The sequence below is a fragment of the Actinotalea endophytica genome (assembly GCF_025717005.1).
Taxonomy (GTDB): domain Bacteria; phylum Actinomycetota; class Actinomycetes; order Actinomycetales; family Cellulomonadaceae; genus Actinotalea.
The window spans coordinates 588254-645464 of sequence record NZ_JAOVZU010000001.1 but is presented as its reverse complement, the minus strand read 5'-3'; the positions used below and the strand labels follow the sequence as shown (position 1 = coordinate 645464).

Here is a 57211-nt window from a genome sequence, read left to right as displayed (position 1 = left end):
GTGCAGCTCGTCGACGGTCACGCTGTCGCCGTCGACCGCGAGGGTGAGCCCCTGGGCCCGGACCTGCCAGCCGAACGAGCCGCCGGGCTGCCAGCCGGCCGCGGCGTCGAGGGTGTCGAGCGAGACGGCGACCGCGCCGAGCTGGGTGTCGACCGCGGGGTGCAGCACGAGCCGGAGCTGCTGCGCCCCGAGGAACCCGACGGTCGCGGACCCACTGGCCGGAAGGTCGATGCTGAGCACCTCGCCGGACAGCGACAACGACGCCCCGCCGGGGGTCGCGGCCAGGCGCAGGCCGAGCCGCAGCTGGTGCACCGTCGCGTCGGCGGGCGCGACCTGGTGCCATGCGGCGAGCTGCAGCTCGGGGCCGCCGGCCCCGGCGATCGTGACCGTCCACGGGTCGGCGGACGTGCCGGTCCCGGCGATGGCGCCGGGCAGACCGACGAGCAGCCCGATCTCCCGGAGCAGGTGGGTCCACGAGTCGGCGTCGGTCAGGACGGCGCGGTGGTAGTCGCCGATCGCGCCGGCCGGGTCCACCACGAGCCGGGTGAGGTCGAGGTGGTGGGTCCAGCCGGGCAGCGCCGCGCCGGGGTTCGCCGGGTCCTCGGGCGCGACCAGGCCGACGATCGCGGCGAGGCGACGACCCACGTCCGAGCCGAGGGCCTGGGTGATCGCGTCGACCACGAGCCCGGTCGCGGCCGCCTCGACGCTGTCCACGTTGGTCAGGTCGAGCCGGTCGTACGGGGTGGCCCCGAGCCGGTTGTCGAGCAGCTCGAGCGTGGGCGCGAGCGTGGTGCCGTCCCAGGCGAGGCCGGTGCGCAGCGACCCGACCTTGACCGTCGCGGAGTCGACGAGCGCAGCCGCGCCCGGACCGTCGAGCACCAGCAGCGCGGTCGCGCGCGGCAGCACGACGGGCGGCGCGGCACCGTCGAGCGGCACGTCCGCGAGCGCGACCTGCGCCTCGACGTGCAGGTCGGGCTGGCCACCGCCGAGCGAGCCACCGACGTCGACGCCCAGGCCGACCCGCAGGTGCCCGTCGACCAGGGCGAGGGTCGCGACCACCTCGCCGCCACCGAGGTCGACGAGCGGCACCCGCCACGGCAGGTCGGCCGTGCCGCTGCCGGTCGCGGCGACGTCGGTGCCGAGCAGTCCGGCGAGGTGCTCGAGCCACGGCGCGGCGGTCGGTGCCCCGGTCGCGCCGACGAGCTGCGCGAGCCAGGACTGCACGGCGGCGGGCCCGTCGGCGATCTCGGCGAACGGGAACGCCGGGATCGCGTCGGCGTCGGCGAGCCCGAACAGCGCGAGCACGTGGTCGGCGAGCCGGGTGAGCACGGGGTCGGGGCCGGCCTCGGCGAGGGCGATCTTGAGCAGCCCGGCGATCAGGTCCGGGGCGTTGCGGCCGAGGTCCTCGACGTCCATCACGGTGTCGACCGGCGTCTCGCCGCCGAGGCTGAGCTGTTCGAGCACGACCTGCATCGAGACGCCGGGGTTCGACGGGTCGGGCACGATCGTGAACCGTCCGACCACGGCGCGGAGCCCCACCGGGCGCCCGGCTCCCGGGTCGTAGGTCCAGTCGGTCTGGACCCGCAGCTCGACCGCGATCGGGTGCGCGGCGGTGCCGATCACCAGGTCCACGGCGCCGTTCGCGGCGACCACGTCCGCCTGCACGCGCAGCGACGCGGGGACGGCGGCACCGGCCTCGGTGTGGAAGTCACCGGCGAGGCCGAGGGTCAGGCCGGCGCCGGTGTCGGCGAGCGTGAGGTAGAGGTTGCCGCGGTCGAGGTCGCCCAGCAGCGGGTGCCACTTCTCGGCCGCCGGCCGGCCGGGCTGCGGCTCGGGCGGCAGGGCGAGGTCGAAGAACTCCCCCAGCGCGGCCCGCTGCGACGGGGTGCGCAGCATCCCCTCGAGCTTGGCGAGCGGGGCGCTGAACCAGTCGAGGTCGAGCTCACCGTGCTCGTCGAGCAGCCCGATCGCCGAGGCGAGGGCCGCGAGCTCTCCGGACGCGCCGAGGCTGATGGTCATGACGGGCCTCGCCGCGGGTCCTCGCGCCGGGGGCGCCCGGGGGGCGTGGGGTCGATGCGGTGCGGCGCGAGGTCGCGGCCGCGCGGCGCGTCGCGGAGCTTCTCCTTGACCAGGCCCCGGCGGTGCGCGACCGCGAGGTCGACCGCGGAGAACGGCTTCTGCACCGCGACCGCCAGCCCGCGCGGGTGGACCGTCAGCCCGCCGGGCGCACCGTCGCGGGTGTGCAGGTCGACGAGCCGCTGGAGGGCTGCCCAGATCACGTCGCGGAACAGGTCGCCCCAGCGGGCCGCGACGTCGGGGTGGCCCAGCGCGGTCGCGTCGGTGGCCGCGACGAGGGACGACGGCCCGCCGTCGGCGCCGAACACGAACCGCACGACCAGCGGCGCGACGCCGAACTCGACGGACTCGGTGTCGACCGCGACCACGAGCGTCGCCTTCGCGAGCCGGACCTGGAGCTTGCCGACGTGCAGCAGGATCTGCGACCCGCGGTCGCTCCAGATGATCTCGGGGCTGCCGACGTGCTCGGGCCCGCACAGGGCGGCGCGGAAGGCGGTCGCGAGTGCCTCGGTCGACAGCGGCGGCGGTGCCGTCGCCCGGGCCGTCCCGTGCGATTCGCTCATCCTGTGTCCCGTCGACGAGCGCGGGCGGTTGCGGATGGTCGGCCCTGCGGCCGGAAGGTCGGCCGTGACCGACGGAGGGATCCGCCCTGGGGGACGCACCCGAACACCCCGGACGTTACCCACGTCACATTCCGTCGTAAATAGGTCAGCGTCGACGGCGTGCGATCGAGGCGCGTCCGTTGCACGAACGAGGCTCCGCGGGCAGCCGTCGACGCCCGCGCGACCGGCGGCCTAGCCTGGCCGCATGAGGCCCCCACGGGCTCTGCTGATCGACATCGACGGCGTGCTCGTCGTGTCCTGGCAGGCGCTGCCGGGCGCGGTCGAGGCACTCGCCGCTGTGCGCGAGGTCGCCGGCGTGCGGTTCCTCACCAACACCACGTCCCGCACCCGCGCCGAGATCACGTCGGCGCTGCGCGACGCGGGGTTCGCGGTCGGCGACGAGGAGGTGGTCACCGTGACGGCCGCCGTGGCCGAGCACCTGCGACGAGCACACCCCGGGGCACGGTGCCTGCTGCTCAGCTCCGGCGACGTGACCGCAGACCTGCCCGGCGTGGACGTCGTGCGTGAGCCGCCGGCCGACGTCGTGGTGCTCGGCGGCGCCGGCGAGGAGTTCGGCTACGACGCCCTGAACCGGGCGCTCGCGGCGCTGCTCGACGGCGCGGCGCTGGTCGCGATGCACCGCAACCTGCTGTGGCGCACGGCCACCGGCCTGCAGCTGGACACCGGCGCCTACCTCGCCGGGCTCGAAGCGGCCTCAGGCGTCCGCGCGACGGTGATCGGCAAGCCCGAGCCCGCGATGTTCGACGCAGCGCTCGGCTCGCTCGACGTGGCGGCCCACGAGGCCGCGATGGTCGGCGACGACCTCGACACCGACGTCCGCGCCGCCCAGGCGCTCGGGATCACCGGGATCCAGGTGCGCACCGGCAAGTTCCGGTCCGCCCAGCTCGAGGACGGCGGCCCCGCCCCGGACGTGCTGCTCGACTCGTTCGCCGACCTGCCGCGGTGGCTGACGTCCGGGCGGTAGGGCGCCCGCCCCGGGGCGCCGGCCCTACGGCACCGTGCGCGGCGTCAGGTCCACCGCACCGGCCGGCGCGGGGCGGCCGAGGTCGAACCCCTGACCGAACGGGCAGCCGAGCTCGCGCAGCACGGCCAGCTGCGACGGCCGCTCGATCCCCTCGGCGACCGCGAGCGCGCCGAGGGCCTCGGCCATCGAGACGATCGCCCGCACGAGGGCCCGCATCGTCGGGTCGTGGTCGACGCCGTCCACGAAGCCCTTGTCGATCTTCACGATGTCGATCGGGAAGCCGGCGAGCTGCGCGAGGGACGAGGTCCCGGTGCCGAAGTCGTCCAGCGCGACCCGGGCACCGAGCTCCCGGGCCGCTCGCACCGTGGCGAGCGCCGCCTCGCGGTCGGCGATGATCGCGGTCTCGGTGATCTCCAGCACCAGCTGGCGCGGCTCGATCGGCGAGTGCGCCAGCACCTCGGCGACGAGCGCCCGGAACTTCTCGTGTCCGAGCTGATCGGCCGAGACGTTCACGGCCATGGTGGGCGTCTCGGACATGGCGGCCGACCACTCCTCGGCCTGCCGCACGGCGGTCCTGAGCACCCAGGCGCCGAGCTCGTGGATCACCCCCGTGCGTTCGGCCAGCGGGATGAACTCGGCGGGCGGCACGGAGCGCCCCGAGCGGTCGGTCCACCGGCACAGGGCCTCCACCCCTGCGACCCGGCCGTCCTCGAGCGCGATGACCGGCTGGAAGTGCAGCGCGATCTCGCCCGAGGCGAGCGCACCGCGCAGCGTCCGCGCCGAGACCGCGTCACGGACCAGGAGGTCCACGGGACGCGCCTGGCGCCGCGCGAGCCACGCCACGACGACGGCCACGACGACCATGAGGGAGAGCCGGACGAGCCACTCGCTGACCGGCTGCTCGCTCGAGGTCACCGAGACGTGCCCGGCGACCGGCACGAGCGGGCCGGCCGCGAGTCCGGCCAGGATCGCGACGAAGGCCGCCGCCGCCGGGCCGACGAACGCGGCCACGTAGATCACCGGCAGGTAGTACAGGTGCACCAAGCCCGTCGGCGACCCGGACGGCGCCGTGTGCCAGACCACCCCGGTGATGAGCACCCCGACGAGCACCACGCCGAGCATGGTCGGCCACGAGCTCGCACGCGCCGACCATCCGGACGCGGACGAGCCGGGCCGACGCGCAGGCGTCTCCCGATCGTCGCGGGTGGCCATCCCGACCTCCAGCAGCGCTGTGCGATCCACGAACCTCACACCGGGCGGCCCCGTCGCCGCCCGCACGACGTCGCGTCCGTCCCCCCGCAGCAATGGAACCTCGCACCGGTGTGCTCCACCCAGTGTGACATCGCAGGCCACACGCGTGTCGAGGGATGACGCGCGGTCGCGGCGACGATTCCGCCCTACGGCCCATCCGGGTCGCGGACCGCGGGCCGGCGGCGGCTCCACTTGCCGGTCCGGCCACCGCGACGCACGATCGGTCGCATGGCGTAGGAGGCCCCCCATGTCGACAACGTGGTCGATGCACGAAGCCGAGGACCTACGAAGCAGGATCCAGGGTGCGGTGGTTGCCGCGGATGATCCCGGCTACGACGCCGCACGCGCGCTCTGGAACGCGATGATCGACCGTCGCCCGCTCGCGGTCGTGCGCGCGGCCGGCGACGCGGACGTCGCGGCCACGATCGCGTTCGCCCGCCGGCACGGGCTCGACCTCGCGGTCCGCAGCGGCGGCCACAACGTCGCAGGGAACGGCAGCGTCGACGACGGCATCGTGCTCGACCTCGGCGACCTCACCCAGGTGACCGTCGACCCGCAGGCCGGGACCGTACGCGTGCAGGGCGGCGCGACGCTCAAGGACGTCGACGCGGCCACCGCTCCGCACGACCTCGCGGTGCCCATCGGGGTGGTCTCCGGCACGGGTGTGGCCGGACTGACCCTCGGCGGCGGCGTCGGCTGGCTCACCCGCGCGCATGGGCTCACGGCCGACAACCTCGTGGCCGCCGAGCTGGTGACGGCCGACGGGACGACCGTCGTGGCGAGCGACACCGAGAACCCCGACCTGCTCTGGGCCCTCAAGGGCGGTGGCGGCAACTTCGGCGTGGTGACGTCGTTCACGTTCCGCGCCTACCCGCTGGGCCCGACGGTGCTCGGCGGGAACTTCGTGTACGGCGCGGACCGCTGGCGCGAGGCGTGGCACGCCCTCGAGGAGTGGACCCGGGACCTGCCGGACGCCATGACGACCATCACGACCACGACCACGCCGCCACCGATGATGGAGATGGGCGACCAGCCGCTCCTGCTGGTCGGTTTCGCCTGGGCCTCGCCGGACCGTGCACTCGGCGAGTCGCTGGTCGAGCGTCTGCGGCGGGCGGCACCACCCGACGCCGAGGAGGTCGGCGACGTCGCCTGGGTCGAGTGGCAGTCCGCGTTCGACGCGCTCGTGCCCAAGGGCGTGCGGGCCTACTGGCGCAACACGTCGTTCGACCGCCTCGACGACGACGTGATCGACGTGCTCGTGCGGCGCGGCCAGGAGCAGACCTGGGTGGGCACGGCGTTCGACGTGCACCACCTGGGTGGCGCGTACGGGAGGGTCGCCGAGGACGCGACGCCGTTCCCCAACCGTGCGGCCCGGTACTGGCTCAACGTCTACGGGTTCTGGACCGACGCCGCCGACGACGACGACCGCGTCGCCTTCGTGCGGGGGTTCTCCCGCGACATGGAGCCGTTCGCGACCGGCGGGCAGTACGTGAACTTCCAGGGCGCGGAGGCCACCGGCCACCGCGCGCTCGACCCCGCGGTCACGTTCGGGCCGGAGAAGTACCGCCGCCTGGTCGAGGTGAAGCGCCGGTTCGACCCCGAGAACGTCTTCCGCATCAACCACAACATCCCGCCCGCGTGACCCGTGGGCAGGAGCGCTGGGAACGCACGCCCGACACCGACGAAGCGGAGGCAGAGATGGCAACGCACGACGACGCGACCCTGATGGTGGAGCTCCTGGCGTGGCACACCGCGTCGGGCGGCATGGAGGCGTCGATGGAGCTGATGTCGCCCGACTTCGACTCGACCTCGGCCGTGGTGGCCGACCGCAGCGTGTTCGTGATGCTGATGATGGGCGAGACCATCGGGACCTTCGTCAAGCAGGGCGTGCTGGACGCGGGCCTGGTCTACGACCTGTGGGCCCCGGGCCTGATGTGGGACCGCGTCGGGCCGGCCGCGCTCAAGCAGCGCAACGAGTTCGGCGTCCCGGCGCTCTGGGAGAACTTCGAGGCGCTGGCGGCCGGGAAGCTCTAGCGGGGCCGACTCGGACTCGGACGCCGCCGCGTCACGGGTGGCGATCGAGTCCGGCACGCGTGCGGTAGGCCACCGTCGCCGGCTGCCCGGCGGTGAGGTCGATCGCCGCGCTCGCGCCGGCCGTCAGGTTCGATCCGCCACCGGCTCGAGCAGCACCAGGGGGATCACCCGGTCCGTCCGGCGCTGGTACTCGGCGTACTGGTGGTGCGTCGCGGTGATGGTCGGCCAGTGCTGTGCTCGCTCGGCGGGGGTCATCTCCCGGGCGTGCATCGTCACCGGCGGCCGGCCCTCGAGCGTCACCGTGACCTCGGGGTGGGCACGCAGGTTCAGCAGCCACGCCGGGTGCTTGTCGTCCCCGCCGCGCGAGGCGACGACCACGAGCGCGTCGCCGAGCACGAGGGGCGCGGTGAGCATGGTCGAGCGCGGCTCGCCCGTGCGGCGTCCGGTGGTGGTGAGCTCGAGCGCGGGTGTGCTGCCGAACCGCCAGCCGACTCGGCCGAAGGTCACGGCGATCAGCGCGCGGTGCGCGGCGTTCATCGCGGCGAGGGTGAACCGGCTGGGCATCGGGGCTCCACGGGTCGGCGGGTGGACCGGGTCGACGGGTCGGCTGCCATCCTCACCCGGCACGCCCGGGCGCGCTGCCCGAGATCGCGCACGGCGGGTCCCCTAGGCTTCCGGACGTGGCCGCCCCCACGCCCCGGCGTGCACGTCCGCCGCGCCCGACGATCACCGACGTCGCGCGGGCGGCCGGCGTGTCCCGCGGGACCGTGTCGCGCGTCCTGAACGGCGCACGGTACGTCTCGCCGTCGGCGCTCGCGGCGGTCAACGAGGCGATCCGGGCCACCGGCTACCAGGCCAACTCGCACGCCCGGAGCCTGGTCACGGGCCGCTCGAACTCCGTCGCGTTCGTGCTGACCGAGCCGCAGCACCTGCTGTTCGAGGACCCCACGTTCTCGATCATGCTGCGCGCGGCCGCGCAGGCCCTCGCGCAGCGCGACATCCCCCTGGTGCTGATGGTCGCCGGGAGCGAGGAGGAGCGCCGCCGCACCACGACGTACGTCGCCGCCGGGCACGTCGACGGCGTGCTGCTGGTGTCCACGCACGCCGGCAGCCCGCTGCTGCGCGACCTGCTGAGCGAGCACGTCCCGGTCGTCACCTCGGGTGCGCCGCTCGGGTTCGACGCGGTCGGCTACGTCGAGGCCGACGAGATCGGCGGCGCGCGGGCCATGGTGCGCCACCTGGTCGAACGCGGGCGGTCGACCATCGCGACGGTCACCGGCCCGCTCGACACCCCGGGGGGCCTGAAGCGCCTCGAGGGTTACCGGCTGGAGATGGCGGACCGGCTCGACGAGTCGCTGATCGCCCACGGCGACTACAGCCGCGAGAGCGGTCGCCGCGCGACCGCCGAGCTGCTCGCGCGGCGACCCGACATCGACGCGATCTTCGTCGCGTCCGACCTCATGGCCGCGGGCGCGGTCACCGCGCTCGCCGAGCACGGGCGACGGGTGCCCGAGGACGTCGCGGTGGGCGGCTTCGACGACACGGGCATGGCGGCCGCGCTGCACCCGCCGCTGACCACGGTGCGCCAGCCGCTGGACCGGATCGCCCGCGAGCAGGTCCGGCTGCTGCTCGAGATCATCGACGGTCAGGAGCCGGCCGCGATCACGCTGCCGACGCAGCTGGTGGTTCGCGCGTCGACCTGACGGCCCGCGGCCCCGGCCGGCACGGCTGCCGGCCGGGGCGCGCGAGGACGGCCGCCGCCCGGCCCTGCTCGTGCTGCCGGCCGGGGCTCGGCCTGAGGGCCGGCGCGGGCCGAGGCCTTGGGTCGGCCCGCGCCGGGGGGGGGGGCGTGCCGACCGGGACGGGACAGCACGTCGACGATCGCGGTCACCTCACCTCGGGCCGTCTCGCCGGTCACGACCAGCTCTCCCGGCGCCGGGTTCGACGGGACGTCCGCCCAGGTGACCGGGATCTGCTCGACGGCGCCGGTCGCGGCGTCGAGCAGGCCGACCGTCGCGGGCAGCACGACGCCCTTCGACGGGTTGGTGACCGTCCGGCGCACGGTGTCCTCCAGGACGAACGCGGTGTCGCTGTCGGCGTAGACCTTGATCGCGTCGTTGAACGTGATGACCGGCCAGGCGCTGGCGCTCCAGTCGACCATCTCCTGCCAGTTCGCCGGCTCCCACACCAGCACCCCGACGCCGCGGTTGTCCGGCAGGTCGTTCACGATCTGGAAGACCCGCTGGTAGAACTGCCCGGCGCCCTCCGGCGTCTTCGGGTACGGCGAGTTCGGCACCGGCAGGCCGTCCCAGTCGTTCGACTGGTGCGACGTCTCGGCGACCTCGAGCTCGTAGCCCGGGTGGGCCGCTGCGATCGCCCGCAGGTTCTGCTCGAACTCCTGTGGCGTCCCGTGCCACTCCGGGTAGTAGGAGTGCGCGATGACGTCGATGTCCTGGCCCTTGGCGTTCAGGCGGCTGAGGTACTGGTTCCAGAACTCGAGGGTCTTGGCCCCCTGACCCTGGTCGATGATGACGTGGGTCTCGACCTTGATGTCCGCGCCGTAGGCGGCCGCGACGTCACGCACCGCCTTGATGCCGGACGCCTGCAGCGTCGTGAAGCGGTCCCACGCGGCGTCGTAGGCGGCCTGCTCGGCCGGGTCGTCCGAGCCCCAGTAGTCCCAGAGCAGCGCGCCGCCGGGCTGGGAGACGAAGGACGGGTCGGTGTTGAAGTAGCAGGGACCGCACCAGTCGGTGTCGGCGAACCACGGCAGCGGCCGCTCGCTGCCCCACATGAACCCGTTGATCAGCTCGTTGCCGACGGCGACCTTCGCCGGGGTGTCGCCGCGCTCGACGAGCGCCGCGATCGTCTCGTACGTGTAGTCGTAGACGGCGGTGGTCAGGTCGTCGAAGGACAGCTCGCGCCAGGCGGTCGGCTTGGCCTGCTTGCTGGGGTCGGCCCACGAGTCCGAGTAGTGCAGGTCGATGCCCAGGCCCATGCCCTGCTGGACGACGCGGTCGGCCACCTCGAGCGTGCGGTCCGGCCCTTGGTAGGCGGGCGACAGGTAGTCGCCGGTCCGCTCGTCGCGCGGGTCGTTGAAGACGCGCAGCCGCACGTACTCCATCCCCGCGTCGCTCACGGTCTGCAGGATGTCGCCGGCGGTCGCCGGGTCGTCCACGTAGTACGTGAGCCCGTTGGCGGTGTCCTGGTCGGCGTAGGAGATGTCCGCGCCGAGGGTCACGTCGTCCCGCAGGTAGTTCCACACCGAGAGCTCGCTGACGCCCAGCCGGGCGCCCTCCGTCGTGCTGAGCAGCACGACCTTGACGTACCGCATGCCGGGGCTGGTCACGAGGTGCTCGCCGCCACGGCCCTGGGTGCGGTTGTGCGAGCCGTCGACGACCATCGTCCAGTGCGACCCGTCGGACGACGCCTTGACGAGGTAGCGGTAGGTGCCCTGCGCGTCGGGGAACACGAGGCCGATCTTGCGGACGTTGTCGTAGGCCCCGCCGAGGTCGAGCGTGAGCGACGGGTGGCTCCGGCCGCGCGCGGGCAGCCACGAGGTGGACTCGTCGCCGTCGACGGCCATGGCGGCGGTGCCGGCCGAGCGGCTCGCGGTCACCGAGACCCAGTCCTTGCCGGCGAGGTTGCTCGACACCGGGTCGAACACGGGATCGCTGGCGGTGGAGACGGCTCCCGCGTCGGCCGCGGCGGGAGCCGCCAGCGCGGGAGCGGCGCCCAGGGACAGGGCGGCGACGGCCGCCAGGAGGATGCGTCTGGTCATGACGGTTCTGCTCATGGGACTCCTTTGTCCGAGGCAGGCGGCGCGCGGCGGCCTTGCCTGATCTGTGTCTGTGAGCGTTCCCACACAGAGTCCTCCCAGGCTATGGAGGGCGCGTCGGGCGGTCAACGATCCGATGATTTCTGAGCACCGTTGCACGGCAGAGAGCGGTCGCAGCGAGGTCGATCCGCTCTGGGAGCGCACTCAGATCTCGAGCTCGAGCCCCTCGGACGCGGTCACGATGTCGAGCTCGGTGGGCACGACGTCGGCCATCGTGTCGAGGTCGTCGTCGACCCGACCCGGGCTGTGGTGGAACAGGACGACCTTCGCCGCCCCGACGCGCTCGGCGAGGTGCACCGCGTCGTCGACCGTGGCGTGGCCGTAGTCCCGCGCACGGGGGCGCTCCCACTCGAGGAACTGGGCGTCGTGGACCAGCACGTCGACGCCGTCGAGCGCTGCGAGCAGCGCGTCCGAGACCCCGACCGCGGGGGCGTGGTCCGGGACGTAGGCGACCCGGCGGCCGTCCTCCTCGAGGACGTAGCCGTAGGTGCGCCCGCCCTTGTGCTCGACCTCGACCGCGGTGACGCCGAGCCCCTCGACCTGCGTGGTGCCGGGCTCGAGCGCGTCGAACCGCCAGTCGCCGACCAGACCCTCCGGGGTGATCGGGAAGCCGGGCGGGGACATGAGCTGGGCGAGCAGGTCACGACCGGACCGGTCGTCCTGCGCCGGGACGACGACCCGGACCGTGGCGTCGGGTCGGTCACCGGCGGCGAAGAACGGCAGTCCCTGCACGTGGTCCCAGTGCAGGTGGCTCACCAGGATCGTCCCGCGGAACGCCGCGCCCCCGAGCATGCCGGTCAGGGATCGCAGCCCGGTGCCGGCGTCGAGGACGAGGGTCGGGGTCGTGGCGCCGGCCGGTGTGACGGCGACGGACGACGTGTGGCCGCCGTACCGGACGAAGCCCGCTCCGGGCGCACAGGTGGACCCTCGTACCCCGAGGAACGTCAGCTTCACGCGCACCCCTCCGAACCCGTCGGCCGGCCGGGGCAGAGTCTATTGACCCGGTAGAGCGTGTGGAATCATACAGTCGCGCGACGGTCGTCGACCGGGCCGACGGAGATCGGAGGGCGACGGGTGAGCGACCTGCGTCGGCACATCCCCCCGATCGCGCTGGGGTGGGACGCCGAAGCCCCCGGGACCTCGTGGCGCGCGGTCGACGGCACCCTCGTGTTCGCCGACGTCTCCGGGTTCACCGCGCTGACCGAACGGCTGTCCCGGCGCGGGCGGATCGGCGCCGAGGAGATCGTCGAGACGCTCAACCTCGTGTTCGGGCCGATGCTGCGGATCGCGGCGACCCGCGGCGGCGAGATGCTCAAGTTCGGCGGCGACGCGCTGCTGTTCCTGTTCCGCGGGCCCGACCACGCCGAGCAGGCGTGCGACGCGGCGGTCGAGATGCGCGCGTCGCTGCGGCAGTCGGCCGCGACGCCCACGTCGGTGGGCCGGCTGACCCTGTCGATGTCGGTCGGTGTCCACTCCGGCGAGGTCCACCTCTTCCTGGTCGGTGCGCCGAGCCGCGAGCTCGTGATCCTCGGCCCGGCCGCGTCGGAGACGGCGCTGGCCGAGAAGGCCGCCGACGCCGGGCAGATCGTGGTCACCGAGGCGACCCGGGCCCGGCTCGCCCGCGGCTCGACCCGGGCACGCGACGACGGCGCGCTGCTGCTGACCCGTCGGCGCGCCCGGACCGAACCGCGGCCCGCCCCCGAGGCTCCACCCGCAGACGACGAGCAGCTGCGCTCGCTGTTCCCGCACGACCTCGGCGAGTACCTGGCCCCCGGACCGCCGGACCCCGAGCACCGGATCGCGACGATCGCGTTCATCCGGTTCTCCGGCACGGACGCGGTGCTGGCCGGGGAGGGCCCCGACCGGCTCGCAGCGATGCTCGACGAGCTGCTCACCACCGCCGAGGAGGCCCTCGCGGCCGAGGACGTCACGCTCCTGGCGACCGACCTGGACACCGACGGCGGCAAGCTGTTCCTCGGCTCGGGTGTACCCCGCAGCCACGAGGACGACGAAGGCCGGATGCTGCGGGCACTGCGCCGCATCGCCGACGCCGGCCTCCCCCTGCCGCTGCAGCTCGGCGTCAACCGGGGCCACGTGTTCGCGGCCGAGGTCGGCGTGGCCGAACGTGCGGCGTACTCCTCGATGGGCGACACGACGAACACCGCCGCGCGGATCGCCGCGAAGGCCGCGCCCGGCTCGATCTACGCGCACCCGGCGGTGCTCGAGCACTCGCGCACCCGGTTCGCGGTCACCCCGGCGGGCCCGTTCGCCATGAAGGGCAAGGCCGTCCCGCTGCTGGTCTACGACGTCGGCGAGGAGACCGGGACCCGCGAGCCGAGCGCGACCGGCCGGGCCCCGTACATCGGTCGGGAGACCGAGCTCGCGACGGCGCGGGCGGCCCTCGCCGAGGCGCTCGGCGGCGCGGGCGGCGTGCTGACCGTGGACGGCGCGACCGGTATGGGCAAGTCCCGCCTGGTCGCCGAGGCGCTCAGCGGGCTGCCGGTCGCGGACCGGTTCGTCCTGCGGGCCGAGCCGTACGGCGCGTCGAGCGCGTACCGGGTGTTCCGCGACCCGCTGCGCGCCTACCTCGGGATCACCCGTGACACGCCCGCGGTGATGGGGCGGGCACTGCTCGAGGCGCTCGGCCGGCTCGCGCCGGACCTGCTGCCGATGGCGCCGCTGCTCGCCGACGTGGTCCAGGTGGACGTGCCGGCGACGCCCGAGGCGGACCGGATCGACGAGCAGTTCCGCGCCGACCGGATCGCCGACGTCCTGGTCGAGCTGCTCGAGCGGAGCCAGACCGGGCCGATCGTGGTGATCGCCGAGGAGGCGCACTGGGCGGATGAGGCGTCGTCCCGGCTGCTCGAACGGTTCGCGGCGGCGACCGCCGGGCACCCCTGGGCGGTGGTCGCGATCCGCCGGGGCGAGACCGGCGGCTTCGCGCCCGACTCCGGGACGCGCGTGGTCCTCGAACCGCTGTCCCGCGAGGTCGTCGAGCGGCTGGTGATCGCCGCGACCGAGGCGACGCCGCTGCGGCCGCACGAGATCGCGGCGGTCGTCGACCGCGCGGCCGGCAACCCGTTGTTCGTCGAGGAGGTCACCCGCATCGCCCGCGGCGTCGGGTCGCTCGAGTCTCTCCCGGAGTCGGTCCAGGCGGCGATGGCCACCCAGATCGACCAGCTGCCGACGACCGTGCGCAGGGTGCTGCGCTACGCCGCGGTGCTGGGCCGCAGCTTCCGGCGCACGGTCATCTCGGCGACTCTCGCGCAGGACGGCCTCGTCCTCGACCCCGCCACCATCGACGCGCTGAACGAGTTCATCGAGCCGGACGGGGCCGAGCGGCTGCGGTTCCGCAACGCCCTGGTGCGCGACGCCGCGTACGAGGGCATCGCCTACCGGGTCCGGGCCCGCGTGCACCGGACCGCCGGTGACGTCCTGGAGCGGCTGAGCGCCGACCTCGACGCCGACTCGCCGACCCTGGCCCTGCACTTCGAGCGGGCCGGCGACGCCGAGCGCACCTGGCGGTACGCGCAGAAGGCAGGCGAGCTCGCCCGTCGCTCGTACGCCAACGCGGACGCCGCCGACCACTTCGCGACCGCGATCGAGGTGAGCCGCCGCGTCGACGAGGTCTCGGACGCGGACCGGGCCCGGCTGTGGAGCCTGGTCGGGGAGCTGCGCGAGCTCGCCGGGATGTTCGAGGAGTCGGTCGAGGCCTACCGCCGCGCCGCCCGCCTGCTCCGGGACGACCCGGCGACCGGCGCCGAGGTCCTGGTCCGGCAGGCGACCGTCTACAACCGCACCGGCCGGTTCAGCACCGCGCTGCGCGTCGTGTCCCAGGCCCGCACGATCGTCGACCCCACGACCGAGGCGGGCCGCCGCACGCTGGTCCGCCTCGACAACCTCACCGCGCTGGTCCGGGTCGAGCAGGACCGCCCGGCCGACGCGAAGCGGTGGGCTGAGCGGGCCGTGGCGGAGGCGCGCGCCGTCCAGGACCACGAGACGCTGGTCCGGGCGCTGATGCTGCTCGACGGGATCGGCATGCGGACGGGGCAGCCGGGGCTCGGGCCGAACCACCTGGAGGCGCTCGAGATCTGCATGGCCAACGGCTGGCGCCCGCTGGAGTCGACGGTCCGCGGCAACCTCGGTGCCCTGGCCTACCTGTCCGGGCGCTGGACCGAGGCGGCCGAGTGGTACGCGACCAGCCGCCAGGTGGCGCTGGAGATCGGCAAGGCGTTCGGTGCGGCCGAGACCGGCGTCAACCTCGCCGAGCTGCTGGTCAACCAGGGCCGCCTGGACGAGGCGGAGGCGGTGCTCGTCGACTCGGTGCGGGTGCTGCGCGCGGCCGGCTCGGTGTCGTTCATCGCGCAGGGCGAGATCCAGCTGGCCCGGGTGCACCTGAGCCGCGGCGAGTTCGCCGACGCCGAGCAGCACGCGGTCGAGGTCGCGCAGCGGCTGCTCGACCTCGGTCAGGCGTCGACCGCGCTCGAGGCGTCCCTGGTGGGCGCCGAGGCCGTGATCCGTTCCGGCCGGCCGGAGGAGGCGCTCGCGCTGATCGACGCCGCGGAGGCGGCCGCGAAGAGCGAGGCGATCTACTCGCTGCCGCGGTTGAGCCTGCAGCGTGCGCGGGCGTTCCTCGCCCTGGACGAGACCGACCGCGCCGCGGAGGTCGTCGAGCCCGGCATCGAGGCCGCGCGCGAGCAGGAGCTGCCCTACGAGCTCGCGCTGCTGCTCCGCGTGGCGAGCCGGGTCCGTCGGCGCCTCGGCGACGACGCCGGGGCGGCGCAGGCGTGGCCCGCGCCCCCGGCGCGGCTGCCGTCGGGGGGCGCCCCGGGGCCCCCCCGCGCCCCCACCGAGGCCCGCTAGAAGCTCAGCCGGACGTCACCGAGCAGGTAGATCGTGAACGTCGCCGCCTTGAGCGGGGCGTACGCGTTCGTCTTCGACGCGGAGATGACGCAGCCGTACTGCTGCCCCGCGACGCCCGCGTCGAGGTCCGTCGTCGGGACCAGCGACTGGTTGATCACTCCGCCGGAGTACAGCCCGTCGGGGCACGCCGCGAGGGCGACCGGACCGGAGCCGAAGTCGAGCGTCGGGGTCGGCAGCTTGCCGGTCGGGATGACGAACGTCGTGGTCCAGACGGCCTGGGCGGTCTCGGTGTCGGCCGGCTTGAGGAACTCGGCGTACGGCGTGCCGGTGCTGCTCACTCCGGTGGAGGCCGAGTACGGGTAGGGCTCGCACAGGCCGCCGGAGGCGAGGTCGTCGTAGCGCTTCCAGCTCGAGGTGAGGACCTTGCCGCTGGACGGCAGGGTGGCGGTCTCACCGCAGTCGATGACCGGGGCGAGGTCGAAGAACGAGCTCGTCTCGGGGCTGGCGAACCCGGCCCAGGTGTCCACCGGGACGGCGCCGTCGGAGCCGCCGTCGAGCGAGAACGAGCCCGCGGTCGCCGTGAGGGTGAGCGAGTCGAACATCATCGGGACCCCGGAGGTGCCACCCGAGATGTCCCAGCGGCAGTGGTCGAGCGTGCCGGCGTCGGGACCGGAGTCGGCGAGCGCGTTGCAGGTGACGCCCGAGGACGACGAGCCACTGTCGAGCGTGAACGTGCCGACCGCCGTGGTGCCGAGGTATGCGGTCGCGGCCACCGAGGCGTCGTGCTTGAGCTCGACGTCGAGCGCAGCGGCGGTGAACACGTACCCGGACAGGGCGCTGCCGAGCTGCACGGTGATCGACTCACCGCTGGAGAAGTCGACCATCGCGCAGGACTGGCCGTTCGCGGTGAGGCTCTCCCGGACGCCGAGCCCGCCGGCGCGGTACCCGACGTAGGCCGACCCGCCCGGGACGGCGGAGAACCCGAGCAGCGCGCTGCCCGTGGCGGTCAGGGCGCACGAGTTGTCCGAGACGAGGGTCTGCGACAGGCCGGTCGTGACCCCGGAGGTGTCGTAGACCGTCACCGCCCCGGTCCCGGTCCGCAGCGCGAGCTGGTGCGAGACGTACGACGGCGGCGCGGTCACCGCCTGCGCGGGTGCCGCGGCGAGCAGGCCCGCCACGCCGAGGACGGCGGTCAGCGCACCCGCGCCGACCTTCTGACGGATGGTGGGCTTCATCGGTACCTCCGGTGCTGCGGTGGGGGGATGAGGGAGGAAGCGGTCGAGGTCAGGCGTCCTCCAGGGCCGCGAGCTCGGCGGTCGAGCGGCGCAGGCGCTGGGAGATGCTGCGGGCGATGGCGAGGCTCAGGTGCGCGTGGGCGCTGGGCGCGGCGTCGTGCAGGGCGGCGAAGCTCTCGGGTGAGAGCACGTAGCAGAGCGTGGGTTCGATCGCCGCGATCCGGGTGGACCGCGGGCGGCCGTCGACCAGGGCGAGCTCGCCGAAGGAGCTCCCGGCGGCCGTGCTCGCGAGGCGTCGCCAGCCGCGGCGGCCACGGACCCGCACCTCGGCGACCACCTGGCCCGCACCGACGAAGTACAGCCCGTCGGCCGGGTCGCCCTCGTCGAACAGGATCGCCCCCGCAGTGAACACCTTGGTCGTGGTGTGGGCGGCGATCGCCGCCACGGTGGCCTCGTCGAGGCCGAGCAGGAGGTCCTGGCGGGCGAGCGGCACGAGGTCGTCGTCGATCACCTCGTCGACGCCGTTGGCGCGCAGCAGGCGGGTCTCGCACCACTCGAGCGCGGTGTCGACGTCGCCGAAGCGTTGCAGCCCCTCGAGAGCGGCGCGCACCGCGTTCCGGGGCTCGGGGGCGCGTGGCTCGACGACGACCATGTCGCAGCCCTGCTCGGCCTGCTGCTCGACGAGCCCGGCGAGCAGAAACCGTGCGGACTGGTCCAGCCGCGTCACCCGGCCCAGGTCGAGGACCCGCCACCGCGCCGGGACCGAGGTGCTGAGGATCCCGCGCACCATGGCTTCGACGCCGACGAACCCGAGGTCGCCGACGAGTTCGTGGACGGCGATCGAGTGCCGCTGCGCGCCGAGCACGACCTCTTCGGCCTGCCGCCGGCTGCGCTTGGACGCGGCACTGTCGCCGCGGTAGCTGCGTCGCATGCCGGCCCGGGTCCGCTCGGTGGGCTTGAGCAGGTGCAGGCCGAGCCGGGCGGAGATCTGTTCGCACGCGGCGACCCCGCGCACGCTGTTGCCGCGCGGGTCGAGCTGCGGGCTGTGCGCCGCGAGGCCCAGCTGTCCGGGCAGCGCGGCCGCGACGGCGCCGCTCACACCGCTCTTGGCGGGAAGCCCGACGCGGTAGAGCCACTCCCCCGCGTAGTCGTACATGCCGCACGTGCTCATCACGGTGAGGACCGGGGCGACGACGTCGGGCGGGACCACCTGGTCGCCGGTGACCGGGTTGATCCCGGCGTTGGCGAGCGTGGCCGCCATGACCGCGAGGTCGCGGGCCGTGACGACGATCGAGCACTGCCGGAAGTACATCTCGACCTGCCGGTCGACGTCCTCGTCGAGCAGGCCGGCCGAGCGCATCAGGTAGGCGATGGCGCGGTTGCGGTCGCCGGTGTCGCGCTCGGAGACGTAGACGTCCTCGTCGACGTCGAGGCGCCGGCCGGCGAAGGCGGACAGCCCGGCGTGGATGCGTTCGAACTGCTCGTCCCGGGTGTCGCCGGCGACGAGGGTCGCGGTGACGATCGCGCCGGCGTTGACCATCGGGTTGAAGGCCCGCCCGCTGATGTCGTCGAGGCTGATCGTGTTGAACGGGTCGCCGGTGGGCTCGGCGCCGACCCGCGCGAGGACCGCGTCGGCGCCGCTGTCGGCGAGCGCGAGGGCGTAGACGAACGGCTTGGAGACCGACTGGATGGTGAACGGCACGTGGTCGCCTGCGGCGTAGACCTGGCCGTCGAGCGTGGCGAGCGCGAGGCCGGTGGTCGCCGGATCGGCCTTGGCCAGCTCCGGGATGTAGTCCGCGACCGCGCCCGCGTCGAGCGTGCGCACGGAGGTGAGGACCTCGTCGAGCATGCGCTCGACGGGACCGCGGGGGGCTGGCGCCATCTGCACCGCCTCTCGGTGACTCGGACCGCTGGCCGCCCCCCTAAAACCGCTACGACCAGTGGAAATGAGCGGAAATCTAGCAGTGGCGCTCGATACCCAGTGGGGTACAGACTGGCACAAAGTGTGCGATTCGTCACATTGGGACCAAAGGCCTCATAACGGACATCGCGTCAGTAGTATCCGCGCAGAGACCGCCGTCGGGGCGGGCAGGGGCAAGGAGGCTCCATGTCGAAGGCCGCCGACGCGGTCCGCGAGACGCGCACGTCGCTCGCCACCGTGTTCCGCAACCCCAACCTCCGCCGGATCAACCTCGCCTTCGCGGGGTCGGCGATCGGCGACTGGGCGTACGCGACCGCGATCGTGATCTGGGCCTACGACGTGGGCGGTGTGCGCGCCGTCGGCATCTGGTTCACGGTCCGGCTGATCCTCATGACGATCGCGACGCCGTTCGCGTCCACCCTGGTGGACCGGCTCCCCCGGCGGACCGTGATGGTCACCACCGACCTGGCGCGCGGCGCGATCGCCGCGACCGTCGCCGTGCTGATCTGGGTCGACGCCGCACCGATCTCGGTGTTCGTGCTGGCGACGCTGGCCTCGATCATGTCCGCGCCGTTCCGCCCGGCCGTCGCCGCGATCCTGCCGACCCTGGTCGACTCGCCCGACGAGCTGACCGCCGCGAACGGCACGACGAGCACGATCGACAGCCTCTCGTTCCTGGTCGGGCCGGCGCTCGGTGGCGTGCTGGTCACCGCGATCGGGGTGCCGTTCGTGGTGGTGTTCAACGCGGTCACGTTCCTGTGGTCGGCGGCGTTGTTGATCCGGATCCGGGTGACGGACGCGGAGGCGGAGGTGGCTGCGGTCCGGGCCGACGAGGCGGCCGTGGTCGAGGCCGCGGAGGAGCTCGTGGCCGTCGCAGCGGACGAGCGGGTCCCTGCGGCCGTGGATGTCGCGCCCGCCGGCACGGGCGGCGGCGAGAGCGAGCCGGAGACGGACACCGGGACGGCGGCCGACGGGTCGGCCGAGAAGGAGAGCTCGGGCTTCTTCGCGGAGTCGATGGCCGGCTTCCGCACCATCTGGGCCAACCGCGACCTTCGACTCGTCTCCGGCGTGTACTCCGCGCAGACGATCGTCGCCGGCGCGTCCGCGGTGTTCATGATCGAGATGGCCGTGCAGATGACGCCGTTCGGCAGCCGCGGCGTCGGCTACCTGGACTCCGTGATGGGCGTAGGGGCGGTGATCGGCGGCCTGGTCGCGATCTCCCGCGCGTCGGCTCAGCGACGGGCCACCGACTTCGGGGTCGGCGTCGTGTTCTGGGCCCTGCCGCTGGTGCTCACCGCCGTGTGGCCGCAGCTGTGGGCCGCGTTCCTGGCGATGTTCGTGATCGGCGTGGCGAACCCGGTGGTCGACGTGAACGCCGCGACGATCCTGCAGCGCACCGCGCCGGACGAGGTGATGGGCCGCGTCTTCGGCGCGCTCGAGACGGCACTGATCGGCGCGATGGCGCTCGGTTCGGCGATCATGCCGCTGCTGATCCACGCGATCGGCCTGCGCTGGTCGCTGGCCGTGCTCGCGGCCGGGATCAGCCTGGCCGTGCTGCCCGCGTTCGGGCACCTGCGGCGGATGAACGCCGAGCTCGGCGAACCCGACGGCCTGGTGCTGCTGCGCGCCATCCCGATGTTCGCACCGGTCGAGCCGAAGGCCCTGGAGCGGATGGCCCAGAGCATGGTCCGCCTCGAGGTCCCCGCCGGCGAGGTCGTGATCCGCGAGGGCGACGAGGGCGACCGGTTCTACGTCATCGAGTCCGGTGCGCTGACCGCCACGTTCCACGGCGAGGCGCTCTCGCACATGGGCGCCGGGGACCCGTTCGGCGAGATCGCGCTGCTCAGGGATGTGCCGCGGACCGCGACGGTCACAGCCGACGAGCCGAGCGTGCTGTACGCGCTGGAGCGCGAGCCGTTCCTCGACGCGGTGACCGGGAACAGCGAGGTCAACAGCCGGGCCGACGACCTGATCGGGAAGCGGATCCCGACGTACTGAGGGTGCCGGCTCAGCCGGCGCGGCTCCCGCGTCTGACCGCGAAGAAGACGATCAGGAAGACCGCCCAGGCGATCGCCGTCGGCACGACCGCGACGACCTGGAAGATGGCGAGCGCCGTCGACGACTCGTGCCCGACATAGGTCGGCCACTCACCCACGAGGACGCCGCCCATGAAGATCAACCAGGCGGTTGCGACGACGGCGATGCCGCCGAGTACGCGGACGACGATCTTCGCGCCGCGGCGAGGCCCGGCGACCTGGGGTTGCACCTGCTGGTCCATCGCTTCCTCCCTCGGTGGAGCAAACGACCTCAGCTCCAGGGTGGCAGTCGGGGGGCGAGGGCGCTACGGGCTACGGGCTACGGGCTACGGGCTACGGGCTAGGACGATGCGGGACGGAAGGCTGCGCGCGGGCAGACCGCTGTGTCCCGACCGCGTAGCCTCGTCCACGGCGTGAGGCTGTCGGACGCTTGCCCGCGAGTCGGGAGAGCCCGCCAGACCCTCGCGACACGGGCCTCTAGCTCAATCGGCAGAGCAGCGGACTTTTAATCCGCGGGTTGTGGGTTCGATCCCCACGGGGCCCACCGTGTTCGTGCTGGTCAAGGCGTTGTCGATCTTGCGGCGAAGCCGCGAGGCGTGCCCGCCGGCAGCCATCTGGCAGCCTTTCGAAGACTCCGCAGACTCCGCAGACTTCGCAGAAGGCCTCGAAGGGGCCTTGCAGATCCGCCAATACGTAGAGTCGGCACGCCGAAGGCGCCGCGTCGTCGCTCACCTTTAGCGGCGGCGCTGGGACGCCCGCGCCCAGACGGTCGCCGCCTACCGCGACCGCTACGGCGTCACCGACGGCCGCGATCCGCTCGGCTCGACGATCGACGACGATCGCCAGCGCGCCGCGGCCCGCGAAGTCACCGCTGCCGGCATCGGCTTCGGACTCGACGCTGTCGACGGGCGATCCGACACTGCGCGTGTCGCGACCGCCACCGCTCCAGCCCTCGGGCTTCAACGTCAGACCTCGGTGGGACGGTGATGTCATGACGACGTTCGTCGTTCGCGAAGGAACCCGGTGGGCCCGGGCGGTGGTTCTCCCCGCCGCCATACTTGCTCTGGTCGCGGCGATGCGTGGGGCCGCGAAGTCCATCGATGCCTCACTTCCCCCGACCCACGCGGCGGCCGTATGGCAGGGGCCCGTAGTCGTGGCCGCGGTGTGGCTCGCTGCTGCGATCGTGCGGACCGCGCTCCAGCCAGGTCGCGACCGGCGGGCGGCTGAGCACCTCCAGGACATGCGCGTACGCACCGCGCTCCCCGACCACGCGCTCCTCTGCATCCTCAACACCGCCTGGACGTCGCCGGCCGGCCAGCGAGTAGCGGCCGTTGACGTGCGCACCGGCGCAGTCTGCGAGGTCTGGCTCGCTGAATCCGGCATGGCAGCCGGCACCTACGTCCTGGTCTCCCTCCGGCAGGGAGCCGCGGTGGCCCTGGACTCGGCCACGCCACCTATGGTGCTCGATGCGCAGCGCCACGAGCAACGAATCGATCTGCGGAAGCGCGGTACGCGTAGATCGGGCGCGCAGGCGCGTCTCGAACATCGAAGGGCGGCTGGGGTCGTGCGCGGAGCAGAAGCGCTCCTTCGTGGCCGCTGACTCGGCGACGCAGCGGCCCCGCCCACTTCTACGCGCTCCCGGTGTTTCACTTGCACACACCACGTGCCGATACGTATGTTGCGAATACTTCGGATACTTCGATTGGAGTGAGATGACCTCGGCCCTGTCCCAGAGCCCAGTCCCCGACGCCGACGAAGCAGCCGCTGCCGGCGAGGCTCTTCGACACTTGACGACGTTCCTGAAGGCGAGCACCTCTACGGTCGTGGTCTTGCGGGTTGACGAAGCAGACACGCTTGAAGTGCCCCGCGAGGCGGCCGAACTCCTGGCTCGGGTCCTTGCTCACATGGCAGCTGGGCAAGGCGTCACCGTTCTCCCCGCGCACGCCGAGCTCACGACGCAACAAGCTGCGGACGTCCTCAACGTCTCCCGCCCCTACCTGATCAAGCTCCTCGAGAACGGAGTCATCGCCTTCCGCAAGGTCGGCAAGCATCGCCGGATCCCGCTCGACGCGCTCATGGACTACAAGCGTCAAGACGAGCAGAAGCGCCGGGAGGCCGCCGATCAACTGGCGGCGCTCTCGCAGGAGCTGGGGCTGATGTAGGGATGGCGTTCGTCGTTCTTTACGACGCGTGCGTGCTCTACCCGAACACCGTGCGCGACCTGCTGATCCGGATCCACCAGGCTGGGCTGGTCCAGGCGAAGTGGACGGACGCGATCCTTGACGAGACCTTCAACGCGCTACAGGCGACCCGCCCCGACATCAGCGCCGAGCAGCACGTCCGTCTCCGCGCGCTCATGATGAAGGCAGTCCCGGACTGCCTGGTAACGAACTACGAGCCCCTCATGGATGGCCTCAACCTGCCCGACCCCCGCGACCACCATGTCCTCGCGGCCGCCATCAGAGCGCGGGCTCAGGTGATCGTCACGGACAACCGCCGGGACTTCCCCGCCGAGCAAGTCTCGGTCTGGGACATCGACGTCAAGACGGCCGATGAGTTCGTGCTCGACCAGATCTCACTGAACCGCCAGGCGGTGTACGGGGAGATCGTTCGCATTGCCGACTCGCGCAACAACCCGCCCGAGTCGGTCGACGACGTGCTGCGGCACCTGGAACGCAGCGGCCTGATCGAGTCGGTCGCCGCGCTGATGTGACACCCCAGGTCCGCTGCCCGACCACTGCGACCCAGAGTCCGGCCCTGGCCCGAGTCATCGCGACGTACAGCTCGCGCCGTTGGAGTTCCCACCGCTCCCGCTCGGCGTTGTCGGCGGGCGGCGCCCCGTCGCATCGATGAGCTTCGCCGAGACGTCACACAGTCGGATCGGCTTGAACTCGAGGTCCTTGGCACGCCTAACGGTGCCGACCTTGACCCCTTCGATGGATGCGCCGTCATACTCCGCCAGGATCACTCGCGCATAGTCGTCGGGGTGACGGTTGGCGGACATGATCCTGGCGGGCTCAGTCATGCATTACCCCACTCCTCCGGCGCCAGCGGCGCCTCGTTCAACTCGTCCCTGCGCGCACGCCAGTCCGGCATGTGTAGATCCATCAGTTCGATGAAACGTTCGTTGTGAGTGCGCTCGATGAAGTGCGTCAGCTCGTGCACGACGATGTACTCGAGACACCGCGGGTGCTTCTTCGCCAACTCCGGGTTGAGCCAAATGGCTCGGGAAGCGACCTGGCAGGTTCCCCACTTGGTCTTCATGTGCCGGACGACGACCGAGTCGACTTCGACGCCGACGCTTGGCTGCCACTTCTCCAGCAGAGCCGGGATCGCGGCCTTGAGTTCCCGTCGGTACCAGTTGTCGAGAATGCGGCGTCGCTTGTCGGCATCGGTGCCGACTGGGGCTGACAGCCAGAGGGTGTTGCCCTTGGGCTCGACGGCGATGCGGCCGTAGTGCGAGATATCGAGCTGGTAGCGGCTGCCCCACACGTAGTGGGTTTCGCCGGAGATCATCTCGCGCTCAGTCTGACGGTCGGCGTTCTGCAGCTGCTCGCGTTGCTTCCTGATCCAGGGCAGGCGCTGAACGATGGCGAGCCGGATGGCGTCCTCATCCAAGCGGTGCGGGGCGGCCACACGTACTCGGCCCACCGGTGGGTAGACCGAGATGTGCATGTTCTTGATGTCCTTGTAGATGACGTCCACGCCGAGCCCGGCGACGGTGAGGTAGGCGCTAGCGGTACTCATCGCGTGCCCTCACGAGGTCGAAGAGTTCATCGAAGCGATCGAAGTCGTCCGGCAGGACCTTGTGCAGGGCGCGGGCGACGACCTTCTCCTTCATCTTGTTGCCGACCCAGTCATGGTGCTTGGAGGTCATCACCGTGGTGTCGACCTCGATCGCCAGCTCTGGCTGCGCGAAGCCGAAATCGACGAGCGCCCGCTGGGCACCCGTCCGAGCCCAGTCCGGGTAGGCCGTGTCGGACTCCTTCTTGCCGACCTTGGTGGCCAGCTCGAGGAGGCGGGCGAGGTACTCCTTGTAGCTGAGCGCCTCCTGCTTGGCCTGCAGGATCAGGGCGTCGAGCAGCGACGACATCGAGTCGTAGTACTTCGGGTTCATGGCATGCTCGTCGACGATCGTCTTGCGGACGTTGTTGATAATCGTCTCGGCAGCGGCCTCGGGGTTCTTGCGGATGCCCGCCGGCAGGGTTTCGAGAGCGCCCTCGCCTCGTTCGACGATCAGCTCAACCAGTCCCTTGTCGAACATCGCGACGTCGTCGACGGGGTCGGCCTGGATGTAGGAGTCGAGCAGCGAGCGCATACCGGCCTCGAACTGCTTCATGTCGATGTTCTCGCCGGCCCCGAGCTCGACCTCGTCGCGGACGGCGACGTAGTGGGCGACCTCGTCCTTGATCTGCTTCGCCTCTGCGGCGCTGTAGCCAGACAGTTCCATGTCGTTGGCGAGGGCCCCGTAGGCACGTACGAGCGAGGCGACCGACTTGTAGAGCTCGCCGCGCTTGTTCTCGTTGGCCTTGATCTGCTCGGCGTCACCAGGGATATCGGCGACGAAGTAGTGCTGGTACTCCAGCGTTCCCTTCGGCGGAGCGACCGGTTCGCACAGGGCACGGATGCGTTCGAGTGCCTCGTCGAGGTCCTTCTTCGCCTGGTCGGTGCGGTCCTTGAGCAGGCCCTCGATGTCCTGCTTCTCGTAGCCGTCCAGCGCTCCCGAGGTGTAGTCGGTGATGGCGTTCTCAAGCGAGTTGAACAGGTCGCGGTAGTCGATGATGTAGCCGTAGGTCTTGTCGTCGCCGTCGAGGCGGTTGACCCGGCAGATGGCCTGGAACAGGCCGTGGTCTCGCATCTTCTTGTCGATGTACAGGTAGGTGGCACTGGGGGCGTCGAAGCCGGTCAGGAGCTTGTCCACCACGATGAGCAGGCGCATCTGGCCCGGCTCGTTGATGAACTTCTCCTTGACCTCCTTCTCGAACTGGGCCACCTTCTCCGGCGTCGAAGCACGGTCGGCAGGCTCTGCGAAGTAGTCGGCGAGCATCTGCCGATAGATTTCGTACTGGCGGAGCTTCTCGGTCGCTCCCTCGCCCGAGTCCTCCTTGGAGATGTCCGAGGCGTTCGGGACGTAGCTGGTCACGATCGCGACCTTGCCCTTGAAGCCCGCGGCCACGAACAGCTCGTAGAACTTGCATGCCTGGTAGATCGACTCCCCGACCAGCATGGCGTTTCCCCGACCGGACATCAGGCGCGGCTGGGTGTCGAAGTCCCAGAGGATGTTCTGGACGATCATGTCAGCGCGGCTCTTGGCGCTGAACACCTTCTGCATGGTGCCCCAGCGCTTCTTCAGGCGAGCCTTGCTCAGGTCGGTCATGCCCTGAGTCCAGTGCTCGAACTTCTTGTCGATCTGAGCAGCGCCCTTGAGCTCCTGGTCGACGTTGCGAGCCTCGTAGCGCAGGTCGAGCACGACTCCGTCAGCCACGCCCTCGTCGAACTTGTAGGTGTGGATGAACGAGCCGAACGTCTCGATGCTGGTCGCCTTGTCGGCCTTGAGCAGTGGTGTACCGGTGAAGCCGATGAACATCGCCCCAGGTAGCAGCTCCTTCATGGCCTTGTGCATCTTGCCGGACTGGGTGCGATGCGCCTCGTCGACGAAGACGTACAGGCTCCCCTTGGGGCTGAAGTTCGCAGGCAGTCGCGAGTGCAGCTCGGTGATGAACTCCTCGCCCGCCTCGTCGAGGTCCTTGTCGTCGTCGCTGCCGCGGAACTTGTGGACCAGCGAGCCGATCAGCCACGGGTCGGTCTTGTTGATCGCTGTCAGCAGGTCGGCTCCAGAGGTGGTGCGGTAGATCTCCTCGTTGACGCCACCGAAGACCTTCTCGATCTGCTCGTCGAGCTCGGTGCGGTCGGTGATGATCAGGACGCGGGCGGCCTGCTGGTGCTCGCGGATCCACTTGGCCAGCCAGACCATGGTCAGGCTCTTGCCCGAGCCCTGGGTGTGCCAGATGATGCCGCCCTCGCGCTTGGCGATCCGGGCCTGTGCGGCCTTCACGCCGAAGTACTGGTTGTGGCGGGCGGTCTTCTTCACGCCCGAGTCGAAGACGATGAAGTCGTGGACCAGCTCCAGGAGGCGCTCCTTCGAGCACATCTGGACGATCGCCTTGTCGAGAGGTTCAGTGACGTCTGCGCCAATCGAGCTGTCTTGCGGTTCCTTCCACTCCAGCCAGTACTTCTCCGGCGTCTCGATCACGCCGTAGCGCATGCCCTCGACATCATTGCCGGCGAACAGCAGCTGGACCGTTGAGAAGAACGGCCGGATGAAGTCGGCCCGCTGGTTGCCGATGTTCTGGCGGATGCCCTCGCTGACGCTCACCTTCGAGCGCTTGAGCTCGATCACGCCGAGCGCGATGCCGTTGACGTAGAGCACGAGGTCGGGGCGCTTGTTGTGCTCGCCCGCGATCGAGACTTCCTCGGCGACGTGGAAGTCATTGGCCTTCGGCCTGGTCCAGTCGATCAGCCGGACGGTCTCGAAGTTCGACTGCACGTCACGCTTGACCTTCACGCCGTAGCGCAGCAGTTCATATACCTTGCGGTTCGCTTCGTAGAGCGAGCGGTTGCCACCGACCGCAGCCTCGTTGCGCAGCACGTGCAGCACGCGGCCGGTCAGGTCGTCATCGACTCCACGTGCCTGCAGGTTCGCCCGAAGCAGAGCCTCCTCGACGTTCGAGTTGCCCTCGCGGTCCTCCCACTTGCCCAGGTACGAGTAACCAAGCTGCTCCCGGAGCAACTTGACCACGCGATCCTGCGTCTTTCGCTCGATCTGACCTACCGTGCTCATAAGCCTGCCTCCGCCGGGACCAGCCGCGTGCGGCCAGTCAAGAGCTCCTGCATCATGCCCTGCTTGATGGAGCGCGTGGCTTCGAGACGGCGTTCGAGAGCGTCGATCTCGGCGTCGGCGTCTGCAAGTACGGCCGCAATGCGTTTCTGTGTATCACCATTTGGGAGCATTATTGAGAACGCGGCAACATCCGAGGGGCGCAGGTTGTTAATGCTGGACCCGGCCAACAACAACTCGACCCAGTCGCGATATGCCTTAGTTTGAAAATGTAGCGCCATATACGAGGGGAGCACTCTCGAGCGGTCGGGTCGATAGACCATCATAAATGCGCCGAACGTCGACCCCCTCCCGAGCAAGTCAATCGCCGCGGCCTTGCCGACAAGTTGCTTGCTGCCATTGGCAGCACATATGAGAACGTCTCCACGACGGAGTCGTTGATCACTCTTGACTCTCCGGCGATGTACGAACTGAACGTCCTTCAAGGCGAGACGACCGTCCCGAACGTTGTTTGCGCGCAGAAGGTTGACCGTGTCAGCCGCGGGATGGGTAGACAGGTCTGCGATAGGGTCGTAACTCACTCCTCGCACCGTCACGCCCAGTTCCGAGAGTTGACGAACAGGAGCATCGAGTCCTCCGACAAGTTCCTGAAGCACACCCTGCTTGATCGCTCGCTTCTTGAGGAGCACGCCCTCGAGTGCGGAGATTAATTCGTCGGCGCTGCGCAACGCGTCGACTACGCGTCCCTGTTCTGGCTCTGGTAGCACAGGCAGGGGTACCCTAAGCAGGTTCTCTTTGGTGAGATGAGCCAAGGTCGCCTTGCCCACCAGGGCCGATAGTTCACCGGTTGATGCCCACCGCTCGAGATACGCAACTAGCAAACTCGGGTGATAGTAACCCTTCGACCGGAGCCGATGAAGTGTGTTGAGAAAGTACGCTTCCTTGAGTTCACCGCGCCAGACCGCCGCTCGGCCGATTTCTCCTCCTTCGCAGACGAGAACATCACCTTCCGCCAGCCTGAGATCGCGGATGTCGGTCGGAGTCAGCGGGGCCCGAATCGCTTCTTCCACCAAGATCTGCCCCCAGCGCACGCCGCGGTTGTTAATACACCAGCGCAGCTCGCCGCGGTTCACCGCAGCATCGAGACGCTTACCAAGCTGAACTCGAAACTCCTCTGCAACGGTCGAGAACCCCCAGTCTGCAGAGGCCATCAGAACCGAACCCCCATGGCGGACAGGTGCTCGGCTACCTTGTCGCTCAGTCGCTCGACCTCGGCGTCGAGGTCGCCCACGGTCTCCGCGTAGCGGTCGCCGAGTACGTTGAGACGATCGACCAGCTGGCGGATCAACACCTGAAGCTCAGCCTGAGCGCCGCGCACGAAACGGGCTCCCCATTTGTCGTCGATGACGAGCTCGAGGATCTCTTCGGTCGAAAGTCTGCCGTACTGCTTGAGGGTCGCCTCGTCAAGCTTGACCTGCGCGTCCCTGGCGGCCTTCTTGGCGCTGGCCTCGGCGTCGTAGAGCGCGATGAGCTTGGCCAGAGCCCTCACCTCGTCGCTCTTCGGGTCCTCACGCTTGGCGGCCTTCAGACGGGCAGCGGCAAGAGCTTTGCTGATCTTGTCGTCGTCCATCGTGTCGGCGAGCAGACCTTCTTCGCCCGAGTTCTGCTCGATGAACTCCTCGACAGCCTGGCCGGCGGCCTCGGCTGCAGCGTTGAGTTCCTCGAGCTTGGCCTTCTCGTCGGCGAAGTACCGGTCCACGATTAGGGCCGGTGGGATCAGATCCGTCTTGTACTTGGTGGCGCTGCGGCCGGCGCCGACCACGAGGTCCGGGGTCTCTGAGAGCTTGCGCTCCTTGTTCTCGATCGCCTTGCGTGGCTTGGCGGCCTCGTCCCAGCCGTCACTCATGATCAGCGCGACGTCGTCGTGCATGGTTTCGTTCCAGTAGCTCACGAGCTGCTCATACACGCCGTACTCGTCGATGAGTGGCCTCGGGCGGAAGCGCTCGAGGAGGGTGTCGCCGAGCAGGGCGATCAGGGTGTTCGGGCGGGTACTGCTAGAGATCTCGACCAGCTCGTCGCGGTGGACGTTCCACCAGTGCGTCACCGTGCTGGTCGTGGTGTTGGCGAAGGCCTCGTACTCCGGCGAGCTTGTGATCGTAACCTGGATCTCGCTCTTCTCGGCGGCGAACTCGGAGTAGCCGGGGCGTAGCGGCTTGAACAGCGTGCCGCGCAGGCTCGGGAAGGCGTCCCAGTAGCGCTGCAGGGCGTCGAGGTCACGGTCGGGGATGCCGCCCCGCAGGTGGGCGTGCAGGTCCTGGATGTCCTCAGGCTCAGAGCTGTCGATGTAGCGCGGGATGTTGAGGTTGTAGTCATTCCTAGGGTCGCCGATTTCGGCCACCGGAACCATGCGCGAGTAGCGCTCGACCTCGGTGTGCTTGTTGAACACGTCGATGATCTGGTGCATGTCGCGTGGGCGCAGACGGTTCTTGTTGCCGTCCTTCACGAAGCCCTTGCTGGCGTCGATCATGAAGACGCCGGTCCTGGCCTGGGCGTTCTCCTTGTCGAGCACGATGATGCAGGCCGGGATGCCGGTGCCGTAGAAGAGGTTCGCCGGCAGGCCGATGATGCCCTTGACGTAGCCCTTGCGGATCAGAGCCTTGCGGATGCTCGCCTCAGCGTTGCCGCGGAACAGCACGCCGTGCGGCAAGATCACCGCACCCTTGCCGGTGCTCTTCAGGCTCGTGACCATGTGCAGCAAGAACGCGTAGTCACCGTTCTTCTCCGGCGGGCGGCCGTAGCCGTCGAAGCGGCCGTACTCGTTCTCCAGACCGTTGGTCCAACTCTTCACGCTGAAGGGCGGATTGGCGACGAGGAAGTCGAAGGTCTCCAAGCGGTCGCCGTCACGGAACTTCGGGTCGACCAGGGTGTCCCCCTGACGCACGTCGGCCGTCTCGTTGCCATGCAGGATCATGTTCATCTTGGCCAGCGCCCAGGTGGCGTTGTCCTTCTCCTGGCCGTAGATCGTCAGGCCGTGAGGGGCGGCGTCCGCAACCTTGAGCAGCAACGAGCCCGACCCACAGGTCGGGTCGTACACGGTCGCCGACTTCGGCGTGCTCGGTGTGATGCCTATGAGCTGAGCCATCACACGCGAGACCTCAGCCGGCGTGTAGAACTGGCCCTTGCTCTTGCCGGACTCGGTCGCGAAGTGCTGCATCAGGTACTCGTAGGCGTCGCCGAGCAGGTCGTCGCCCTCAGCTCTCGAGCCCGAGAAGTCCAGGTCCTGGAAGATGCCAATCAGCTTCGAGAGACGGTCGACCAGCGCCTTGCCCTCACCGAGCTTGTTCGGGTCATCGAAGTCCGCGTTGTTGATGACGCCGACCAGGTCGTTGACGTCGGCGAGCTTACGGATTGCCTTGTTGACCTTGTCGCCGATGTCGCTCTGGCCACGGAAGGAGACAAGGTCGTCGAACGAACCACCCTGGGGCACCTCGACAAGGCTGTTCGGATCGGCCTTCGCCTTGTCCGACACGTACTTCACGAAGAGCAGCGTCAGCACGTAGTCCTTGTACTGGCTGGCGTCCATGCCGCCACGGAGTTCGTCCGCGCCCGCCCAGAGCGAGCTGTACAGGTCCGACTTCTTCAGCGCCACCGTCACGCCACCACCCTCGCGGCCCGGATGTTGCTGTCGTAGATCGTTGCTCGGTGGTTCATACGGGCTGGGTCTCCTCACCGCCGCGGCGGGCGAGTGCTGGTACCTGTGGGGGCTCGGATCTCAACCTAGCCGCGTCGTGTCAACGTCCGCTGAAAGCGGAGCCTTCGGCGTCGGAGTCGTCCGCCAATCCGCCCGGACCATCCGAGAGCGCCGCCGATTCATGGCTCTGCATCCCGGACTGCTATCTGACGGCCACAGCGACCGCGGAGAGCTCGCCCGCACCCGCGACGGGATCGTGACACACCTGCCACGATGTGCCTTGGGACCGGACGAACGACGAGGACAGGGGAAGTCACCGATGGGGGCGATCTTCAAGCCGACACCGTGGGACGTCGACCAACTGGTCTCAGGCGTCCAGAAGGGCAGCGTTCGACTCCCGGACCTCCAGCGCCCGTTCGTGTGGCCTGCGACCAAGGTCCGCGACCTATTCGACTCCATGTACCGGGGCTACCCCGTTGGCGAGTTGATGTTCTGGGATGTCACGGCCAACGGCGAGACGCGCGCGATCTCGGGCGTCGGCGAGGTCGACGCCGCGCACCAGATCGTCGATGGCCAGCAGCGGCTCACGAGTCTGTACGCCGCGATGAAGGGCTTGAAGGTCCGTGACGAGGCCTACCGCGAGAAGTCGATTACCATCTCGTTCAACCCGTTCACCGAGAAGTTCGACGTCCGCACCCCGGTCCTTGCGCGTTCCGTGAGCTGGGTCGAGGACATCTCTATGGTCTTCGAGTCGCCGATCAAGGCCCGCAGGGCGTTCATCAGCCGATTCAAGTCCAGCGGCCAGGAACTCCCCGACGACGACGAACTGCGCGTGGAAGAGGCGTTCAGTCGGCTCGACGCCCTGAGGAACTACAAGTTCCAGGTCGTACACATTCAGTCCGACGTCGAGAAGCGGACGGTTGCCGACATCTTCGTGCGCATCAACTCCGAGGGCGTCAGCCTCAAGGCCTACGACTACATCCTCACGTGGTTGAGCGTCTTCTGGCCGGACGGCCGCGAGCGCATCGAGGACTTCGCGCGCAACTCCCGCGTCACTCCGGACCGGGCGAGCGAGATTGCCGGGCGGCGCATCGACTGGACACCCAAGAACCCGTTCCTCCCCGTCGAGACGGGACATGTCGTGCGCGCCATGGTCGCCGTCGGGCAGAACCGCGCGAAGTTGCTCGATGCCTACGCCGCGCTTCAGGCGAAGGACCGGATCAGTGGCGTCGTCGACCCGGACCGGCAGGCGGCCGAGCTCAGCCTGCTCCAGAAGGCGCTGCCGATCGTCACCGACCGGGTCAACTGGACGGAGTTCATCCGTGCCGTCCAGACGGCCGGCTTCCGGTCCAGCAAGGGCATTACGTCCAACATGAACCTCGTCTACAGCTCCGTCGTCTTCATGCTCGGGCGCACCCGATACGGTGTCGATCTGCAGCGGCTGCGCATCCTGGTCGCACGGTGGGTCTTCATGTCCCAGATGACCTCCCGGTACACCGGCTCGGGCGAGTCGCAGCTCCAGAAGGACCTCGACATGTTCGGGAGCCTGGCCAACGGTGATGCCGCAGGGTTCGAGCGGCTGGTCAACCAGACGATCAGGACCGCGCTCACGGACGACTACTGGACGTTCAACGTGCCCCAGCACCTAGTCACCTCGAGCACGGCTTTGTCGCCGGTCTACCAGTGCTACCTGGCCGCGCTGAACATCCTCGATGCCGACATGTTCATGCTCAATATGAAGGTTCGTGACTGGATGGACCCCGCGCTGCCCGCTATCAAGGGACTCGAAGGCCACCATCTCTTCCCGCGCGCCTACCAGCAGAACGTCCTGGGCACGACCGACACGAAGCGAATCAACCAGGTCGCAAACTTCGCACCCACCGACTGGGCCACGAACATCGCTATCTCCGACCGGCCACCCGCCGAGTACTGGCCCGACTTGGTCGCCGAACGCGGGGCGGACTCGGAGTGGCTGATGAAGCAGCACTACTGGCACGCGCTGCCGGACGGCTGGGAGCACATGGAGTACGACGAGTTCCTTGAAGCCCGCCGTCAGAAGATCTCGACCGTCATCCGGGACGCCTTCGCGCTCCTCAGCGGCGGACAAGCCCACGCGCCCACCGAGCCAGTCACGGTTGAGGACACCGCGCCGGCAGAACTGCCGCTCTCCGAGCTCCTCGCGGCGGGCATCCTGAAGCCCGGCGATCTCCTCGACCCGGTCGACCCCGACTGGCAGGTCGACGCCGTCATTAGTGAGGACGGCACCATCCTCATCGACGGGCTCCACGAGTTCGACACCCTCGACGATGCCGCTCGGCACCTCGAAGTCACCAACATCTCCGGGTTTGAGTTCTGGGCCCTCGAGCGCGATGGCGGCGTCGCCCCACTGACCGAGGTCGTTGCCGAACACGCGGGATGAACGGCGCCGCACGCCCGCCGCGCGTCACGTGGGCTCGACCTGCCCCAACGGATCACCCGGCCCGACGTTGACGCGCCCTTGACCAAGTGCGCGAAGATGGCACGCGATGGACGACAGTGGGATGCGGTGGCAGGCGCGTGGTGCGCGCGACGCCAACAGCATCTACGGCAACGCCGACGAGGCACTCGCGTGGAACGCCCACCATGACCGCCTGCGGTCTGAGTGGACGGCGTTGGACCGCGCCGTCGTCGAGCGCCAGAAGGCGCAGGTTCGCCAGTGGGGAGCCAATCTCGCCGAGATGCGGCACACACAGGCGGCGCTGGTCACCCGCGGCGCCTGGACGTCCGGGGCCCGCACACTCCTCGCCGCGCTACGGCTGCAGGACAGCGAGGTGCTCCTCACCCGTGGCCTGGCCTGGGTACTTCGCTCCGACGGGCGCCACCAACTCGGTAACTCCGCCCTGGATGCGATTGCCGAGCACCTCGGCCTGGAGGCGCCAGTTGCGGGAGCCGACGTGCGCGTGGTCACCGAGGAGTCGCGTCAGGAGACCCCGTCCGGCGAGACCTTGCCGACCACCCGCGCCGACCTGGTCGTCTACGCACCGTCGTGGACGCTCGTCGTGGAAGCCAAGGTGTACGCACCGGAGCAACCGGACCAGCTCGACCGCCTGCATACCCTGTGGGCTGACGAGATGGCACCGACCTTCGTCTTCCTCACCCGCGGCTCACGCAGGCCAATGACGGCAAATGCCTCGGCGAAACGATGGCAACCCCTCTCCTGGGCGGACGTCGCAGGGCTACTGCGAGCGGCTGTCGCAGGTGGCCCATGCCAACCCGGCGTCCTGGACTTCATCGAGACCCTGGAGGCATACCACCATGTCTGAAATCCGCGATGACGCTGACGCCCGCGCATGGTTCTACCTCGACCATCAGCGCGACATTGAGACCTGGGCTGACTTGCGTGAAGAGGGCTCCGAGCTCGTGCACCGCCACCTGCTCGCGCTCGCGCCGGCCGTCGAGGAGCTTGCCGCCGAGCTCGGCGCCGAGCCCTACGACGCCGACCTCGATCGCGGCGAGCGGCCCCGAGTCGGCATGCGCCGCGTCAGCTGGCCGCGCCGTGACGCCGGCCTGGTCGCGGTGGTGATCGAGTGGCGCCCGGACTCGCTCCTTGGGATCGGACGAGGGGATCCGTGGCCGTACGTGGCAGTGCGCGATGACGGAGCCCAGGCCGACCCGACCCACATGCGGGGACTCACCGCCGCGTTCTCCCCGCTACGTAGCCAACTCGGCGGCCAGACCCACACCTGGTGGGCCTTCTGGAGCTATGTCGAGCCAGTCGAAGGCCCTGGGATCGATCCAGCGGCGTTGGCCCGCGACTGCGTGGTGCGGCTCCGCGACCTCTGGGTCCGCTCGGCCCCGGTCGTGGACGAGTTCTACGCGGGGTCGCACCCCTAAGTCCCCGACCTATGGTCACGATCTAGCCCCGCAACCGCCGGCCGAGGAGAGCGAACTATGCTCACGGCCGGCCCGGCCCCACGGCTGGGGCCGTCGGCCGGCTCCGCACCGACACGGCGCGGCCACCGGACGTCAGGTCGCGCGGGCGCGATCGAGCACAGCGCCGAGCCAGGCGCGCGCTCGCGCGACCAGCGAGGTCGCCAGTGGCGTGGTGGCCGCCCAGTTCTCGAACCCGTGGGCGCCGCCAGGGACGATGTCGAGCGTGGTGTCGACTCCTGCGTCCCCCAACCGCGTCGCGTAGTCGACCACCTCGTCGTGGAACAGCTCGATGTCTCCGGCACAGATCCACGTCGGCGGCAGGCCCGAGAGGTCGAGGCGCCGGGCTGCTGCCGCGTAGTCACGAAGATCCTCGATCCCAGGCTCCACCCCGAGGTACGCACGCCAGCCGAAGCGGTTCGCGGTGTTGTTCCAGACCGGGTGGTCGAGCTCGTCGAGGTGGCGTCGGGCGGCGGTGCGGTCGTCGAGCATCGGGGCGAACAGCCACTGGGCGACCGGTCGATCCTCGGAGGTGTCCCGCAGCAGCTGGGCGAGGCACGCGGCGAGCCCACCGCCGGCGCTCTCGCCGCCGAGGGCGACCGCGCCGGGCTCGACGCCCAGCTCGGCCGTGTGCTCCTGCGTCCAGCGCCACGCGGCGGCGGCGTCATCGAGCGCGGCCGGGAACGGGTGCTCCGGGGCCAGCCGGTACCGCGGGGAGACGACCGTGATGCCGAGCTCGGCAGCGGCGCCCGCACAGAGGCGGTCGTCCTGCCGGGGATCGCCGATCACGAGCCCGCCGCCGTGCAGCCAGAGCAGCCCGGGGTGCGGCGCACCGGAGGAGAGCGGCTCGTAGACACGGGCTCGGACGGGACCCGCATCGACCCAGCGGGTTCGGACGCCGCGGACGCGGTGCCCCGGCGCGAGGCGCGTGCCCCAGCGCGAGAGCGTCCGGACGGCGGGCTTCCGGAAGTCCATCCGCGGGACGCGCCTCAAGGATCGGCGTAGCTCCGGGTGGACGGCGTCACTCGTCATGAGCGCCGCCCCGCCGGCCCGCGAGGCGGCACGCTCGGGCTCTCGACCGGCGGCAAGCCGGGCCGCCCCGGCGCGTGTGGGCTCATGGGCTCACCTCCTGATCGGTCCGGGGCCCTGTGCGACCCCCGGAACCTCGTCGAGCCGCCAGTACACCGGAATCCCCCGCCCCAGCGCGATCGCGACATCCTGATCCGCCCCGATCGACTCCCCCGGCAGCCGCAGCACCCCGTCGCAGTGCTGGAGCAGCCGCTCCGCCGTCGGGTACATCACCTCCGCAGCGAGCGGATCCAGCGGCCCCGACGCCCCGGCGCTGGCCAGCACCGGCAGCGCGACCCACTCCCCGATCATCGGAACATGCCCGGCCAGGAAGATCGGCCAAGCCGCCTCCTCGAGCCGCCGCAGGTTCGCAGCCATCAGCTCAGGGTCGTCGCCGGTGCCGGACCGGTACGGGCCGGCGATCAGGATCATCAAAGGACGCTGTGTCATGCCCGCGACCTTACAGCCCATCATGTAGAATCGTGCAAGACCGTGAAGGAGTGCGAATGCTCGCGAGCGAACGCCGCCAGTACCTCCTCGACCGCCTGGCGGCCGAGGGCAAGATCGTCGCCAAGCAGGTAGCACGCGACCTCGACCTCTCCGAGGACAGCATCCGCCGGGACCTGCGCGAGCTCGCGGCCGAGGGGCTCTGCCAGCGCGTGTACGGCGGCGCCCTGCCCGCGTCGCCCGCCGTCGCTCCCTACGCCCAGCGCGAGGCGATCGAGCCCGCCGGCAAGACCCGGGTCGCGCGCACCGCGGCACGCCTCGTCACCCCCGGCAGCACCGTGATCATCGACGGCGGCACCACGGCCCTCGCCCTGGTCGCCGCCCTACCGCCGTCGCTGGAGTGCTCGGTCATCACGCACAGCCCGACGATCGCGGCCGCCCTGGTCCCCCACCCGCGGATCGACGTCACGGTGATCGGCGGGCGGCTGTTCAAGCACTCGATCGTCACGTGCGGGTCCGCCGCGCTCGAGGCGGTGTCGATGCTCTCCGCCGACCTGTGCTTCATCGGCGTCACGGGCGTCCACCCGGAGCGGCAGCTCACCACCGGCGACAGCGAGGAGGCTGCGATGAAGCGCGCCCTGGCACGCCGCTCGGCCGACACCTACGTGCTGGCGAGCTCGGAGAAGATCGGCGCCGCATCGCAGTTCCAGGTCGCCGCCTTCACCGACATCACCGCCGTCATCACCGACGCGCCCGCCGACGACCCCTCGGTGCTCGCTCTCCAGCAGGTCGGCGTTCCGCTCATCCACGCGGGCTGAGCCGTGCGAGCACCCGCTCCACCGCGGCCTGCGACGGCGGCTCCACCCCGAGCTCCGACGGCAGCTCCCCACCCGCGACCCACGCCTCGACCATCCGGATGTGCAGGTCCAGCTCCCACGCGAACCAGCCGTGGCCGTGAGCCGGCGCGAAGCGCGCCTCGGCGCTCGGCAGCAGCGCCGCGAGCGCGGCGTTCGACGCCCGGACGGTCTGCTCGTTCTCGCCACCCACCAGCAGGGTCGGGCACGGTGCCGCGAGCAGCGCGCGCGAGAGCGGCGCCACCCAGCCTTCGGCGAACGCGCGCCGGAAGGCCGCCGGTGACGCGGTGCGCAGCTCGTCGGCGAGCCCGCTCATGCCGACCCGTCCGAGCACAGCGTGCACGGCTCGCGTCCGGATGATCGGCGACACCGCGGCCACCCCGGCGATCACCAGCCGGTCTCCCCACCAGGTCAGCACACCCGCACCGTCGACCACCACGCGGTCCAGGACGTCCGCACGCCCGCCCATCAGCGAGAGCACGACCGACCCGCCGTACGACAACCCGACCACGCTCGCCCGACCGCCCGGCACCCGGGTCTCGATCAGCTCCGCGACGAGCCCCGCCGCCTGGTCCAGCGACACCGGCGCCAGGTGGTTGCTACGCCCGAACCCCGGCAGGTCCGGCGCCAGGCAGTGGTACCGGTCGCCGAGCGCGTCCAGGTGCGCACGCCACATCCGGCCGCTCGGCCCGCCGCCGTGCACGAACACGATCGCCGGCTGCCCGGGGTCGCCCGCGACGTCGACGAACAGGTCGCCGACCCGCGGCCGGTCACCTCGCTCAGGCATCGTCCGACCCGGGAACATCACCCGGCCCGGCGAGGAACTCCCGCACGAGCCCCAACGTCACCCCCGGCTGCTCGGAGTGGGCGTTGTGCCCGGCGCCCTCGACCAGCTCCAGCCGCGCGCCGGGGATCGCCGCTGCGAGCTGCTCCTGACACTCCGGCGGGAAGAGGAAGTCGTCGACCCCGGCCACCACCAGGGTCGGCACGCGCAGCTCGTGCAGCCGGTCCATGACCGACCATCCGGGCAGCAGGACCTTGCCGGCCTCGATCAGCGCCTCGGGCCGGGTCTTCGCGCGCCACCCGCCCTCGAGCAGCTCGCGCATCACCAGCCACGTCGAGGGCCGCGAGTAGTACGCGGGGCCGATGCGCATCAGGATCCGCATCATCTCCTTCGGCTCGAACTCGCCGCGGAACCAGCGCCGCACCAGCTCGACCTTCTCCGGCGGGAACCCGCGTGCGGTGAGCAGCTCCGGGGCCTCGTCACGCGCCCACCGGGCCTCGCCGGCCGTGTCGAGCAGCACCAGGTGGGAGACCCGGTCCGGGTAGCGCAGCGCGTACTCGAGTGCGACGTGCCCGCCGAACGAGTGGCCCAGCACCGCCCACCGGTCGAACCCGAGCGCCTCGCGCAGCGCGTCGGCGTCCGCGGTGAGGTTCTCCCAGGTCAGCGAGGACGCCTCGCCGCCGGAGCGCCCGTTGCAGCGGTGGTCGTAGAACACGGTGGTGTGCTCGTCCGACAGACGCCGGAACGGCTGCATGCTCCAGTGGTCGGCGCCCGGGCCGCCGTGCATCAGCGCGAGCGGGGGCCCGCTGCCCGCGACGTCGACGGACAACGAGACATCCCGAATCTGCATCACTACCCCCGGATCTTGATCAGCCCGTCCAGGCTGCCAGATCGGCGGCCGGCCGAGGTCGGTTCAGGGGCGTTCGCCCCTTGAGCCGTCCAGCCGCAGGTCGCGAGAATCGTGCTGAGAAGGTGATCGCGCATGTCTACCCATCCCCACGTCGCGCACAGTCAGGGGCTGGCCATGATGATCGTCGGTCTCATCGGCATCGCGGCCGCCGTCGTCTGCCTCCTCGTGGTCACCGACCCCTTCCCCATGTGGCTCGTCATCGCGGGCGGCGGCCTGGTGTTCCTCGGCTCCGGAGCGGCGATGCGCCGGACCGGCCGCTGACGAACCCGCCGCCGACGCCGCGAGCGTCGTCGCCGACGTGCCCGAGCCTCTGGCGATGTGCACGGTGACTGAGCGATAGTCGATCGACGCCATGTGTTCCCGAGCCGGCCCGCCGGACTCTCAGGGCAGGAGGACGGCTATGGCAGGACGATACCGACGACCCGCCGCCTAGGCTCCCGCCGGCCTCCACGCACGAACCACGAGATCCCACGTCACTGCGCCGTCGTCCGAGACCGCCACCAGACCCAGCGGCCGGTCGCGTTCGATGCGCCAGGTGAGCGCCGCGTGGTCGTTCAGGTAGACCTCCAGGATCTCCCCGTCCAGCACGATCTCCACCGAGAGCTGTTCGGCGGAGGGTCCGAGGGCCGCAGAGGTCAGAACCTGGCCGTCGACCTCGCGGTGCACGGTCCCGCGGGCCGTGAGGTCGGTCCAGAAGTCGTCGAGCGGCGCGGGCTCACGACGCAGCGAAGCGGTTCCCCTGACCGGGTCGAGCACCAGGCGCCACCCCTCGGCGTCCGCGTCCTCGAGTCGGATCTCCGCCGCGCGCGCGTCGCCGAAGCTCAATGCCGCGGTCACGTGGGAGCGATCCGGGAGGTCCCGGAGCACCTCGTGCGCGGTCGACCGACCCGGTGCACCCAGCGAGCCCGACCAGGTCGCCGACGTCTCACCGAGCTGCCAGGCCTGGCGCAGCGGCGCAACCTGCAGGGTGCCGTCGTCCCGCGCGGTGACCAGCCTCGGCAACGCCATGTCGCCGCCCCACAGCCAGCGCTCGCCGACCCGGTCGTGCAACCAGCCGAAGAACACCCGACCGTGATCGGCCTCCGCTGATTTGGCGGCGTACCAGCGACGCCCGCCGAGCGAGTCGTCGGCCGGCGTGCGGAACGGCCCGCGGGAGCTGTCCGCCACCCGGTAGACGGTGCCCGCGTCGTCGTCGAACCGCGAGTAGACGAGGTACCAGCGGCCGTCGACCGGCCACAGCTCCGGGCACTCCGGGCAGTAGGTGGTGCCTGGCGCGTAGAGCGGCTCGTCCTCGACGGCCCAGGTCACCAAGTCCGTGGACGTCGCGAGCATGATCGTCCCGCGGCGCCAGTAGGGCCCCTCCGCTGCGCGCGCCGCAATGACCATCCACCAGACCTGCTCGTCGGGGTGGAAGAAGACGTATGGGTCGCGCCAGTCGACCGGCTCGCACCCGGCCGGGGGCAGCAGGAGGGGGTTGCCCGGGTGGCGGGTGAACGTCTCGCCGTCGTCGCTGATCGCCAGGCAGATCGTCTGCGGGTTGGCCGAACCCGGGTCGTGCCCGGTGTAGAAGAGGTAGAGCGCACCCTCGTGCTGCACGACCGATCCGGTCCACACACCGCCGGCATCGACATCGCCCTCGCCGCCGGGCTCGAGCGCGGGCGCGTGGTGACGCCAGTGCACGAGATCCCGCGAGCTCGCGTGCTCCCAGCTGGTGCGAACCCGCCCCGGGTACTCCAGCGGCCCGGGCGGCGACGACAGGTAGAACAGGTGGGTCACACCGTCGATCCGGACCGGGATCGCGTCACCGGCCGCTGCGGCCGCCGGTGGCCGACGGACGAGGCTCATGTCAGCGCTGCCGTCAACGAACCATCGACGACGACGCACGCCGCCCGGTCGCGGGCTTCGATGATGCGGCGGGCGTTGGCCTCGTCGACGTCCGTGACCCAGGCTCGCGCGGCGTCAGGAGCCTTGCCGAACTCGACGTGCCGCGCGACCAGCCGCTCCTGCCGAACCTCGGCCGCGACGTCGCAGAACCACACCTCGGTCAGCGCCGAGCGGACCTCCCCCCACGGCTCCTCGGTGTCGAGCAGGTAGTTGCCCTCGGTCACCACGAGCCGCGCCTGCGGCAGCACCGGGATGCTGCCCGCGATCGGCTGCTCGATCGAGCGGTCGAAGGCGGGCGCGTAAACGGTCGTCGTGGTCTCCTGCGCGATCCGGCGGAGCAGCGACACGTACCCGTGCCCGTCGAACGTGTCGATCGCCCCCTTGCGGGCCCGCCGACCGAGCCGGTCGAGCTCGACGTCGGCGAGGTGGTAGCCGTCCATCGGCACCCACGCGGCGGTTCGCCGGTCGGGGTCGACGAGGTCGACGATCGCCTCGGCGAGAGTCGACTTGCCGGCGCCCGGCGCGCCGGTGATCCCGAGGAGCACGCGCCGGTGGCGCGCCATCAGGGACTCCAGCCTGGCGACCAGAGCCGGGTCGACGGTGATCACGACGTCGCCTCAGACGCGCGCGGGCCGGCTGACGGCGAGCAGCGTGGTCAGGTACACGCACGCGTGCTCGGCGAGCTCGCGGCCGTCGGTCCACAGGTCGCGCCAGACCGCGAGGTCGTTGGACAGCCCTTCGGCGACGACGGCGCTGGAGAACGACTCGAAGGTGATCGGGCCGCGGTAGTCGATGTCACCGAGCGCGTGGAAGAAGCCGGTGAGGTCCAGGTGTCCCGAACCGAGGTGTCCTCGGTGGTTCTCCCCGATGTGCACGTAGCCGAGCCGGTCGCCGACCTCGAGGACGGGGCGGACCAGGTCGTCCTCCTCGATGTTCATGTGATAGGTGTCGAGGTGGATCTTGACGTTGTCGGCGCCGATGTCGTCGGCCAGCCGCAGCGCGTCACGCGCGGTGTTGACCACGTTGGTCTCGTACCGGTTGCAGATCTCGAGGCCGAGCGTCACGTCGTCCGACGCCGCCTGCGTGGCGAGGTCCTTGATCACGGCGACGGCGTTGGCCCGACCGGCAGCGGTCAGCGGGCGGGGGTACTTGCCCAGAGCGCTGTACAGCGCTCCGGTGAAGACCTTGCCCCCGAGCCCGACGGTCGCGGCGAGCGAGGCCGCGAGGAGGTCGGCGCCGCGCGCCACGACCGCCGGGTCGTCACTGGACACGTCCGCGTCGAACGCGAGGCCGCGGGAGCAGGCCACCTGAAGGCCGGCGTCCTCGAGGAGCACCTTCGTCGCCGGCACGTCGAGGTTGTCGAGGTCGTGCAGCGAGAACTCGAGCAGGTCGAAACCGACCGCGGCGGTCTCCCGCACGGCGCGCTCGACCGAAGCGGCGCTGGTGTCCCCGGCCCAGACGAGGGCATGGACGCCGAGCGGGTTGGTCTGGGTGTCACTCACGGGAGTCCTTCTTCCCTGCTGTGGCCGTCTCGACGGACAGCCGACGGATCTGGTCGACGACCTCGCGCACGGCGGCTGTCCCATCGACGGTCACCATGACGTGGACGTTGGGCGGCGCGTCACGCAGCGGGACTGTCTGGCCGCGGGTGTGCTCACCGAGCGTCTCGATCGCGATCGCCATGTCCTCGTAGGTGCCGACGCTCGGGTCGGCGGCAGCGAGCACCGCGAGCGGGTCGTAGAGCACGCACCCGTGCCCCCAGTCGAACATCGGCGCTTCGAGGTACGTCGAGCTGATGTCCGCGAAGATCCGACCGACCGCCGACTCGTCCGGGTCGACCGTGCGGATCACGTCCTCGGTCAGGAGCAGCCCCGTCGCCGGGTTCGTCACGTCGAGGCTGACCATCGTCAGGTCGACCCCGGAGCGCATGACGATGTCGGCCGCGACCGGGTCGAAGTAGATGTTGCACTCGGCGACGGGGGTGATGTTGCCCCGCCCGAAGGTGGGCTCGATCCCCAGGCCTCCGCCCATGAAGACCACGCCGGCGAGGTAACCGGCAAGTGCCGGGTCACGCCGCAGAGCCGTGGCGAGGTTCGTCTGCGGGCCGATCGCGACGACCGTGATCTCACCCGGCGCCGAGCGGGCCGTGTCGATGATGAAGTCGGCCGCATCACGATCGACCTCGGGAGTCGCCGGCAGCGGGATCCGGCCCTCGCGACCGCGAGCCCCCGCGTAGGCCTGCACCAGCACCTCGGCGAGCTCACCGTCGAGGGGCTCGGGGGAGCCCGGAACCACTGGGATGTCGGGGCGTCCGGCCGCGAGGAGCACGGCCGCCGCTCCTCGCGCGGAGAGCGCGGGCGGGCAGTTGCCGAAGGTCGTCGTCACACCGACCAGCTCCACGCCAGGATGCGCGAGGGCGAGCAGGATCGCGATCGGGTCGTCCGCGTCGGTCCCCGGGATCCCGACCCCGGGATCGGTGTCGAGGATGATCTTCTTGGCGGTCATCGTGGTCACTCCTCGCCGAGGCTTGCCGCGCCGGTCATGATCGCGACGGCCTCGGCCGCTGTGTGGGTCTTCGGGGTGACCACGCCCGCGACCCGGCCCAGCCGCTGGATCAGGATGCGGTCGGCCACCTGGAACACGTTGGGCATGTTGTGGCTGATCAGCACGACGGACATGCCACGTTCACGGAGCCCTTCGACCACCTCGAGGACCTGGGCGGTCTCGCGCACACCGAGCGCGGCGGTCGGCTCGTCGAGCACGATGATCCGAGAGCCGAACGCGACGGCCCGCGCGATCGCGACGGCCTGGCGCTGCCCGCCGGACAAGGTCTCGACGATCTGGCTGATGTCCTGGATGGTCCGGATACCCAGGGCGCTGACCTTCTCCTCGGCCTGCCGGCGCATCGCGGTGCGGTCGAGCATGCGCAGGACGCCCCCGAGCGGGCCAGGACGGCGGAGCTCCCGGCCGAGGAACAGGTTGGCCGCGATGTCCAGGTGCGGTGCGAGCGAGAGGGTCTGGTAGACCGTCTCGATGCCGGCCTCCCGGGCGTCCTGCGGGGTGCGGAAGTCCTGGCGCTCACCGTCCACCTCGATGGTGCCGACGTCGGGAATCTCAGCCCCGGTGAGGCACTTGATCAGCGTCGACTTGCCTGCGCCGTTGTCGCCGATCACGGCGAGGACCTCGCCGGGGTACAGGTCCACGTCGATGCCGTCGATGGCGACGACCGGGCCGTAGGTCTTGACCAGGCCACGGGCGGACAGGACGGGCGTGGCGGTCGTCGTGGCGGTCGTCGTGGCGCTCATCGCTGGGCCCCCGTCCGGCGGATCCACTGGTCGAGCGCGACGGCAGCGATGATCAGGATGCCGATCGCGAGGGTCTGGTAGAGCACGTCGACGCGCGCCAGGGAGAGGCCGTTGCGGAAGACGCCTACCGTCAGCGCCCCGATGAAGGTGCCCGTGAGGCGTCCGCGACCGCCGAAGAGGCTCGTCCCGCCGATGACCACGGCAGTGATCGAGTCGAGGTTCGCGTCCACCGCGGCGCTCGTGGTCGCGGCGTTGTTCCGCCCGATCAGGACCCAGGCCGACAGCGCGACCAGCAACCCGGCCGCGACGTAGACGCTGAGCAGCACGCGTCGGGTGCGCACACCGGCCAGGCGTGACGCGTCCTCGTCGCTGCCGACCGCGTAGACGTGCCGGCCCCAGCTCGTCCAGTTCAGGCAGTACCCCAGTGCGAGGTACATCGCGATCATCAGGATCACGCCCACGGTGAGCTGGAACGGCCCGATGGCGACGGGCACTGAGGTGAAGGTGAGCACCGACCCCAGGTCGTCGCCCTGGATCGAGGTCCCGTGGCTCATCAGCAGGGCCAGTGCGGTGAAGACGCTCAGGGTGCCCAGGGTCGTAATGAACGGTGGTAGCCGAACCACGGCCACCAGCACGCCGTTGATCAGCCCGGCCAGCATGCCGATCGCGAACCCGACCAGCAGGGCGAGGGCCCCTGGCAGGCCGACGTTGCCTGCCAGGGAGCCCATCACCATGGACACGAAGATCATCAGCGCGCCGACCGAGAGGTCGATGCCCGCGGTGAGGATGACGAGCGTCTGGCCGACCGCCAGCGCACCGATGATCGAGACCTGCTGAAGGATCAGCGACATGTTGCTTGCCGTGAGGAAGCGGTCGCTGGCGAGCTGGAAGGCGAAGGACGCGATCACGAGCACGACGAGCGGGCTGATCTCGGGGTGCTTGTGCAGCAGGCGCTGGATGCGTTGCAGTCGCGTGAGCGGCCTGCTCCGGAACCGTTCCGCCGCGGTGAGCTCACCGAGGCCTTGGGTGGTGGTCACGTCTCTTCTCCCTCACGTGGACGGTGCGCGCGCCCGTCAGTAGCAGCCGTCGGCGCCCGCGGTCGAGTCGATGCTGTCGACGCCGTCGACCGGCTGGTCGGTCACCAGGGTGATGCCGGTGTTGGTGAAGTCCTTGCCGGCGTCGGCCGTGGGCTTGGTGCCGTTGTTGACGTAGTCGATGACGGCCTGGACCCCGAGGGAACCCATCTTGCTCGGGTACTGCTGCGCGTCCGCCCCGAAGGATCCGTCGGCGACGCCCGCGATGCCGTCGCAGCTGCCGTTGATCGTCACGACCAGCGCACTGTCGTTGCCCGCTGCCTTGAGCGCCTGGACCGCACCGAGAGCCGACGGTTCGTTCGCCGTGTAGACGACGTTGATGTCGGGGTTCAGCGACAGGCACTTCTCCATCGCCGTACGGCCACCGTCCTCGGCGCCGTTCGATGCTTCGTTGCAGACGATCTCGTAGCTGCCCTGGGAATACGAGCCGGTGGCCGCCTCGTCGCCGTTCATGTTCTCGTCCGCGACGTCGATCCCCATGCCTGCGAGGAAGCCCTGGTCGCGCTCGTAGTCGACCGACACGACCTTGTCGGAGAACAGGTCGATGAGGGCGATCGTCGCGTCGTCCCCGCCGAGCTTCGCCGCCGCCCACTCGCCGATCAGCTGACCGGCGAGCCGGTTGTCGGAGGCGAAGGTGGCGTCGACGAGGTCGATCGGGGTGGTCGGCGTGTCGAGAGCGATGACGATCAGGCCGGCGTCCTCGGCCTTCTGGATCGCGTCGTTGACGGCCGGGCCGTTGTTCGCGATGAGGATGCCCGAGTCGCCGCGCTGGATCGCGTTCTCGATGGCCTGGATCTGGCTGTCGCTGTCGGTCTGGTCTCGGCCGGACGCAACGGTGATCTCCACGCCTGCGTCCTTGGCTGCCTGCTCGGCGCCGTCGATCATCGCGACCCAGAACGGGTCGTTCGGGTCCTTGGTGATCAACGTGACGCCGATGGCGTCGCCGCCTGCGGCGCTCGAGGACGAACCGTCGTCGGTGGTGGCGCCGCCCGAGCAGCCCGCCAGGACGAGGGCCGAGGCGACCCCGACGCTGGCCAGCACGGCGCTGCGGCGAGTGAAGACTGACATCTCAACTCCCTTGGTGAGCGATGACGCCGGGGGTGGCGTCTGCCGCTCAACGTAGCACTTACATCTTTCGCTTGCGTCTATCCAACTTTCTCAGGCATAATTCCTCCATGGTCGACGGCGACAAGTCCACTCCCGCCCCCGCCTGGCTGCTCGACGGACCTGGGGCGATCCTCCAGCTCATCCGGCGCGAGCCCGAGGGGCTCACGAAGCTCGACATCGCGCACCGCACGGGCATCTCCCGCACGGCCGTCTCTCAGCGAGTCGACACCCTGCTCGGACTCGGCCTGCTCGAAGTCCGGTCCACCGCGGTGTTCGGCCGCGGTCGGCCGGCCGAGCGGTTCGGCCTCGCCCGCGGGCGACGCGTGATCCTCGTCGCCGACACCGGCGCCACCGGGATGCGAGTGGCGGCCTGTGACGCCACGGGCGAGGTGCTCGGAGAGGAGCTCCTCGACATCGACATCACGACCGGACCGATCGAGGTCCTGACCGTGATGGACCACGGCTTCCAGCGTCAGATGCGCGCCCACGGGCGCACTCCCGCCGACGTGATCGGCATCGGGATAGACGTTCCAGGACCGGTCGCCCACGACACCGGCAGAGTCGTCAGCCCGCCGATCATGACCGGCTGGCACGAGTACGACATCCCTGCCGCGTTCCGCAAGCGCTACGGCTGCTCGGTGATCGTCGAGAAAGACACCAATGCGATGGTCCTCGGCGAGCACGTCCGAGCGCTCCCGGACGTCGAGAACATGGTGTTCGTCAAGATCGGCACGGGCATCGGCACGGGGCTGCTCATCCGTGGCGAGCTCTACCGCGGCACCGACGGCGCGGCTGGTGACATCGGTCACGTCTCCCTCACCGGGCGGGACGACGACGGCCCGCTGTGCCGCTGCGGCAACCGCGGCTGCGTCGAGGCCTACGCCGGCGGGTGGGCCCTCGCCCGGGACCTCACCGAAGCGGGCTACGCGGCGAGCTCGGTGAGCGACGTCGTCAACGCCGTCCGAGGTGGCAACCGCACGGCACTCTCGCTCGTCCGCCACGCAGGGACGATCCTCGGCACCGCCATCTCCGACATCGTCAACATGCTCAACCCGGCCGTCGTCGTCGTCGGCGGACAGCTCGCCGCGCTGGACGACATCCTCCTGGCCACCGCTCGCGAGGCCATCTACCACCGGTCACTTCCCCTGGCGACCCGCAACCTCCGCATCGTGCCCAGCGCACTCCCCGATCCCGGAGTCCACGGCCTGGCGAGGCTGGTCGCGGACACGGTGTTCCACCCGGCGGCCGTCGACCGCATGCTCCTGGCGCCCAAGGACGGCGACTGACCTCGACGCGCGTCTGGGCGCGGCGCCCGCCCCGTCGTCCTTCGAACGACTGGGACGCGCGGACAGCCTCTGACTTCGCGCGAGGCTCGGGGAGAGTTCGCGGTCGCCGTCGTCTCGCCCGACGTCGCCGCGGATCAGCCGACGAGCGCCGAGTCGGCGCCGGCCGGCGGCACCTCGTCTGCGGCGCCTCCGGAGTCAACGACCCCCAGCGCCCCACCCGCCTGCTCCAGCAACGCCCGCGCCGCCGTCCGGCCCGCCGCGACCATCCGGTCGAACTGGTGGAACTCGAGCAGCCCGGTCCCCGCCGACGACGGCGCGACCACCCACGCCCCGCACCGCTGCGCGGCCTCGATCGCCCCGCCGCTGCCGATGGTCATCGTGCGCAGCAGCGTGTCGCCGAGCGACGGCACCTTGGGCCGCCCGGGCCGCCGCCCCGAGCCGCCGGTCCCGATCGACACCGCCACCACCGGGCCTTCGTCCCGTTCGACGAGGAGGTCGGTCGGGAGGTTGTCGAGCACGCTGCCGTCGACGAGCAGGCGGCCGTCGTCCTGCGGCAGCGGCGGGAACAGGACCGGCAGGCGCGACGAGGCGAGCACCGCGTCCACCAGCCCGCCGCGCTCGTGGACCTGCCGCTCACGGCTGGTGAGGTCCACGCTCACCACCCGCAGCTGGCGCGACAGTCCCTCGAACACGGAGTCCGCCCCGAGGCCCCGGCTCAGACCCTGCCGGACCCGGACGCCCTTCGACAGCGAGCGCGCCGGCACCGCCCAGTCGTTGAACGGCTTCCGGCGGACGAACTCGGCGTAGCAGACCTCCTCGAACGCGTCGCCCCCACCGGTCGTCGCGTAGGCCGCCGCGACCACGGCGCCCATGCTCGTCCCGGCGAGGCGGTCGATCCGCAGACCCTGGTCCTCGAGCTCACGGAGCACCCCGATCGTCGCGAACGACCGCGCGGCACCGCCCGCGAGGACGACGCCCAGCGAGCGACCGCACAGCCGGTCGGCGAGCACGCGCACCCCCGCCGCGACCTCGCCGTCGACCAGCGTCACCTGCCACGCGTCCGCGGCCGCTCCCCACGCGACGCGACGGGACGGCGCGGGGGCCGGCCCGACGAGCACCACCTCGGGCCGCCGGCTCGCTCCCCCGGTCACCGAGGCGTCCGGGACGTCGGCGCCCGATCGCGCGACCAGCACGACCGTGTCCGCCTCACGGAGGCAGAAGTCCCGCCAGGCACGATCCGCGGCACCGGTGCCCTCGCCCGTCAGCCCGCCGCCGGCCGGTCCGCCACCTTCCGGTGCACGACCCTCCGGACCCGAGCCCGCACCGGCGTGGGGGGGGCCCGCGGCGCGGGCGCCCGCCCCCCGCCCCCCCCCCGCACCGCCCCCCCCCGCGGCCGCGCACGCGCCGGGCCCCCCCGCGGGGGGGCCGGGCCGATCCGCGTCCTGCAGCGAGGTTCAGCGCACGGCGCCGGACCGCCGCTTGTTCCACACGTCGAAGGCGACCGCGAGCAGCAGCACGAGGCCCTTGACGACCTGCTGCGGCGACGTCTCCATGCCGAGCAGCTGCATGCCGTTGCTCATCACGGCCATGATCAGACCACCGACCATGGCGCCGGGCACGGTGCCGACGCCACCGGTCACGGCAGCACCACCGATGAAGCAGGCCGCGATCGCGTCGAGCTCGAACATGTTGCCCGCGCCCGGCTGGGCCGCGTTCGACCGCGCCGAGAAGACCAGACCGGCCACACCGGCCAGCACGCCCATGTTGAGCATGACGCCGAAGTTGATCCGGCGGACCTTGACGCCGGACAGCGCCGCCGCGGTCTTGTTGCCACCCAGGGCGTAGACGTGCCGGCCGAAGACGGACTTCTGCGTCACGAGGGTGTAGGCGATGATCAGGACCGCGAGGATGATCAGCACGACCGGCAGGCCGCGGTCGTGGGAGATCTGCCAGGCGAACCACATGATGATGGCACTGACCACGACCACCTGGAGGACCAACAGGGCCAGCGGCTGGACGGACTGGTTGTAGGCGAGGCGAGCCTTGCGCGCCCGCCACTGGCTCCACGCGTAGGCGACCGCCACGATGGCGAACACGACGAGCGTGAAGACGTCGTACCCGTTGCCGCCCAGGAGCCCGTTGGAGAAGCCGGACGCGATCAGGGTGTACGGCTTGTTGAACGGGCCGAGCGACAGGTTGTTGAGCACCAGACCGGTCAGGCCGCGGAACAGGAGCATGCCGGCCAGGGTCACGATGAACGCCGGGATCCCGACGTACGCGACCCAGAAGCCCTGCCAGGCCCCGATCAGTGCGCCCACGATGAGGCCCGCGATCATGCCGACCCACCAGGGCTGACCCTGGCGGACGACGAAGATCGCGCTCACCGCGCCGACCAGCGCCACGACCGAACCCACCGACAGGTCGATGTGGCCGGCGATGATCACCATCACCATGCCGATCGCCAGGATCAGGATGTAGGAGTACTGCAGCACCAGGTTGGTGAGGTTCTCCGGGCCGAGCGACAGTCCGTTCGTCCGCACGGCGAAGAACACGACGATCGCCACGAACGCGAGGTAGATGCCGCTTCGCTGGAGGTTCGTGGTGAAGAGTTCCTTGATGGAGGCCACGACGCTCATCGCACCTGCTCCTTCTCCTTGGTCATGAGCTCCATGAGCTTCTCCTGGGTTGCCTCGGCGACCGGGACCTGGCCGGTGATCCGGCCGAAGGCCAACGTGTAGATCCGGTCGCAGATGCCGAGCAGCTCGGGCAGCTCGGAGGAGATGACGATGACCGCCTTACCCTCCGCGACCAGCCGGTTGATGATGGTGTAGATCTCGTACTTCGCACCGACGTCGATGCCTCGGGTCGGCTCGTCGAGGATCAGCACGTCGGGGTCGGTGTAGATCCACTTCGACAGCACGACCTTCTGCTGGTTGCCGCCGGACAGCTTGCCGGCCGGCACCAGGACGTGCGGGGTCTTGATGTTGAGGCTGCTGCGGTACTCCTCGGCGACCTTGAGCTCCTCGTTGCCGTTGACCCAGCCGCGGCTGGACAGCTTGTGCAGACCCGCGGCCGAGATGTTCCGCTTGACGTCCTCGATGAGGTTGAGCCCGTAGGTCTTGCGGTCCTCGGTCGCGTACGCGATGCCGTTGGCGATGCAGTCCGCCACCGTGTGGGTCTTGACCTCCTCGCCGTTCTTGTACACGCGGCCGGAGATGTCGCGCCCGTACGAGTGGCCGAAGATGCTCATCGCGAGCTCGGTCCGCCCGGCCCCCATCAGGCCCGCGATGCCGACGACCTCGCCGGCGCGGACGTTGAAGCTGGCGTTGTCGACCATCACGCGACCGACCTGGGTCGGGTGGTGCACGGTCCAGTCCTCGACCCGGAGCACCTCCTCGCCGATCTGCGGCGTGCGCTCGGGGTAGCGGTGCTCGAGGTCGCGGCCGACCATGCCCTTGATGATCCGGTCCTGGGTGGAGCCCGGGTCGCGCATGTCGATCGTCTCGATCGTCCGGCCGTCACGGATGATCGTGGTGCTGTCCGCGATGTCGGCGATCTCGTTCAGCTTGTGCGAGATCATGATCGACGTGATGCCGTGCTCCTTGAGCTGGCGCAGCAGGCCGAGCAGGTGCGCGGAGTCCTGGTCGTTCAGCGCGGCGGTCGGCTCGTCCAGGATGAGGAGCTTGACCTCCTTGCTCAGCGCCTTCGCGATCTCGATGAGCTGCTGCTTGCCGACGCCGAGCAGACCGACCGGGGTCGTCGGGTTCTCGTGCAGGCCGACGCGCTCGAGCAGCTTCGCGGCCTCGACGTTGGTCTTGTTCCAGTCCACCAGGCCACCGCGGCCACGCCGCTCGTTGCCCAGGAAGATGTTCTCCGCGACCGACAGGAAGGGGATCAGCGCCAGCTCCTGGTGGATGATGACGATGCCCTTGGCCTCGGAGTCGTTGATCGAGTGGAACTTGGCGTGCTCGCCCTCGAAGACGATGTCGCCCTCGTAGGTCCCGAACGGGTAGACACCCGAGAGCACCTTCATCAGGGTCGACTTGCCCGCGCCGTTCTCGCCGCAGATCGCGTGGATCTCGCCGCGTTCGACCTCGAGCGTGACGTCCTGGAGCGCCTTGACGCCGGGGAAGGTCTTGGTGATGTCACGCATCTCCAAGATGTGATCAGTCATGGCTTCCTCGCCTCTCGTGGGGGCCGCGATCGGCCGGGCACCGGCCCGGGGGGCTCGTGCTCCCCCGGACCGGTGTCGCGGCGTGCCGGCCTGGGCCGGCCGATCAGCTCGACAGCACTCAGCCTGCGGCGATGCCGGAGGCCACCTCGTCGGCCGTCCAGTAGCCGGTGTCGACCAGCTGGGACTGGATGTTGTCGGCGTAGATGATCGTCGACTCGAGCAGGTACGACGGGACGACCTTGACGCCGTTGTCGTACGTCTCGGTGTCGTTCGCCTCGGGCGTCTCACCGTTCAGGTAGGCCTGGGCCACCGTCACAGCCTGGTCGGCGAGCAGACGGGTGTCCTTGAAGATCGTCGAGAACTGCACGTCGTCGGCGATGAACTTGACCGACTCGATCTCGGCGTCCTGACCGGTGACGACCGGGAAGCCCTCGGAGATGGTCGCCGGGTAGCCGGCGTTCTGCAGCGCGGTGATGATGCCGCGGGACAGACCGTCGTACGGCGACAGGACGCCCTGGACCTTCGAGCCGTCGGAGTAGGTCGAGGTCAGCAGGTCCTCCATGCGCTTCTGCGCGGTCTCCTGCTCCCACCGGAGGATGTTGACCTGCTCGATCTTGGTCTGACCGGACTTCACGACGAGCGTGCCGTCGTCGATCAGCGGCTGCAGGATCGACATCGCGCCGTTGAAGAAGAAGAACGCGTTGTTGTCGTCCAGCGAACCGGCGAACAGCTCGATGTTGAACGGGCCGGTCGCGTCACCCTCCGAGCCGTCCTCGTTGAGGATGCCCAGACCGACGAGCAGCGAGGTGGCCTGCTGCACGCCGACCTTGAAGTTGTCGAACGTGACGTAGAAGTCGACGTTCTCCGAGTCCCGGATCAGGCGGTCGTAGCTGATGATCGGGATGCCCTTGTCGGCTGCGGTCTGCAGCTGGCCGGACAGCGTGGTGCCGTCGATCGCCGCGATGATCAGGGCCTCCGCGCCCTTGGAGATCATGCCGTCGATCTGCTGCTGCTGGGTGGGGATGTCGTTGTTCGCGTACTGCAGGTCCACGGAGTAGCCGAGGTCCTCCAGACCGGACTTCACGGCGTTGCCGTCGGCGATCCACCGCGACGAGGTCTGGGTCGGCATCGCGACGCCGATCAGACCACCCTCCATGGAGCCGCTGTCGCTGCTGCTGCTGGTGTCGCTGCTCGACGTGTCGTCGGTCGCACCCGCGCCGCCGCCGCTGCACGCGGCAAGGCTCAGCGCGATGGTCACGCCCGCCGCCGCGGCGACGAACTTCTTCAGACTCATCTGTCTCCTCCTCGAGAACTGCTCTTCCTGAAGGTGGGCGGTCCCGCTCTTCCGGACCGGCCCGCTCCTGACCTGGTCGGACCGGTCAGGAAGTCGTGTGGTGGTCACCCGGCACGGATGACCTCCAGTCCTGCGCGACGCAGTCGCGCGATCTCGTCCGCGGCCGCGGACTCGCCGGTGACCAGCTGGTCCACCTCGTCCAGGGCGGCGACCCGACCGAGGTGCGCCTGCCCGAGCTTCGAGCCGTCGGCGACCACCACGGTGCGGTCGGCGATCGCGATCATCCGGCGCTTGAGCTCCGCCTCGGGCAGGTTGAGGTTCGTCACCCCGTGGTCGGCGTCGATGCCGTTGCAGCCGAGCACCGCGAGGTCCACCCGCAGGCGCTCGAGCAGCACGGTGGCCAGCGGGTCGACCAGCGAGTGCTGCAGCCGGCGCAGGGTGCCGCCGGTGACCACGACCGTGATCCGGCCGACGGCCTCCTCGAGCTCGAGCGCCACGGTGAGCCCGTTCGTGATGACGGTGACGTGGTCGAGGTCGGTGCGGGCCACCAGCGCGCGGGCCACCGCGGTCGTGGTGGTGCCGACGTCGAGCAGCACGCTCGAGCCGGGCTCGACCAGGCCGGCGACGTAGGCGCCGATCGCGGCCTTCTCCTCGGCGAGCTCGCTCGACACCTGCTCGAACGAACGCTCGGCCGCGACCAGGCGGGTGGGGGCGAGCACGCCGCCGCGCACCCGCCGCACACCGTGGCTGGTCTCCAGGGCGGCGAGGTCGCCGCGCACCGTGACCTCGGAGATCCCGAAGGCGTCCGCGAGGTCGGCGACCCGCACGAACTGGCGCTCCGCGATCAGCGCGAGCATCCGCTCGCGCCGCACCGCGACGGGCAGCGCCTCGATCTCCTCATTGAGCACGGTGCTCACTCTTGCGGCCCTCTCCACTGTCCGTCAACTTCTTGAACGCAACTTCTGATTGCGAAACCATAACGACGATGTCACGACTTGAAACACCCGGGTCGAACGGCCCGGAATGGCCCCCCACCTGCAACGATGCATAGCGGATCGCCTCAGTGGCCCGATCGGGGCTTCCTGAGGGTGATGACGATGTTCACGCTCACACCGAAAGTGAGCGAAAGCCCCCGCGGGGTCGGGCCCCGCGGGGGCTTTCGGTCAGAATCCCTGGGCCAGTCGGTAGTACGCCTGGTTCGCGCGGACCTGGTCGCGGAAGCCGCGCCGGGTGGTGTGCTCGTCGATCACGAGCAGCTCGGTGCGGGCCAGGTCGGCGAAGATCTCGAACGCGTCGACTCCCACCGCGGTCGAGAGCACCGTGTGGTGCGCCGCGCCCGCGGTCAGCCACGCCTCCGCCGACGTCGTGAAGTCGGGCTGCGGCCGCCACACCGCGCGGGCCACCGGCAGGTGCGGCAGCGGCGCGGGCGGAGCGATGACGTCGACCACGTTCGCGGTGAGCCGGAACCGGTCGCGCATGTCCGACATCGCCACCACGACGCCCGGGCCCGGGTCGGTGTCGAAGACCATCCGGACCGGGTCCTCCTTGCCACCGATGCCCAGCGGGTGGATCTCCACGGTCGGCTTGGCGGTGGTCAGCGACGGGCAGATCTCGAGCATGTGCGCACCGAGGATCAGCTCCTGGCCCGGCGTGAGGTCGTAGGTGTAGTCCTCCATCAGGCTCGCGCCGCCGGGCAGACCCTCGCCCATCACCTTGGCCGCGCGCACCAGCACCGAGGTCTTCCAGTCACCCTCGGCACCGAAGCCGTAGCCCTTGCCCATCAGCCGCTGCACGGCCATGCCGGGCAGCTGGCGCAGCGCGCCGAGGTCCTCGAACGTCGTGGTGAACGCGGTCGCGCCCTTCTCGGTCAGGAACCGCTCGAGCGCGACCTCCTGCGCGGCGGCGTACCGCAGCGACTCGTGCCGCTCACCGCCGGCCCGGAGCTCGGGCACCACGTCGTACAGGTCCTCGTACTCGGCGACCAGCACGTCGATCTCGCTCGGGGCGACCGCGGCGACCGCGTCGGCGAGCTCGTTGACGCCCCAGGTGTTGACCGCGACCCCGAAGGTGATCTCGGCCTCGGTCTTGTCGCCCTCGGTGACCGCGACGTAGCGCATGTTGTCGCCGAACCGGACCAGGCGCAGGTCGTGCGTGGCAGCCCAGCCGGCCGCCGCACGCACCCAGGTGCCGACCCGTGCCGTGACCGCAGGGTTGCTCACGTGCCCCGCGACCGTGGTCCGCGCGACGCCCATCCTGGACTGGATGTACCCGTGCTCGCGGTCGCCGTGCGCGGCCTGGTTGAGGTTCATGAAGTCGAAGTCGATCGTGCTCCAGGGCAGCTCGACGTTCGCCTGGGTGTGCAGGTGCAGGAGCGGCTTGCGCAGCTCGTTCAGACCGGCGATCCACATCTTCGACGGGCTGAACGTGTGCATCCAGGTGATCACACCGAGCACCCGGTCGTCCGAGGACGCGTCGATCATCGCGCGGCGGATCGACTCGGTGTCCTTGAGCACCGGCTTCCACACGACGCTCACGGGCACGTCGGGCGAGGCGTCCAGCGCCCGCGCGACCTCCTGGGACTGCTCGGCGACCTGGCGCAGGGTCTCCTCGCCGTAGAGCGTCTGGCTCCCGGTCAGGAACCAGACCTCGCGGTCGGCGTACGGCTTGGTCATGCTGATCTCTCCTCGGTGCGTGCCGGCCCGATGCTCGTCCGGGTCGGCTGACTGCTGGTTCTGGCCGGCTCAGCGCCTGCTGCTGCTCAGTGCCGGCCCTAGTGCTGGCCGTAGACGTTCTGGTAGCGCGCGTAGAGCGAGTCGATGTGGTGCTGCGCGATCGGGATCGGCTCGCCGAGCTGGCGCGCGATGTGCACGGTCCGCGCGACCTCCTCGACCATCGCCGCGGTCTTGACCGCGGCCTTGCCGTCCTTGCCGATCGTGAACGGGCCGTGGTTCTGCATCAGCACGGCGGGGCTGCGCGACTCGCGCAGGGTCTCGACGATGCCGCGCCCGATCGAGTCGTCGCCGATCAGGGCGAACGGGCCGATCGGGATGTCGCCGCCGAACTCGTCGCCCATCATGGTGAGCACGCACGGCACCGGCTCGCCACGCGCGGCCCAGGCGGTCGCGTACGTCGAGTGGGTGTGCACGACGCCGTAGACCTCGGGCATGTGCCGGTAGACGTACGCGTGCGCGGCGGTGTCGGAGGACGGGGAGCGGGTGCCGTCCACGAGCTCGCCGTCCAGGTCGCAGACCACCATCGACTCGGGCGTGAGCTCGTCGTAGGAGACCCCGGACGGCTTGATGACGAGCAGGTCGGCGGTCGTCAGCCGCTGCGACACGTTGCCCGCGGTCCACACCACCAGCCCCCAGCGCGGCAGCTCGGCGTGCAGGTCGCACACCACCTGCCGCAGCCTCGCGACCTCCTCGCGCACCTCGGCCGGGTAGTCGGCCAGCCCCTTCACCACGTCGCTCCTCCTCGTCTCAGATCGCGTCCGCCGCGGCCGCCTCGATCGCCAGCCCGGCGCTGTAGCGCTCGAGGAAGGCGGCGAAGCCGGCGACGTCGTCGGCGTCGGGCTCGACGACCACGGAGCCCGCGTCGCCGAAGATCGTGCCGGTCAGGAACGTGCCGAGATCCTGCTCGCCGGCCACGGCCAGGTAGGCGGCCAGGACCGCGATGCCCCACGCGCCGCCCTCGCCCGCGCTCTCCCCGACCGCCACGGACGTGCCGAG

The 57211-nt window shown here is 70.5% G+C and carries 48 protein-coding genes and 1 tRNA gene (2 of these 49 cut by a window edge); 16 read left to right on the top strand and 33 right to left on the bottom strand.

The annotated features are described in order from the left end of the window. Together OEB99_RS03125 and OEB99_RS03120 are read right to left on the bottom strand one after the other, a co-directional pair. On the bottom strand, nucleotides 1-2019 hold part of the coding region annotated (locus OEB99_RS03125; protein ID WP_263508258.1) for an alpha/beta fold hydrolase (this coding region is incomplete at its 3' end). 6931 nt of the annotated region lie to the left of the window's left edge; 2019 of 8950 annotated nt are visible. Continuing rightward, entirely contained in the window at nucleotides 2016-2639 is a 624-nt protein-coding gene (locus OEB99_RS03120; RefSeq protein WP_263508257.1) for a hypothetical protein, read from the bottom strand. The genes OEB99_RS03120 and OEB99_RS03125, both read right to left, overlap by 4 nt. Nucleotides 2640-2883: 244 nt before the next feature. Here OEB99_RS03120 and OEB99_RS03115 point away from each other — a divergent pair, with 244 nt between their 5' ends. Next, nucleotides 2884-3663, top strand: a complete 780-nt coding sequence (locus OEB99_RS03115) for a TIGR01458 family HAD-type hydrolase (RefSeq protein ID WP_263508255.1) — start codon at nucleotides 2884-2886, stop codon at nucleotides 3661-3663. 24 nt (nucleotides 3664-3687) lie between these two features. Here the strand turns inward: OEB99_RS03115 and OEB99_RS03110 are convergent, their stop codons facing one another. Next, nucleotides 3688-4905: an EAL domain-containing protein gene (locus tag OEB99_RS03110; protein WP_263508254.1), complete on the bottom strand. Its 1218-nt coding sequence runs from the start codon at nucleotides 4903-4905 to the stop codon at nucleotides 3688-3690. Between the two features lie 256 nt (nucleotides 4906-5161). Here OEB99_RS03110 and OEB99_RS03105 point away from each other — a divergent pair, with 256 nt between their 5' ends. Both OEB99_RS03105 and OEB99_RS03100 read left to right on the top strand, forming a co-directional pair. Further along, complete coding sequence (locus OEB99_RS03105) at nucleotides 5162-6556, top strand: FAD-binding oxidoreductase (RefSeq protein WP_263508253.1); 1395 nt, start codon at nucleotides 5162-5164, stop codon at nucleotides 6554-6556. 56 nt (nucleotides 6557-6612) lie between these two features. Then, on the top strand, nucleotides 6613-6948 hold the full coding sequence (locus OEB99_RS03100; protein ID WP_263508251.1) for a DUF4760 domain-containing protein: 336 nt from the start codon (nucleotides 6613-6615) through the stop codon (nucleotides 6946-6948). A 123-nt stretch (nucleotides 6949-7071) separates the two neighbouring features. On the opposite strand, the gene OEB99_RS03095 is transcribed toward OEB99_RS03100, so the two are convergent. Next, nucleotides 7072-7512, bottom strand: coding sequence for a nitroreductase family deazaflavin-dependent oxidoreductase (locus OEB99_RS03095; RefSeq protein ID WP_263508250.1), 441 nt, complete (start codon nucleotides 7510-7512; stop codon nucleotides 7072-7074). A gap of 116 nt (nucleotides 7513-7628) precedes the next feature. Here OEB99_RS03095 and OEB99_RS03090 point away from each other — a divergent pair, with 116 nt between their 5' ends. Beyond that, nucleotides 7629-8651 (top strand): LacI family DNA-binding transcriptional regulator, encoded by a 1023-nt coding sequence (locus OEB99_RS03090; RefSeq protein ID WP_263508248.1) that lies wholly within the window; start codon nucleotides 7629-7631, stop codon nucleotides 8649-8651. On the opposite strand, the gene OEB99_RS03085 is transcribed toward OEB99_RS03090, so the two are convergent. Further along, nucleotides 8594-10741 (bottom strand): glycosyl hydrolase 53 family protein, encoded by a 2148-nt coding sequence (locus OEB99_RS03085; RefSeq protein WP_263508246.1) that lies wholly within the window; start codon nucleotides 10739-10741, stop codon nucleotides 8594-8596. The genes OEB99_RS03090 and OEB99_RS03085 overlap by 58 nt on opposite strands. Nucleotides 10742-10927: 186 nt before the next feature. After that, the gene (locus tag OEB99_RS03080) at nucleotides 10928-11737 is read right to left on the bottom strand and encodes an MBL fold metallo-hydrolase (RefSeq protein ID WP_263508244.1); all 810 of its coding nucleotides are present in this window, start codon (nucleotides 11735-11737) and stop codon (nucleotides 10928-10930) included. A gap of 120 nt (nucleotides 11738-11857) precedes the next feature. On the opposite strand from OEB99_RS03080, the gene OEB99_RS03075 reads away from it, so the two are divergent. Continuing rightward, the gene (locus OEB99_RS03075) at nucleotides 11858-15646 is read left to right on the top strand and encodes an adenylate/guanylate cyclase domain-containing protein (RefSeq protein ID WP_263508242.1); all 3789 of its coding nucleotides are present in this window, start codon (nucleotides 11858-11860) and stop codon (nucleotides 15644-15646) included. Here OEB99_RS03075 and OEB99_RS03070 read toward each other — a convergent pair. Together OEB99_RS03070 and glsA are read right to left on the bottom strand one after the other, a co-directional pair. After that, on the bottom strand, nucleotides 15643-16881 hold the full coding sequence (locus OEB99_RS03070) for a hypothetical protein (protein ID WP_263508241.1): 1239 nt from the start codon (nucleotides 16879-16881) through the stop codon (nucleotides 15643-15645). The genes OEB99_RS03075 and OEB99_RS03070 overlap by 4 nt on opposite strands. Before the next feature lie 49 nt (nucleotides 16882-16930). Then, nucleotides 16931-18730: a glutaminase A gene (glsA, locus tag OEB99_RS03065; RefSeq protein ID WP_263508240.1), complete on the bottom strand. Its 1800-nt coding sequence runs from the start codon at nucleotides 18728-18730 to the stop codon at nucleotides 16931-16933. Between the two features lie 258 nt (nucleotides 18731-18988). Between glsA and OEB99_RS03060 the strand changes: the two genes are divergently transcribed. Then, entirely contained in the window at nucleotides 18989-20800 is a 1812-nt protein-coding gene (locus OEB99_RS03060) for an MFS transporter (RefSeq protein ID WP_263508239.1), read from the top strand. A 10-nt stretch (nucleotides 20801-20810) separates the two neighbouring features. On the opposite strand, the gene OEB99_RS03055 is transcribed toward OEB99_RS03060, so the two are convergent. Beyond that, nucleotides 20811-21080 (bottom strand): hypothetical protein, encoded by a 270-nt coding sequence (locus OEB99_RS03055; protein ID WP_263508237.1) that lies wholly within the window; start codon nucleotides 21078-21080, stop codon nucleotides 20811-20813. Between the two features lie 229 nt (nucleotides 21081-21309). Between OEB99_RS03055 and OEB99_RS03050 the strand changes: the two genes are divergently transcribed. The 4 genes from OEB99_RS03050 to OEB99_RS03035 all read left to right on the top strand — a co-directional run bounded on the left by OEB99_RS03050 (nucleotide 21310) and on the right by OEB99_RS03035 (nucleotide 23551). After that, nucleotides 21310-21382: transfer RNA gene (locus OEB99_RS03050), tRNA-Lys, on the top strand. 447 nt (nucleotides 21383-21829) lie between these two features. After that, nucleotides 21830-22438 carry a hypothetical protein gene (locus OEB99_RS03045; RefSeq protein WP_263508236.1) on the top strand — a complete coding sequence of 203 codons (609 nt, stop codon included), beginning with the start codon at nucleotides 21830-21832 and terminating at the stop codon, nucleotides 22436-22438. Between the two features lie 112 nt (nucleotides 22439-22550). Then, the gene (locus OEB99_RS03040; protein ID WP_263508235.1) at nucleotides 22551-23000 is read left to right on the top strand and encodes a helix-turn-helix domain-containing protein; all 450 of its coding nucleotides are present in this window, start codon (nucleotides 22551-22553) and stop codon (nucleotides 22998-23000) included. A gap of 2 nt (nucleotides 23001-23002) precedes the next feature. After that, complete coding sequence (locus OEB99_RS03035; protein ID WP_263508234.1) at nucleotides 23003-23551, top strand: PIN domain-containing protein; 549 nt, start codon at nucleotides 23003-23005, stop codon at nucleotides 23549-23551. 54 nt (nucleotides 23552-23605) lie between these two features. On the opposite strand, the gene OEB99_RS03030 is transcribed toward OEB99_RS03035, so the two are convergent. Genes OEB99_RS03030 through OEB99_RS03010 form a run of 5 tightly spaced genes read right to left on the bottom strand, consistent with a single transcriptional unit; the run spans nucleotide 23606 to nucleotide 31331 of the window. After that, nucleotides 23606-23863, bottom strand: a complete 258-nt coding sequence (locus OEB99_RS03030) for a hypothetical protein (RefSeq protein ID WP_263508233.1) — start codon at nucleotides 23861-23863, stop codon at nucleotides 23606-23608. Then, nucleotides 23860-24543 carry a M48 family metallopeptidase gene (locus OEB99_RS03025; RefSeq protein ID WP_263508232.1) on the bottom strand — a complete coding sequence of 228 codons (684 nt, stop codon included), beginning with the start codon at nucleotides 24541-24543 and terminating at the stop codon, nucleotides 23860-23862. Before OEB99_RS03025 ends, OEB99_RS03030 begins: the two co-directional genes overlap by 4 nt. A gap of 28 nt (nucleotides 24544-24571) precedes the next feature. Then, entirely contained in the window at nucleotides 24572-27679 is a 3108-nt protein-coding gene (locus tag OEB99_RS03020; RefSeq protein ID WP_263508230.1) for a type I restriction endonuclease subunit R, read from the bottom strand. Further along, entirely contained in the window at nucleotides 27676-28887 is a 1212-nt protein-coding gene (locus OEB99_RS03015) for a restriction endonuclease subunit S (RefSeq protein ID WP_263508229.1), read from the bottom strand. The genes OEB99_RS03020 and OEB99_RS03015 overlap by 4 nt, the downstream gene beginning before the upstream one ends. Next, nucleotides 28887-31331: a type I restriction-modification system subunit M gene (locus OEB99_RS03010; protein WP_263508228.1), complete on the bottom strand. Its 2445-nt coding sequence runs from the start codon at nucleotides 31329-31331 to the stop codon at nucleotides 28887-28889. The genes OEB99_RS03015 and OEB99_RS03010 overlap by 1 nt, the downstream gene beginning before the upstream one ends. A gap of 355 nt (nucleotides 31332-31686) precedes the next feature. On the opposite strand from OEB99_RS03010, the gene OEB99_RS03005 reads away from it, so the two are divergent. The 3 genes from OEB99_RS03005 to OEB99_RS02995 all read left to right on the top strand — a co-directional run bounded on the left by OEB99_RS03005 (nucleotide 31687) and on the right by OEB99_RS02995 (nucleotide 35240). Continuing rightward, entirely contained in the window at nucleotides 31687-33786 is a 2100-nt protein-coding gene (locus OEB99_RS03005; RefSeq protein ID WP_263508227.1) for a GmrSD restriction endonuclease domain-containing protein, read from the top strand. Nucleotides 33787-33892: 106 nt separating this feature from the next. Next, complete coding sequence (locus OEB99_RS03000; protein WP_263508226.1) at nucleotides 33893-34669, top strand: PD-(D/E)XK nuclease family protein; 777 nt, start codon at nucleotides 33893-33895, stop codon at nucleotides 34667-34669. Beyond that, nucleotides 34662-35240: a hypothetical protein gene (locus OEB99_RS02995; RefSeq protein ID WP_263508225.1), complete on the top strand. Its 579-nt coding sequence runs from the start codon at nucleotides 34662-34664 to the stop codon at nucleotides 35238-35240. Before OEB99_RS03000 ends, OEB99_RS02995 begins: the two co-directional genes overlap by 8 nt. Before the next feature lie 132 nt (nucleotides 35241-35372). On the opposite strand, the gene OEB99_RS02990 is transcribed toward OEB99_RS02995, so the two are convergent. Together OEB99_RS02990 and OEB99_RS02985 are read right to left on the bottom strand one after the other, a co-directional pair. After that, the gene (locus tag OEB99_RS02990) at nucleotides 35373-36251 is read right to left on the bottom strand and encodes an alpha/beta hydrolase (protein WP_263508224.1); all 879 of its coding nucleotides are present in this window, start codon (nucleotides 36249-36251) and stop codon (nucleotides 35373-35375) included. Nucleotides 36252-36398: 147 nt separating this feature from the next. After that, nucleotides 36399-36776: a DUF4406 domain-containing protein gene (locus tag OEB99_RS02985; RefSeq protein WP_263508222.1), complete on the bottom strand. Its 378-nt coding sequence runs from the start codon at nucleotides 36774-36776 to the stop codon at nucleotides 36399-36401. A gap of 74 nt (nucleotides 36777-36850) precedes the next feature. On the opposite strand from OEB99_RS02985, the gene OEB99_RS02980 reads away from it, so the two are divergent. Further along, the gene (locus OEB99_RS02980) at nucleotides 36851-37609 is read left to right on the top strand and encodes a DeoR/GlpR family DNA-binding transcription regulator (RefSeq protein WP_263508221.1); all 759 of its coding nucleotides are present in this window, start codon (nucleotides 36851-36853) and stop codon (nucleotides 37607-37609) included. Here OEB99_RS02980 and OEB99_RS02975 read toward each other — a convergent pair. Further along, nucleotides 37593-38432: an alpha/beta fold hydrolase gene (locus tag OEB99_RS02975; protein ID WP_263508219.1), complete on the bottom strand. Its 840-nt coding sequence runs from the start codon at nucleotides 38430-38432 to the stop codon at nucleotides 37593-37595. The two genes, OEB99_RS02980 and OEB99_RS02975, sit on opposite strands and share 17 nt — an antisense overlap. Beyond that, entirely contained in the window at nucleotides 38425-39279 is an 855-nt protein-coding gene (locus OEB99_RS02970) for an alpha/beta fold hydrolase (protein WP_263508217.1), read from the bottom strand. Before OEB99_RS02970 ends, OEB99_RS02975 begins: the two co-directional genes overlap by 8 nt. A 132-nt stretch (nucleotides 39280-39411) precedes the next feature. On the opposite strand from OEB99_RS02970, the gene OEB99_RS02965 reads away from it, so the two are divergent. Then, nucleotides 39412-39600 (top strand): hypothetical protein, encoded by a 189-nt coding sequence (locus OEB99_RS02965; protein ID WP_263508215.1) that lies wholly within the window; start codon nucleotides 39412-39414, stop codon nucleotides 39598-39600. A 168-nt stretch (nucleotides 39601-39768) separates the two neighbouring features. Here OEB99_RS02965 and OEB99_RS02960 read toward each other — a convergent pair whose 3' ends face one another. Genes OEB99_RS02960 through OEB99_RS02930 form a run of 7 tightly spaced genes read right to left on the bottom strand, consistent with a single transcriptional unit; the run spans nucleotide 39769 to nucleotide 46690 of the window. Continuing rightward, complete coding sequence (locus OEB99_RS02960) at nucleotides 39769-41184, bottom strand: GH32 C-terminal domain-containing protein (RefSeq protein WP_263508214.1); 1416 nt, start codon at nucleotides 41182-41184, stop codon at nucleotides 39769-39771. Next, complete coding sequence (locus OEB99_RS02955) at nucleotides 41181-41831, bottom strand: nucleoside/nucleotide kinase family protein (RefSeq protein WP_263508212.1); 651 nt, start codon at nucleotides 41829-41831, stop codon at nucleotides 41181-41183. The genes OEB99_RS02960 and OEB99_RS02955 overlap by 4 nt, the downstream gene beginning before the upstream one ends. 9 nt (nucleotides 41832-41840) lie before the next feature. After that, nucleotides 41841-42725, bottom strand: a complete 885-nt coding sequence (locus OEB99_RS02950; protein WP_263508211.1) for a sugar phosphate isomerase/epimerase family protein — start codon at nucleotides 42723-42725, stop codon at nucleotides 41841-41843. Next, complete coding sequence (locus OEB99_RS02945; RefSeq protein WP_263508210.1) at nucleotides 42718-43728, bottom strand: nucleoside hydrolase; 1011 nt, start codon at nucleotides 43726-43728, stop codon at nucleotides 42718-42720. The genes OEB99_RS02950 and OEB99_RS02945 overlap by 8 nt, the downstream gene beginning before the upstream one ends. Before the next feature lie 5 nt (nucleotides 43729-43733). Then, nucleotides 43734-44528, bottom strand: a complete 795-nt coding sequence (locus OEB99_RS02940; RefSeq protein WP_263508209.1) for an ATP-binding cassette domain-containing protein — start codon at nucleotides 44526-44528, stop codon at nucleotides 43734-43736. Beyond that, nucleotides 44525-45565, bottom strand: a complete 1041-nt coding sequence (locus OEB99_RS02935) for an ABC transporter permease (protein ID WP_263508208.1) — start codon at nucleotides 45563-45565, stop codon at nucleotides 44525-44527. The genes OEB99_RS02940 and OEB99_RS02935 overlap by 4 nt, the downstream gene beginning before the upstream one ends. Before the next feature lie 36 nt (nucleotides 45566-45601). Continuing rightward, entirely contained in the window at nucleotides 45602-46690 is a 1089-nt protein-coding gene (locus OEB99_RS02930; protein WP_263508207.1) for a substrate-binding domain-containing protein, read from the bottom strand. Between the two features lie 107 nt (nucleotides 46691-46797). Between OEB99_RS02930 and OEB99_RS02925 the strand changes: the two genes are divergently transcribed. Next, the gene (locus OEB99_RS02925) at nucleotides 46798-48015 is read left to right on the top strand and encodes an ROK family transcriptional regulator (protein ID WP_263508206.1); all 1218 of its coding nucleotides are present in this window, start codon (nucleotides 46798-46800) and stop codon (nucleotides 48013-48015) included. Nucleotides 48016-48149: 134 nt separating this feature from the next. Here the strand turns inward: OEB99_RS02925 and OEB99_RS02920 are convergent, their stop codons facing one another. From OEB99_RS02920 to OEB99_RS02885, 8 genes are all read right to left on the bottom strand, one after another. After that, nucleotides 48150-49208: a patatin-like phospholipase family protein gene (locus OEB99_RS02920; RefSeq protein WP_318011382.1), complete on the bottom strand. Its 1059-nt coding sequence runs from the start codon at nucleotides 49206-49208 to the stop codon at nucleotides 48150-48152. A gap of 261 nt (nucleotides 49209-49469) precedes the next feature. Then, on the bottom strand, nucleotides 49470-50651 hold the full coding sequence (gene mmsB / locus OEB99_RS02915; protein ID WP_263508204.1) for a multiple monosaccharide ABC transporter permease: 1182 nt from the start codon (nucleotides 50649-50651) through the stop codon (nucleotides 49470-49472). After that, nucleotides 50648-52189, bottom strand: coding sequence for a multiple monosaccharide ABC transporter ATP-binding protein (mmsA, locus tag OEB99_RS02910; RefSeq protein ID WP_263508202.1), 1542 nt, complete (start codon nucleotides 52187-52189; stop codon nucleotides 50648-50650). The genes mmsB and mmsA overlap by 4 nt, the downstream gene beginning before the upstream one ends. A 118-nt stretch (nucleotides 52190-52307) precedes the next feature. Beyond that, nucleotides 52308-53483: a multiple monosaccharide ABC transporter substrate-binding protein gene (gene chvE, locus OEB99_RS02905; protein ID WP_263508200.1), complete on the bottom strand. Its 1176-nt coding sequence runs from the start codon at nucleotides 53481-53483 to the stop codon at nucleotides 52308-52310. 104 nt (nucleotides 53484-53587) lie between these two features. Next, nucleotides 53588-54391, bottom strand: a complete 804-nt coding sequence (locus tag OEB99_RS02900) for a DeoR/GlpR family DNA-binding transcription regulator (protein ID WP_263508198.1) — start codon at nucleotides 54389-54391, stop codon at nucleotides 53588-53590. 255 nt (nucleotides 54392-54646) lie between these two features. Further along, nucleotides 54647-56155 (bottom strand): L-arabinose isomerase, encoded by a 1509-nt coding sequence (gene araA / locus OEB99_RS02895; protein WP_263508197.1) that lies wholly within the window; start codon nucleotides 56153-56155, stop codon nucleotides 54647-54649. Between the two features lie 98 nt (nucleotides 56156-56253). Further along, on the bottom strand, nucleotides 56254-56946 hold the full coding sequence (locus OEB99_RS02890; protein ID WP_411910644.1) for an L-ribulose-5-phosphate 4-epimerase: 693 nt from the start codon (nucleotides 56944-56946) through the stop codon (nucleotides 56254-56256). A gap of 16 nt (nucleotides 56947-56962) precedes the next feature. Next, nucleotides 56963-57211: the 3' portion of a xylulokinase gene (locus OEB99_RS02885; protein ID WP_263508196.1), read on the bottom strand. It continues 1353 nt past the right edge of the window; only the last 249 of its 1602 coding nucleotides appear in the window; its start codon lies off the right edge, out of view; it ends in the stop codon at nucleotides 56963-56965.

Coding starts and splice junctions, on each gene's coding strand:
- OEB99_RS02925 (WP_263508206.1), top strand. CDS start 46,798: ATGGTCGACGGCGACAAGTCCACTCCCGCCCCCGCCTGGCTGCTCGAC.
- OEB99_RS03095 (WP_263508250.1), bottom strand. CDS start 7,512: ATGCCCAGCCGGTTCACCCTCGCCGCGATGAACGCCGCGCACCGCGCG.
- OEB99_RS03015 (WP_263508229.1), bottom strand. CDS start 28,887: ATGGCCTCTGCAGACTGGGGGTTCTCGACCGTTGCAGAGGAGTTTCGA.
- OEB99_RS02995 (WP_263508225.1), top strand. CDS start 34,662: ATGTCTGAAATCCGCGATGACGCTGACGCCCGCGCATGGTTCTACCTC.
- OEB99_RS03115 (WP_263508255.1), top strand. CDS start 2,884: ATGAGGCCCCCACGGGCTCTGCTGATCGACATCGACGGCGTGCTCGTC.
- OEB99_RS03100 (WP_263508251.1), top strand. CDS start 6,613: ATGGCAACGCACGACGACGCGACCCTGATGGTGGAGCTCCTGGCGTGG.
- OEB99_RS02930 (WP_263508207.1), bottom strand. CDS start 46,690: ATGTCAGTCTTCACTCGCCGCAGCGCCGTGCTGGCCAGCGTCGGGGTC.
- OEB99_RS03105 (WP_263508253.1), top strand. CDS start 5,162: ATGTCGACAACGTGGTCGATGCACGAAGCCGAGGACCTACGAAGCAGG.
- mmsB (WP_263508204.1), bottom strand. CDS start 50,651: ATGAGCGTCGTGGCCTCCATCAAGGAACTCTTCACCACGAACCTCCAG.
- OEB99_RS03000 (WP_263508226.1), top strand. CDS start 33,893: ATGGACGACAGTGGGATGCGGTGGCAGGCGCGTGGTGCGCGCGACGCC.
- OEB99_RS03060 (WP_263508239.1), top strand. CDS start 18,989: ATGTCGAAGGCCGCCGACGCGGTCCGCGAGACGCGCACGTCGCTCGCC.
- OEB99_RS02985 (WP_263508222.1), bottom strand. CDS start 36,776: ATGATCCTGATCGCCGGCCCGTACCGGTCCGGCACCGGCGACGACCCT.
- araA (WP_263508197.1), bottom strand. CDS start 56,155: ATGACCAAGCCGTACGCCGACCGCGAGGTCTGGTTCCTGACCGGGAGC.
- chvE (WP_263508200.1), bottom strand. CDS start 53,483: ATGAGTCTGAAGAAGTTCGTCGCCGCGGCGGCGGGCGTGACCATCGCG.
- OEB99_RS02980 (WP_263508221.1), top strand. CDS start 36,851: ATGCTCGCGAGCGAACGCCGCCAGTACCTCCTCGACCGCCTGGCGGCC.
- OEB99_RS03030 (WP_263508233.1), bottom strand. CDS start 23,863: ATGACTGAGCCCGCCAGGATCATGTCCGCCAACCGTCACCCCGACGAC.
- OEB99_RS02990 (WP_263508224.1), bottom strand. CDS start 36,251: ATGGACTTCCGGAAGCCCGCCGTCCGGACGCTCTCGCGCTGGGGCACG.
- OEB99_RS03040 (WP_263508235.1), top strand. CDS start 22,551: ATGACCTCGGCCCTGTCCCAGAGCCCAGTCCCCGACGCCGACGAAGCA.
- OEB99_RS03085 (WP_263508246.1), bottom strand. CDS start 10,741: ATGAGCAGAACCGTCATGACCAGACGCATCCTCCTGGCGGCCGTCGCC.
- OEB99_RS03120 (WP_263508257.1), bottom strand. CDS start 2,639: ATGAGCGAATCGCACGGGACGGCCCGGGCGACGGCACCGCCGCCGCTG.
- glsA (WP_263508240.1), bottom strand. CDS start 18,730: ATGCTCGACGAGGTCCTCACCTCCGTGCGCACGCTCGACGCGGGCGCG.
- OEB99_RS02940 (WP_263508209.1), bottom strand. CDS start 44,528: ATGAGCGCCACGACGACCGCCACGACGACCGCCACGCCCGTCCTGTCC.
- OEB99_RS02975 (WP_263508219.1), bottom strand. CDS start 38,432: ATGCCTGAGCGAGGTGACCGGCCGCGGGTCGGCGACCTGTTCGTCGAC.
- mmsA (WP_263508202.1), bottom strand. CDS start 52,189: ATGACTGATCACATCTTGGAGATGCGTGACATCACCAAGACCTTCCCC.
- OEB99_RS03005 (WP_263508227.1), top strand. CDS start 31,687: ATGGGGGCGATCTTCAAGCCGACACCGTGGGACGTCGACCAACTGGTC.
- OEB99_RS02965 (WP_263508215.1), top strand. CDS start 39,412: ATGTCTACCCATCCCCACGTCGCGCACAGTCAGGGGCTGGCCATGATG.
- OEB99_RS03070 (WP_263508241.1), bottom strand. CDS start 16,881: ATGAAGCCCACCATCCGTCAGAAGGTCGGCGCGGGTGCGCTGACCGCC.
- OEB99_RS03035 (WP_263508234.1), top strand. CDS start 23,003: ATGGCGTTCGTCGTTCTTTACGACGCGTGCGTGCTCTACCCGAACACC.
- OEB99_RS03045 (WP_263508236.1), top strand. CDS start 21,830: ATGACGACGTTCGTCGTTCGCGAAGGAACCCGGTGGGCCCGGGCGGTG.
- OEB99_RS02945 (WP_263508210.1), bottom strand. CDS start 43,728: ATGACCGCCAAGAAGATCATCCTCGACACCGATCCCGGGGTCGGGATC.
- OEB99_RS03055 (WP_263508237.1), bottom strand. CDS start 21,080: ATGGACCAGCAGGTGCAACCCCAGGTCGCCGGGCCTCGCCGCGGCGCG.
- OEB99_RS02970 (WP_263508217.1), bottom strand. CDS start 39,279: ATGCAGATTCGGGATGTCTCGTTGTCCGTCGACGTCGCGGGCAGCGGG.
- OEB99_RS02960 (WP_263508214.1), bottom strand. CDS start 41,184: ATGAGCCTCGTCCGTCGGCCACCGGCGGCCGCAGCGGCCGGTGACGCG.
- OEB99_RS03020 (WP_263508230.1), bottom strand. CDS start 27,679: ATGAGCACGGTAGGTCAGATCGAGCGAAAGACGCAGGATCGCGTGGTC.